This is a genomic window from Hydrogenophaga sp. L99 (assembly GCF_058731905.1).
Genome location: NZ_CM178972.1, coordinates 831,784 through 887,190 on the forward strand (window position 1 = coordinate 831,784; position 55,407 = coordinate 887,190).

Annotated in this window: 52 protein-coding genes (2 of these 52 cut by a window edge); 12 read left to right on the forward strand and 40 right to left on the reverse strand. The window is 64.7% G+C overall.

The features are described from left to right. From AC4QBL_RS04030 to AC4QBL_RS04040, 3 genes are all read right to left on the reverse strand, one after another. Positions 1 to 618: the 5' portion of a nucleotidyl transferase AbiEii/AbiGii toxin family protein gene (locus AC4QBL_RS04030; protein WP_472906571.1), read on the reverse strand. Its footprint begins 57 nt before the window's first position; only the first 618 of its 675 coding nucleotides appear in the window; it begins with the start codon at positions 616 to 618; its stop codon lies off the left edge, out of view. Positions 619 to 646: 28 nt separating this feature from the next. Then, positions 647 to 1,162, reverse strand: a complete 516-nt coding sequence (locus tag AC4QBL_RS04035; protein ID WP_472906572.1) for a helix-turn-helix domain-containing protein — start codon at positions 1,160 to 1,162, stop codon at positions 647 to 649. 97 nt (positions 1,163 to 1,259) lie between these two features. Then, a complete protein-coding gene (locus tag AC4QBL_RS04040; RefSeq protein WP_472906691.1) occupies positions 1,260 to 1,667 on the reverse strand; it encodes a phage holin family protein in 408 nt (135 codons plus the stop codon). Positions 1,668 to 1,841: 174 nt separating this feature from the next. On the opposite strand from AC4QBL_RS04040, the gene AC4QBL_RS04045 reads away from it, so the two are divergent. Then, positions 1,842 to 2,336: a hypothetical protein gene (locus AC4QBL_RS04045; protein WP_472906573.1), complete on the forward strand. Its 495-nt coding sequence runs from the start codon at positions 1,842 to 1,844 to the stop codon at positions 2,334 to 2,336. Positions 2,337 to 2,570: 234 nt separating this feature from the next. On the opposite strand, the gene AC4QBL_RS04050 is transcribed toward AC4QBL_RS04045, so the two are convergent. Then, positions 2,571 to 2,822 (reverse strand): nucleotidyltransferase family protein, encoded by a 252-nt coding sequence (locus AC4QBL_RS04050; protein ID WP_492131630.1) that lies wholly within the window; start codon positions 2,820 to 2,822, stop codon positions 2,571 to 2,573. Positions 2,823 to 2,994: 172 nt separating this feature from the next. Between AC4QBL_RS04050 and AC4QBL_RS04055 the strand changes: the two genes are divergently transcribed. After that, entirely contained in the window at positions 2,995 to 4,833 is a 1,839-nt protein-coding gene (locus tag AC4QBL_RS04055; protein WP_472906574.1) for a 3'-5' exonuclease, read from the forward strand. A gap of 51 nt (positions 4,834 to 4,884) precedes the next feature. Here AC4QBL_RS04055 and AC4QBL_RS04060 read toward each other — a convergent pair whose 3' ends face one another. From AC4QBL_RS04060 to AC4QBL_RS04085, 6 genes are all read right to left on the reverse strand, one after another. Further along, positions 4,885 to 5,106 (reverse strand): HepT-like ribonuclease domain-containing protein, encoded by a 222-nt coding sequence (locus AC4QBL_RS04060; protein ID WP_472906575.1) that lies wholly within the window; start codon positions 5,104 to 5,106, stop codon positions 4,885 to 4,887. 126 nt (positions 5,107 to 5,232) lie between these two features. Next, positions 5,233 to 5,523, reverse strand: a complete 291-nt coding sequence (locus AC4QBL_RS04065; RefSeq protein WP_472906576.1) for a nucleotidyltransferase family protein — start codon at positions 5,521 to 5,523, stop codon at positions 5,233 to 5,235. Between the two features lie 131 nt (positions 5,524 to 5,654). Continuing rightward, positions 5,655 to 5,870, reverse strand: coding sequence for a nucleotidyltransferase family protein (locus AC4QBL_RS04070; protein WP_472906577.1), 216 nt, complete (start codon positions 5,868 to 5,870; stop codon positions 5,655 to 5,657). 144 nt (positions 5,871 to 6,014) lie between these two features. Beyond that, positions 6,015 to 6,653 carry a hypothetical protein gene (locus AC4QBL_RS04075; protein ID WP_492131631.1) on the reverse strand — a complete coding sequence of 213 codons (639 nt, stop codon included), beginning with the start codon at positions 6,651 to 6,653 and terminating at the stop codon, positions 6,015 to 6,017. Positions 6,654 to 6,716: 63 nt separating this feature from the next. Next, a complete protein-coding gene (locus tag AC4QBL_RS04080; protein ID WP_472906579.1) occupies positions 6,717 to 7,583 on the reverse strand; it encodes a hypothetical protein in 867 nt (288 codons plus the stop codon). Between the two features lie 44 nt (positions 7,584 to 7,627). Then, complete coding sequence (locus tag AC4QBL_RS04085; RefSeq protein WP_472906580.1) at positions 7,628 to 9,511, reverse strand: glutamine--tRNA ligase/YqeY domain fusion protein; 1,884 nt, start codon at positions 9,509 to 9,511, stop codon at positions 7,628 to 7,630. A gap of 308 nt (positions 9,512 to 9,819) precedes the next feature. Here AC4QBL_RS04085 and AC4QBL_RS04090 point away from each other — a divergent pair, with 308 nt between their 5' ends. Beyond that, positions 9,820 to 11,091 carry a DUF2157 domain-containing protein gene (locus AC4QBL_RS04090; protein WP_472906581.1) on the forward strand — a complete coding sequence of 424 codons (1,272 nt, stop codon included), beginning with the start codon at positions 9,820 to 9,822 and terminating at the stop codon, positions 11,089 to 11,091. Positions 11,092 to 11,486: 395 nt separating this feature from the next. Here the strand turns inward: AC4QBL_RS04090 and AC4QBL_RS04095 are convergent, their stop codons facing one another. Together AC4QBL_RS04095 and AC4QBL_RS04100 are read right to left on the reverse strand one after the other, a co-directional pair. Further along, positions 11,487 to 13,427: a choice-of-anchor I family protein gene (locus AC4QBL_RS04095; RefSeq protein ID WP_472906582.1), complete on the reverse strand. Its 1,941-nt coding sequence runs from the start codon at positions 13,425 to 13,427 to the stop codon at positions 11,487 to 11,489. Positions 13,428 to 13,541: 114 nt separating this feature from the next. Next, complete coding sequence (locus tag AC4QBL_RS04100; protein ID WP_472906583.1) at positions 13,542 to 14,174, reverse strand: DUF924 family protein; 633 nt, start codon at positions 14,172 to 14,174, stop codon at positions 13,542 to 13,544. 166 nt (positions 14,175 to 14,340) lie between these two features. Between AC4QBL_RS04100 and AC4QBL_RS04105 the strand changes: the two genes are divergently transcribed. Then, positions 14,341 to 14,808, forward strand: coding sequence for a hypothetical protein (locus tag AC4QBL_RS04105; protein ID WP_472906584.1), 468 nt, complete (start codon positions 14,341 to 14,343; stop codon positions 14,806 to 14,808). A 198-nt stretch (positions 14,809 to 15,006) separates the two neighbouring features. Here AC4QBL_RS04105 and yjjJ read toward each other — a convergent pair whose 3' ends face one another. The 7 genes from yjjJ to AC4QBL_RS04140 form a co-directional block, all read right to left on the reverse strand. Then, the gene (gene yjjJ, locus AC4QBL_RS04110) at positions 15,007 to 16,329 is read right to left on the reverse strand and encodes a type II toxin-antitoxin system HipA family toxin YjjJ (protein WP_472906585.1); all 1,323 of its coding nucleotides are present in this window, start codon (positions 16,327 to 16,329) and stop codon (positions 15,007 to 15,009) included. 91 nt (positions 16,330 to 16,420) lie between these two features. Further along, positions 16,421 to 17,236 (reverse strand): LytR/AlgR family response regulator transcription factor, encoded by an 816-nt coding sequence (locus AC4QBL_RS04115; protein ID WP_472906586.1) that lies wholly within the window; start codon positions 17,234 to 17,236, stop codon positions 16,421 to 16,423. 14 nt (positions 17,237 to 17,250) lie between these two features. Further along, entirely contained in the window at positions 17,251 to 17,910 is a 660-nt protein-coding gene (locus AC4QBL_RS04120) for a DUF2238 domain-containing protein (protein ID WP_472906587.1), read from the reverse strand. Next, complete coding sequence (locus tag AC4QBL_RS04125; protein ID WP_472906588.1) at positions 17,907 to 19,007, reverse strand: sensor histidine kinase; 1,101 nt, start codon at positions 19,005 to 19,007, stop codon at positions 17,907 to 17,909. Before AC4QBL_RS04125 ends, AC4QBL_RS04120 begins: the two co-directional genes overlap by 4 nt. A gap of 91 nt (positions 19,008 to 19,098) precedes the next feature. Beyond that, entirely contained in the window at positions 19,099 to 19,413 is a 315-nt protein-coding gene (locus AC4QBL_RS04130; protein ID WP_472906589.1) for a 2TM domain-containing protein, read from the reverse strand. 42 nt (positions 19,414 to 19,455) lie between these two features. Then, positions 19,456 to 19,869: a DUF2306 domain-containing protein gene (locus AC4QBL_RS04135; protein WP_472906590.1), complete on the reverse strand. Its 414-nt coding sequence runs from the start codon at positions 19,867 to 19,869 to the stop codon at positions 19,456 to 19,458. Positions 19,870 to 19,922: 53 nt separating this feature from the next. Next, positions 19,923 to 20,099, reverse strand: coding sequence for a hypothetical protein (locus AC4QBL_RS04140; protein ID WP_472906591.1), 177 nt, complete (start codon positions 20,097 to 20,099; stop codon positions 19,923 to 19,925). Here AC4QBL_RS04140 and AC4QBL_RS04145 point away from each other — a divergent pair. From AC4QBL_RS04145 to AC4QBL_RS04155, 3 genes are all read left to right on the forward strand, one after another. Next, the gene (locus tag AC4QBL_RS04145) at positions 20,098 to 20,676 is read left to right on the forward strand and encodes a YceB family lipoprotein (RefSeq protein ID WP_472906592.1); all 579 of its coding nucleotides are present in this window, start codon (positions 20,098 to 20,100) and stop codon (positions 20,674 to 20,676) included. The genes AC4QBL_RS04140 and AC4QBL_RS04145 overlap by 2 nt on opposite strands. A gap of 98 nt (positions 20,677 to 20,774) precedes the next feature. Beyond that, complete coding sequence (locus AC4QBL_RS04150) at positions 20,775 to 21,605, forward strand: undecaprenyl-diphosphate phosphatase (protein ID WP_472906593.1); 831 nt, start codon at positions 20,775 to 20,777, stop codon at positions 21,603 to 21,605. Positions 21,606 to 21,624: 19 nt separating this feature from the next. Next, positions 21,625 to 22,914, forward strand: a complete 1,290-nt coding sequence (locus tag AC4QBL_RS04155; RefSeq protein ID WP_472906594.1) for an MFS transporter — start codon at positions 21,625 to 21,627, stop codon at positions 22,912 to 22,914. Positions 22,915 to 22,931: 17 nt separating this feature from the next. Here AC4QBL_RS04155 and AC4QBL_RS04160 read toward each other — a convergent pair whose 3' ends face one another. From AC4QBL_RS04160 to mutS, 4 genes are all read right to left on the reverse strand, one after another. Then, entirely contained in the window at positions 22,932 to 24,872 is a 1,941-nt protein-coding gene (locus AC4QBL_RS04160) for a PAS domain S-box protein (protein ID WP_472906595.1), read from the reverse strand. 84 nt (positions 24,873 to 24,956) lie between these two features. Continuing rightward, a complete protein-coding gene (locus AC4QBL_RS04165; protein ID WP_472906596.1) occupies positions 24,957 to 25,811 on the reverse strand; it encodes an alpha/beta hydrolase in 855 nt (284 codons plus the stop codon). Positions 25,812 to 25,938: 127 nt separating this feature from the next. Beyond that, complete coding sequence (locus tag AC4QBL_RS04170; RefSeq protein ID WP_439114493.1) at positions 25,939 to 26,766, reverse strand: proteasome-type protease; 828 nt, start codon at positions 26,764 to 26,766, stop codon at positions 25,939 to 25,941. Next, positions 26,763 to 29,348 (reverse strand): DNA mismatch repair protein MutS, encoded by a 2,586-nt coding sequence (gene mutS, locus AC4QBL_RS04175; protein ID WP_472906693.1) that lies wholly within the window; start codon positions 29,346 to 29,348, stop codon positions 26,763 to 26,765. Before mutS ends, AC4QBL_RS04170 begins: the two co-directional genes overlap by 4 nt. A gap of 178 nt (positions 29,349 to 29,526) precedes the next feature. Between mutS and AC4QBL_RS04180 the strand changes: the two genes are divergently transcribed. Then, positions 29,527 to 32,790, forward strand: a complete 3,264-nt coding sequence (locus tag AC4QBL_RS04180) for a PAS domain-containing protein (protein WP_472906597.1) — start codon at positions 29,527 to 29,529, stop codon at positions 32,788 to 32,790. Positions 32,791 to 32,830: 40 nt separating this feature from the next. Here AC4QBL_RS04180 and AC4QBL_RS04185 read toward each other — a convergent pair whose 3' ends face one another. Then, positions 32,831 to 33,781, reverse strand: coding sequence for an inositol monophosphatase family protein (locus tag AC4QBL_RS04185; RefSeq protein WP_472906598.1), 951 nt, complete (start codon positions 33,779 to 33,781; stop codon positions 32,831 to 32,833). Positions 33,782 to 34,012: 231 nt separating this feature from the next. Here AC4QBL_RS04185 and AC4QBL_RS04190 point away from each other — a divergent pair, with 231 nt between their 5' ends. Next, positions 34,013 to 34,774, forward strand: a complete 762-nt coding sequence (locus AC4QBL_RS04190; RefSeq protein WP_472906599.1) for an RNA methyltransferase — start codon at positions 34,013 to 34,015, stop codon at positions 34,772 to 34,774. A 9-nt stretch (positions 34,775 to 34,783) separates the two neighbouring features. Then, complete coding sequence (gene cysE, locus AC4QBL_RS04195; protein ID WP_472906600.1) at positions 34,784 to 35,554, forward strand: serine O-acetyltransferase; 771 nt, start codon at positions 34,784 to 34,786, stop codon at positions 35,552 to 35,554. Positions 35,555 to 35,845: 291 nt separating this feature from the next. Here cysE and AC4QBL_RS04200 read toward each other — a convergent pair whose 3' ends face one another. The 4 genes from AC4QBL_RS04200 to yjgA are packed head-to-tail and all read right to left on the reverse strand — an operon-like array spanning position 35,846 to position 38,652. Next, entirely contained in the window at positions 35,846 to 36,322 is a 477-nt protein-coding gene (locus tag AC4QBL_RS04200) for an FKBP-type peptidyl-prolyl cis-trans isomerase (protein ID WP_472899401.1), read from the reverse strand. A 21-nt stretch (positions 36,323 to 36,343) separates the two neighbouring features. Next, positions 36,344 to 37,336: a hypothetical protein gene (locus AC4QBL_RS04205; RefSeq protein WP_472899400.1), complete on the reverse strand. Its 993-nt coding sequence runs from the start codon at positions 37,334 to 37,336 to the stop codon at positions 36,344 to 36,346. A gap of 60 nt (positions 37,337 to 37,396) precedes the next feature. Continuing rightward, positions 37,397 to 37,996, reverse strand: a complete 600-nt coding sequence (gene mog, locus AC4QBL_RS04210) for a molybdopterin adenylyltransferase (protein WP_472906601.1) — start codon at positions 37,994 to 37,996, stop codon at positions 37,397 to 37,399. Beyond that, complete coding sequence (yjgA, locus tag AC4QBL_RS04215) at positions 37,993 to 38,652, reverse strand: ribosome biogenesis factor YjgA (RefSeq protein ID WP_472906602.1); 660 nt, start codon at positions 38,650 to 38,652, stop codon at positions 37,993 to 37,995. Before yjgA ends, mog begins: the two co-directional genes overlap by 4 nt. Positions 38,653 to 38,762: 110 nt before the next feature. Between yjgA and pmbA the strand changes: the two genes are divergently transcribed. Next, positions 38,763 to 40,229 (forward strand): metalloprotease PmbA, encoded by a 1,467-nt coding sequence (gene pmbA / locus AC4QBL_RS04220; protein WP_472906603.1) that lies wholly within the window; start codon positions 38,763 to 38,765, stop codon positions 40,227 to 40,229. Positions 40,230 to 40,251: 22 nt separating this feature from the next. Continuing rightward, positions 40,252 to 41,136 carry an EamA family transporter gene (locus tag AC4QBL_RS04225; RefSeq protein WP_472906604.1) on the forward strand — a complete coding sequence of 295 codons (885 nt, stop codon included), beginning with the start codon at positions 40,252 to 40,254 and terminating at the stop codon, positions 41,134 to 41,136. 17 nt (positions 41,137 to 41,153) lie between these two features. On the opposite strand, the gene AC4QBL_RS04230 is transcribed toward AC4QBL_RS04225, so the two are convergent. From AC4QBL_RS04230 to AC4QBL_RS04285, 12 genes are all read right to left on the reverse strand, one after another. After that, entirely contained in the window at positions 41,154 to 41,615 is a 462-nt protein-coding gene (locus AC4QBL_RS04230; RefSeq protein ID WP_472899395.1) for a GatB/YqeY domain-containing protein, read from the reverse strand. Between the two features lie 119 nt (positions 41,616 to 41,734). Further along, positions 41,735 to 41,947, reverse strand: coding sequence for a 30S ribosomal protein S21 (rpsU, locus tag AC4QBL_RS04235; protein WP_011484193.1), 213 nt, complete (start codon positions 41,945 to 41,947; stop codon positions 41,735 to 41,737). A 150-nt stretch (positions 41,948 to 42,097) separates the two neighbouring features. Beyond that, on the reverse strand, positions 42,098 to 43,315 hold the full coding sequence (locus tag AC4QBL_RS04240) for a BaiN/RdsA family NAD(P)/FAD-dependent oxidoreductase (protein WP_472906605.1): 1,218 nt from the start codon (positions 43,313 to 43,315) through the stop codon (positions 42,098 to 42,100). Between the two features lie 40 nt (positions 43,316 to 43,355). Continuing rightward, positions 43,356 to 44,177 carry a uroporphyrinogen-III C-methyltransferase gene (gene cobA, locus AC4QBL_RS04245; RefSeq protein ID WP_472899393.1) on the reverse strand — a complete coding sequence of 274 codons (822 nt, stop codon included), beginning with the start codon at positions 44,175 to 44,177 and terminating at the stop codon, positions 43,356 to 43,358. A 2-nt stretch (positions 44,178 to 44,179) separates the two neighbouring features. Further along, complete coding sequence (gene ybiB, locus AC4QBL_RS04250) at positions 44,180 to 45,136, reverse strand: DNA-binding protein YbiB (protein WP_472899392.1); 957 nt, start codon at positions 45,134 to 45,136, stop codon at positions 44,180 to 44,182. Positions 45,137 to 45,193: 57 nt separating this feature from the next. Continuing rightward, complete coding sequence (locus AC4QBL_RS04255) at positions 45,194 to 48,154, reverse strand: nitrate reductase (RefSeq protein ID WP_492131632.1); 2,961 nt, start codon at positions 48,152 to 48,154, stop codon at positions 45,194 to 45,196. Positions 48,155 to 48,170: 16 nt separating this feature from the next. Next, positions 48,171 to 48,578 carry a nitrite reductase small subunit NirD gene (nirD, locus tag AC4QBL_RS04260; protein ID WP_472899391.1) on the reverse strand — a complete coding sequence of 136 codons (408 nt, stop codon included), beginning with the start codon at positions 48,576 to 48,578 and terminating at the stop codon, positions 48,171 to 48,173. After that, on the reverse strand, positions 48,575 to 51,085 hold the full coding sequence (nirB, locus tag AC4QBL_RS04265) for a nitrite reductase large subunit NirB (RefSeq protein WP_472906606.1): 2,511 nt from the start codon (positions 51,083 to 51,085) through the stop codon (positions 48,575 to 48,577). Before nirB ends, nirD begins: the two co-directional genes overlap by 4 nt. A gap of 10 nt (positions 51,086 to 51,095) precedes the next feature. Then, a complete protein-coding gene (locus AC4QBL_RS04270) occupies positions 51,096 to 51,899 on the reverse strand; it encodes an ABC transporter ATP-binding protein (protein WP_472906607.1) in 804 nt (267 codons plus the stop codon). Positions 51,900 to 52,048: 149 nt separating this feature from the next. Beyond that, positions 52,049 to 52,957 carry a nitrate ABC transporter permease gene (gene ntrB / locus AC4QBL_RS04275; protein WP_472906608.1) on the reverse strand — a complete coding sequence of 303 codons (909 nt, stop codon included), beginning with the start codon at positions 52,955 to 52,957 and terminating at the stop codon, positions 52,049 to 52,051. Positions 52,958 to 53,078: 121 nt separating this feature from the next. Continuing rightward, positions 53,079 to 54,281 carry a CmpA/NrtA family ABC transporter substrate-binding protein gene (locus AC4QBL_RS04280; RefSeq protein WP_472906695.1) on the reverse strand — a complete coding sequence of 401 codons (1,203 nt, stop codon included), beginning with the start codon at positions 54,279 to 54,281 and terminating at the stop codon, positions 53,079 to 53,081. Between the two features lie 447 nt (positions 54,282 to 54,728). Next, positions 54,729 to 55,407, reverse strand: partial view of a nitrate- and nitrite sensing domain-containing protein gene (locus tag AC4QBL_RS04285; protein ID WP_472906609.1) — the 3' portion only. Its footprint extends 617 nt past the window's final position; 679 of the gene's 1,296 nt are visible here — the last part of the coding sequence; the start codon falls outside the window, past its right edge — the gene reads right to left on this strand; the stop codon is at positions 54,729 to 54,731.

Below are 55,407 nucleotides of genomic sequence, written 5' to 3' on the forward strand. Positions count from 1 at the left end.
GGGCATGTTCATCGCCATGGCTTGCATGCACCGCTCCTGCCATCCTGGCCGTTCTTGCATACGGTTGATGGCTTTGGCCAGATCGCGCGCCACGGCGGTTCCGTAAGCTTGCTCGGCTTTGGCTAGAGCCTTGCGAAGCAGGGGCAAGCTCAGGTTCATCATCGCCAAGTCGATCACGTCTCGGCTGAACACGCCGTCGTCCGCCTGCTGGTCTGAGTTGGCCAATAGTTTCGACGCTGCCAAGTCGAGCGGCGTGAGCGTACTGATGCCGCACACAACATCGTCTTTGCCCGGCGCCTCCAACACCATGCGCGCCTCACGAACAATTTCGAACTTGATCGCCTGCCCGTCCATTTGCACCGCTGTCCGCAGGCCGTATTGATCGGCGCGCAGCTCCCGCACCATGGTCAGCGGCGGCGTTCCCTCTCGAACCAACGCGTTGAGCCCTTCGGCGCCTGTTAGCCACTGGCGCAGCTCCCGGTAGCCGGTGGCGTCTGACACCAAAAAGTCGATGTCTATCGATTCCCGGTACTCGCCACAGCGCAGGGCAATGCAGGTGCCACCGCCAAACAGGCAGCCGTGCTGCCGCAGCGTATCGCCGTTCAGCGCGCCCAGCACATGAGCAATGCGTTGGTGGTGCGGGCGCTCAAACATGGCGCTCCTCCATCGCCAAAGTGCCGTCACCCAGACCGGCGTCCAAAGCCCGCAGCAGCGCCTGTTCGGCGGGCGACATAGCGGCGGTGTCCAGATGCCGCGCATTGCGCTCGTAAATGCTCAAAGCCTCCAGGGGCGAAATTGTGTCGGTGCCATGCACCTGCCACGCCAGGGCCTTCAACTGCGGGTAGTCAGCCAAGCGCACGCGCACCGGTATCCATTCAGCCGGATCGGGTGGGCTAACGCGTGCGGCAGCGGGTTCGGTTCCTTCAGCGTTGCGCGCCAGCAGTGTCATGCCCAACGCCGCCATGGCATGGGCCCAAGCGCCGCCAGCCACCGAAGGCTCACCCTTTTCTATGCGGTGCAGCGTGACCCGCGACATGCCCGCCGCTTCGGCCGCCGCCGTGCTGCTGACCCGCAGCGCCTTGCGGCGCGCGCGCAGTTGCCGGCCCAAGGCTTGTAGCTGGGTTGTGCCTGGGTCCAGTTCGGGTGGTGTTTCGGCTTTCATATGTTTCTCATAGTGATCAAAGTATTTAATTTGTCAAGTATGAGAAGCACTTATAACCCATAGGCCCCTGCACCGCCGTAGCTGTTTGCGCCGCCCGTTAAAGCCACATGCGCCCTGGCGCAGGGCTGGTCTCTATCTTGTATTCGGGCGACCCGCCCAGCACAAAAGCGCCCAGCACCAAGCTCAGCAGCGCAATGAACATGCTGGCCCACAGCGCCGTCCAGAAACCATCCACCTTGAAGCCGCTAACCAGCTTTGCCACCAGCATCAGCATCAGCGCGTTGATCACCAGCAAAAACAGGCCAAAGGTGACCAGCGTCAGCGGCAGCGTCAGCACCACCAGCAGCGGGCGCACCACCGCATTGGCCAGGCCCAGCAGCAGGGCAGACACGACCAGCGCGCCCGTGCTGCCAAAGCGAATGCCCTTGAACAAGTGGCTGGCCAGCCACAGAGAAAAAGACGTGATCGCCCAGTGCAGAAGAAAGGGCGTGAGGTTGGAGAGCATGGGTGCAGAGCGTTGGTTCAAAGGGGGTTGTGCAGAGGGGCTTTGGCCGCCGGCCCCGGGCAGCGCTTTCAGAGGCGCTGGGGCCAAAAGGCCCAGCGCGGTGTCCTGGGGCGGCATTTGGTTTTCAAGCCCTGCAAAGCGCCCGGTGTTGGCGGTTGCGGCACACTTAGAACCATGAAAAAAGTTATTGCCGTCTTGGTGCTGGTCAGTATGGCATGGGGTGCGTCGGCGCAAAACCTGTGGCGCGACGCGCCCATGCAGGCCAGCCCGGCACAAATTCGCGCCCTTATGCCCGAAGCCCGCGAAACGTCAGCCGCCCAGCGCGCGGCAGACCCCAGCGCCTTGCTCGAAATTCCCAGCACACCCATTGCCGACGAAACCTTCAGCGCCACCTACCATTTCGAGTTCGAGCGCCTGCAGCGCATCCATCTGCGCGCCCAGCCCGCCACCCCCGCGCGCGCCCAAGCCCTGCTGAAAACCTTGCAAGCCTCGCTGCGCACCAGCTACGGCCTGCCCGTCAGCACCCCCTCGCGCCCGGTTGCAAAACTGGGTTCGGTTGACCTGCTGTGGTCCTTCCGGCGCATGACCGTGCAATTGGCCATGCTCGACGGCAAAACGGTGGAGCTCATCTACAGCGCCAACCTGCCGCCCCAGCGGTTGAGCCTTTGAGCGAAGGGCGCTGCAGTGCGCCGGTGAATGGGTGCTTGCCTTCGGAGAGGCTTTGCTTATAGATCAGGCCGAGTGAAGTCTAAAGTCCGTTCGGGTTGAGCTTGTCGGAACCTTCCTCAGACATGGCACGAGCCCTTCGACAGGCTCAGGGCGAACGGTTGATACTTCATAGGGCCGAATCAATATAGCCTCGACGTGCTTTGATCCAGGCCCTGAAAAGCCGGGGAGCGGGAGTCAATTGGACTCTGACCCCGAACACCCATACACAGGCTCCCGGTGGCGGTGGATGCTGGCCAGGACGTAGGGGTTGCGCACCGCACCGGGCTCCACCAGATCCACGCCCCGGCCCAGCAACTGTTCCAGCTCTGCCTTGGCGCCGTAGAAGCTGTGCAGGTCGGGCTGCGCACCCGCTGCAAACTCCACCAGAAAGTCGGCGTCGCTGCTCTCGGGCACAAAGTCGTCACCCCGCGCAGCCGAGCCAAACACCTCCAGCCTGCGGATGCTGTAGCGCTAGCAGATGGCGGCGATGGACGCGCGGTGTTGAGCGATGGCGGGGTGCATGCCTGCGAGTGCACCGATGGAGCCGCTTGGCAGGTATGCCCGAGCGTGGGACGTATTTGCGTGCACCATGTCGCCAAGGGAAGCAAACAGAAACAACATGGCCACACTGATACCAGCGATAGGGAGCTGCGTCTCGCGCATGACTTCGGGTGAGCGCCGCACCGCCGAGCGGCTTGAGCAAAAGCTCGACGACGACTACCTGCTCTGGTACGACGTGGCGGTGGGCCCCCGCCATCAGCACCCAGACTTTGTTGTCATGCACCCGCGCCGGGGCATCCTGATTTTGGAGGTCAAAGACTTCCGGCTCTCCACCCTCATCCAGGCCAACAAGCAAACCTGGGACATTCACGCCGAAGCTGGCCCCAAAACCATTCCCAACCCGCTGGAGCAGGCCAGGCAGTACGCCCACCAGGTGGTGAACGCGCTGGAGCGCGACCCGCAACTGGTGCAGCCCGAAGGCCGCCACCAAGGCAAGCTGGCCTTTCCGTGGAGCTACGGCGTGGTGCTGCCCAACATCACCCGCGCGCAGTTTGACAAAGCCGAACTCCACAACGCCATAGAGCCGCACCGCGTGGTGTGCCAAGACGAAATGCTGGAGGCTGTGGAGCCCGAGGCATTGCAAAGCCGCCTGTGGGACATGTTCCCCTTCATGATGGGTGGCGTCATGTCGCTGCCGCAAATGGACCGCGTGCGCTGGATCATGTTTCCTGAAGTGCGGGTGGCCGTGCCCGGCACCGGTGACCTGTTCGACGCCACCGACGCCGACGCCGACCTGCCCAGCATCATGCGGGTGATGGACATACAGCAAGAGCAGCTGGCGCGCAGCCTGGGCGACGGGCACCGCGTCATCCACGGTGTGGCCGGCTCGGGCAAAACCATGCTGCTGGCCTACCGCGCCGAGCACCTGGCCAAGGCCCACACCGCGGCCAGCAAACCCATCCTCATGCTTTGCTACAACGAGCCGCTGGCTAAGCAGCTCGCCCATGTGATGGCCGCCAAAGGCATTGCCGACCGCGTGCACGCCGTGCACTTTCACAAATGGTGCCGCGACCAGCTCAAGGCCTTTGGCCAGACCCTGCCCGCCAACAACCAGTCGGTCACCGACAAGATGGCCGACATGGTGCAGCGCGTCATCATCGGCGTAGACCGCAAGCAGATCCCCAGCGGGCAATACCAGGCCGTGCTCATCGACGAAGGCCACGACTTCGCGCCCGAGTGGCTCAAGCTGGCCGTGCAAATGGTCGACCCCGCCACCAACAGCCTGCTGGTGTTGTATGACGACGCGCAAAGCATTTACGAGCGCAGCAAAACCCACGAAGGCGGCAAACCTTTCAGCTTCAAGAGCGTGGGCATACAGGCGCAGGGGCGCACCACCATCCTCAAGATCAACTACCGCAACACGCGGCAAATTTTGCAGACCGCCAGCCTGGTGGCCGCTGATCTGCTGACCGCCGATGACAAAGACGAAGACGGCGTGCCCATGCTCAAGCCCGTGAGCTGCGGGCGCGACGGCGAAGCGCCGCTCATCATCCGCCTGCCCACCCTGCGGGCCGAAGCCACACACATCGTTGAACTGCTCTGCGCGGCCCACAAAGAAGGCCACGCCTGGGGCGACATGGCCTTGCTCTGCCGCCACCACCAAGACATGTACCTCTGCGCCAACGTGTTGAACCGGCGCGGGTTGCCCTACCAGGTGCGCGACAAGGCAGGCCAGTTCGACCCGGCCGCCGACACCATCAAGGTGCTGACCCTGCACGCCAGCAAAGGGCTGGAATTCCCGGTGGTGGCGCTGGTGGGCGCGGGCCACATGCCCGCCCCGGGTGAAGACGAGCGCGAGGAAGCCAAGCTGTTTTACGTGGGCGCCACGCGGGCCACGCAGCGGCTGATCATTGGGATGGGTGGGGACGGGCGGTTCGGGCAGCGGTTGGCTGCCTGAACAGGCGTTCTTGCAGAACCGCTCGCACCGCGCAGGAACGGGCGAGGCGGCTCACGGTGTCAGCGTCGCGAGCTGGGCTTTCAGTCCCGGCAGGTCAGAGGTGACAGTTGCCCAGACGATATCCAGGTCCACCTTGAAGTAGCCATGTGCCAGCGCATTGCGCATTTCATACGCAAAGCCCCATGGCATCCCGGAATGGGCCTGAGCAAATGCTGGGTCGTTCTTGACCACGTTGTTGCAGGCCTCGCCAATGATCTCCAGGTTGCGGATCACGGCGTCCTGTGTTTCGGTCTGCCTTGAAGCCTGCAGCGTCCATGCCCACTGTGTAGCTCTGGATGTTGTCAATCGCCTGCGCCAGGTGTTGGAGGTAGTCCGCCGTGCGCAGTGGGTGCTGGCGCCTCACAGCCTCACCGCCTCGCGCAACACCTGATCACGAAAGCTGTCCGGCAGACCATTGGGGGTCAACACGTCGACCTCCATACCCAGCAGTGCCTTCAACTCGTAGCGGATCGCGCCAATGTCCAGCAGCGTGGTCGAAGGCGCAGGGTCCACCAGCACATCCAGATCGCTGCCCTCAACATCGTCGCCATGAACCGCCGAGCCGAAGACGCTCACACCAGCAACGCGGTGTCGCAACGCAATCTCTCGGATCTGCGAGCGATGAAGATGGAGGGCTTGTGATGGGCGCATGTGGCCGAGTGTAGCGATTGGGCGCCGACTTCGGTGCCGGGCGAAGCCCGCCGATCGTGTGGCGCTAGTTGGCTGTGTCTCCGTCCGACTCAGCGTCTCTGGGGTGAAAATTGGAATCTGACCCCAATAATCTACAGCAGTTGTTCCAGCTCGGCCTTGGCGCCGTGGAAGCTGTGCAGGTCGGGCTGCGCGTCTTTTGCGAACTCCACCAGAAAGTCCGCGTCGCTCTTCGCGGGGTCAAAGTCATCGGCCCGCGCGGCCGAGCCAAACACCTCGAGCCGGCTGATGCGGTAGCGCTGGCAGATGGTGGCGATGGAGGCGCGGTGTTGGGCGATAGCGGGGTGCATGCGCAGAAGTGTACCGATGGGGCAACTTTGCGGGGTGCTTTGCGGAGGTGGCTGTGGCTTGGCTTTATTGGAATCTGACCCCGAATATCTGACCCCGAATATCTCCATCTAACCGAACAGTATTGAGACCAGACCCTGCTGCCGTTATTCAGAAACGCGTAGACCGTTCAACATAAGCTCGCAGTCTGGCATGTTATCAAGTAGAAGCCTCGCCATTAATGGCGCAGTGGGTGCTGAGTCGTGCTTCGAAATTTGTATGGAGGCTATGCACTCCGCAGCAATCGTACGGCCGTTAAGTATGAAGGTGCGCATCAGGTTTCTACTTAACCATTTCTGACCCGCGACGTTAATTACATGGTCGTATTCGATGTCAATAAACCTAGGTAACTTGTTGCGGCTCCGCGTTGCTGAAACAATATTTCCGCTACCTTCTGGAACGATTATTTTTGCCCACTCGAGTGGATCAAGGTTTTTGAAAACGGAGCCAAATTTTGTAGGAAAATCGTAGACGCCGAGTTGTAGCCAAAAAATTACATTTTCCCCCGATTTTTTGCCCCACTGAAATACATGGTTGGGCCCAATTTTTGAGAGTGAGGTATACCCATCGGGTCGAGGCGCCTCAATCGTGAGACCTTTCGCGTTTGGGTGTCTTTCAAACACTTCAGCTAGTGCTGAGTTGCAGATCGTGAAGAATGATAAAAATAGAGTTACCAGAGCACGGCGATTCAAGCTAAAAAATGAAGCGAGCGACATGCTGAAATTATTTAAATGAATTTGATGCATGGCAGTCGTTGGATAGGAAGTTTTGTGAGCAATTTATAAGATTTTATTGGGCTTCAAAAGAAGCTATGGTAAGGGCTTTGAATCTTGATTTTCTGATGCTTCGACCAATGTCGCTTCTAGTGAGTTGGCGATTCCCCATACGAAAACTGTAGGCGTCATCCAGGTCAGCAATAAGATAACAACGGCAATGCTTCGGTGAAACCAAGTCGAATCGCTCATGAGCGAGCAGATTGTGAGAACAAGTGCTGCTAGTGATATTTCTAGTAACACGATGAATATCGAATTGGAGTGCTCTCTGAGGTGTGAGTAGCTTGAGCGGAGATCGTCATTTTCCGTTCGGACACTAGCGAGAGTTCTATAGTATCTCTTGAACTGGGATTTTTTGATTGCGCCGTGGCGGTAAGATTTGTTTAGCAACTCGTGCATGAGCATTGCAACAGGAATTTTTTCAAGTTTTCCGAGATCATCCAAAGTTGCGGCAAGGGGTGCCCATTGAGCAAACAAAATATAGATAGCAGGGATTGCTGCAACTGCTCCCACTGCCGTCCAAAACTGATTTGTGGCGGCCGGCGAGAAAAACACTGCAAGCAATAGTGCTCCGACTAAAATCAACCACCATCCTGTCCACATTGTGCTTGGGTTGATCCCACTTCGTGCTGGAAGTGGGCCGAGCATTCGTGCTGCGTGTATTATTGTTATTGGTGTGCTTGAAATGTAGCAATAGAGGAAACCAGTCAAAGAGAGTGTCAGAAATAGAGTTGAATCTAGCTGCTTGTCGATGACTTGCTTTGTTCCTTCAATTAATGTTATATGGGTGTTGAGTGGGTTATATACTGCTGAAATCAGCAGGATGCAGCAAAGGCTGCCGACGATTGTTCCGATTAGATATCGAACGATATAGCTTTCGAACCATCTCGGGGTTACGTTCATTTTGGTTGCTCTTCCCTTTTTGTTTTGGATGAATGTGGGGTTGATTATTTCCCCCAACTATCCTTCAACCCCGTAACCCGATTGAACACCGGCTTGCTTCCCGCCACGTGATCCACCCGATCCGCCACAAAGTAGCCAAACCGCTCGAACTGAAATTTCTGGTCAGGCTGTGCAGCGGCCAGTGAGGGCTCCACGTAGGCGGTGACGACTTTCAAGCTGTTGGGGTTCAGCGCTTCGATGAAGTCTTTGCCGCCGGCGTCGGGGTTGGGGTCGCTGAACAGGCGGTCGTACAGGCGCACTTCGGCGCTCACGCCGCTGGCCACGCTGACCCAGGTGATGGCGGCCTTGGCTTTCACGCTGTCGGCGCCGGGGGTGCCGCTCTTGGTGCCGGGGATCACTTTGGCGTGCACTTCGGTCACGGCGCCGCTCGCATCTTTGGCGCAGCCGGTGCATTCGATGACGTAGCCGCCTTTGAGGCGCACCACCGCTCCAGCGGACGCGGTACCGTCAGCGTTCCTTTGCGGCGGGGTCAGCCGCTTGTAGCCCTTGGGCGGCACTTCTTCAAAGTCTTCGCGCTCGATCCATACCTGGTTGCCGATCTTGAACACGCGGTCGGGCGGGGGCGTTTGCCCTTCGGCGATCGCGCTGTGGGGTAGGGCGGGCTGGGTGCAGTCTTCGGTGTAGTCGTCAGCGCCGAAAGTCTCGGCCCAGTTGGTGAGCACCAACTTGACGGGGTCGAGCACGGCCATGCCGCGGTGGGCTTTGTTTTCCAGGTCTTCGCGCAGGCAGCCCTCTAACGTGCTGTAGTCGATCCAGCTGTCGCTCTTGGTGACGCCGATGCGTTCGGCAAACAGCTGGATGCTTTCGGGCGTGTAGCCGCGGCGGCGCAGGCCGACTATTGTGGGCATGCGCGGGTCGTCCCAGCCGCTGACTTTGTGGTCGTACACGAGCTGGGCGAGCTTGCGTTTGCTGGTGATGACGTAGGTGAGGTTGAGGCGGGCAAATTCGTATTGGCGGGGCGCGGGCGCGGCCAGCAGCTTGCCTTCAACCAGGCGTTCCATCAGCCAGTCGTAAAACGGGCGCTGGTCTTCAAACTCCAGCGTGCAGATGCTGTGGGTGATTTGCTCCAGCGCGTCCTCAATGGGGTGCGCAAAGGTGTACATGGGGTAAATGCACCATTTGTCGCCCGTGTTGTGGTGCGTGGCGCGGCGTATGCGGTAAATGGCCGGGTCGCGCAGGTTGATGTTGGGCGAGGCCATGTCGATCTTGGAGCGCAGCACCATGCTGCCGTCTTCGTGCTTGCCGTCGCGCATTTCGCGAAAGCGGGCCAGGTTTTGCGCGGGCGTGCGGCTGCGGAACGGGCTGTCTACGCCGGGTTTGCCAAAGTCGCCGCGGCTGGCGCGCATTTGCTCGGCGGTTTGCTCGTCCACATAGGCGTGGCCGGCTTGCACCAAGTATTCGGCCGCGCGGTACATGAAGTCAAAGTAGTCGCTGGCCTGAAACAGGTGGTTTTGGCCGTTGGCTTCCCAGCCAAAGCCGAGCCACTGCACCGCGTCCAAGATGGAGTTGACGTACTCGGTGTCTTCCTTCTCGGGGTTGGTGTCGTCAAAGCGCATGTGGCACACGCCGCCGTAGTCGCGCGCCAGGCCAAAGTTGAGGCAGATGCTTTTGGCGTGGCCCACGTGCAGGTAGCCGTTGGGCTCGGGCGGGAAGCGGGTGCGAATTTTGGCCGGGTCCAGTGGGCCGGCGGCGTGGTGGGCGGCGTCGCCCGGGGTGCCGGCCCAGTGGCGGTTGGCGTATGTGCCTTGTTCCAGGTCTTTTTCAATGATCTGGCGCAGAAAGTTGCTCACTTTGTGCTCGCCGGCCGCTTCGCTGGCGGGGGCTGCGGGGTGGTTTTTGGGGGCGTTTGGGGTGGTGTTCGAACTCATTCAAGCATTCTAGGGCCGCAGGCTGGGGCGCCCTTGCCGCGCACCCCTGGCGGCGCTGGGGTGGTGCGGGCCGCTGCGCCGTGACTTGCTTGGCCCGCTGGCGCACCACCCGACGAGGGGCGGGGCGCGGGGTTTGAGCGGCGGGGTGTTTCAAGTATCTTTAAACCCGCTTCCAGCGGCGGCGGCAGGGCATGGGAGGTGCCTTGCAGACGCGTGCCTGGGCACGGGCCGCAGCGCGGCCCCAGGCACCAACAAAAGCCCGCCAAGCCACACAAAAAACAAGCCACAGCACAAGAAAGCGCCGCACGATGAACAAGGACAACCCGGACACGATTTCCATGGAGCCGTCGACCCGCTGGGAAGAAACCCACGCGGAAGACGTGTTTTTGCCTTCGGTGCGGGTGCAGCTGGGCTGGCACGACATAGAGGCCGCGGTGGAGGCGGGGGCCATCGTGCCTTCAGAGGCGCATGCGCTGTGGGCCGAATGGGCCATGCCCGGCAGCCGCACGCGCGTAGCGGCGGGCGCCCCGCTGGTGCCCGACGTGGACTTTGAGCCCACGGTGGCCGAGTCGCTGTGGGCGGCACAGGCCGCGCAGGCTGCACGCGGGGCCCGGGCGCCGGTGGCCAGCGGGCCGCGCTTTTCGTTCACCAACACGCTGTATTACTTTGGCGGCATGCTGGCCATTGGCGCCATGACGCTGTTCATGACGCTGGGCTGGGAGCTGTTTGGCGCCTGGGGTGTGCTGGCGCTGGCGCTGGGCTACCTGGTGGGCGCGCTGCTGGTGGCGGGCAACCTGATGAAGAAAGGCCTGCACACGCCGGCCGGCATTTTGGCCACGCTGGCGGTGTGCCTGGTGCCGCTGGCGGTGTGGGCGCTGCAAAAAGGCCTGGGCGCCTGGCCCGACACCGTTGCCGACAGCTACCGCGACTACCACCGTGTCATTCACTGGCAATGGATCACGCTTGAACTGGCCACGCTGGCCGCTGCCGTGGTGATGCTGTGGCGCTACAAGCTGCCTTTCATGGTGATGCCGGTGGCTGTGACGCTTTGGTACATGAGCATGGACGTGGCCCGCTTTCTGATGCAGGCCAACGGCTTTGACTGGCAGTTTCGGCTGGACGTTTCGCTGGTGTTTGGCCTGGCCACCTGCGCCGTGGCGGTTTGGGTAGACCTGCGCACGCGCCGCGCCACGCTGCCCGAAGACCGGCAAGACTTTGCGTTTTGGCTCTACCTGTTTGGCGCCATCATGTTTTGGGCAGGCCTGAGCATGCAAAACAGCGACTCCGAGGTGAACAAGTTCATTTACGCGCTGATCAACGTGGGCCTGGTGTTTTTGGGCGCGGCCATTGGGCGGCGCGTGTTCACGGTGCTGGGCGCGCTGGGTGTGGCGGGCTACCTGGGGTATTTGTCTTACCGGGTGTTTGAAGACAGCCTGCTGTTTCCGTTTGCCCTCACGCTGCTGGGGCTGGCGGTGGTGGGGCTGGGCATTTGGTGGCAAAAGCACGAAGTCGCCCTGCACGCCCGGCTGGCCAGTTGGCTGCCAGCGGCTTTGCGGCCACTGGCTAACAGCTACCGGTAACTTACGCTCGTCTTGAGCGCCCCGTTCGTTCTGAGCCTTCCGTTCGTCCTGAGCGCTCCGTTCGTCCTGAGCCCTCCGTTCGTCCTGAGCTTGTCGAAGGAATCACCACCGTGGCGGCGGGGCTTCGACAGGCTCAGCCCGAACTGAAATGTGCCCAATTTGGGTGGGTGCCCGTGGCGGCGGGGCTTCGACAGGCTCAGCCCGAACGGAAATGTGCCCAATCTGCGTGGACGCCCGTGGCGGCGGAGCTTCGACAGGCTCAGCCCGAACGGAAATTTGCCCAATCTGCGTGGATGCCCGTGGCGGCAGGGCTTCGACAGGCTCAGCCCGAACGGGAATGTGCCCAATCTGCGTGGATGCAGGGGGCGCGGGTGAAGGCCCGCGCTACCCGCCCATCAATACGTCAGGTTGAGCTGCATCACCGCAGTGGTGCCGCTCACTTCGTTGCCCACAATCAGCAATGGCTTGCCGTTGGGTGACTGGGCGGCGGGCACAAACACCAGGCCTTCGGGGCCCAGGTCGCCAATGGCGGCGAGCCGGCCGGCGGTGGCTTCGTCTTCAGGGTCGTTCAGCCATTCGTCGCGGGTGTTCAGGTAGTCCACGCGGGTGGGTGCAGCGGGGTTGGTGATGTCGTACACCAGCACGCCGCCCATGCGCTCCAGGCCAATGAAGGCAAAGGTTTTGCTGCCAATGGTGCCCACGGCCACGCCTTCGGGCTCGGGGCCTTTGGCATCGCTGCGGCTGTCTTTGGCGTTGCCTTCGTTGTGGCCGCTGTTGAAGAAGTCGGCACACGGAATGTTGCGGGTGGTGCCGAGCCTGCAGTCGGCGCTGGCCAGAAACTTTTCAATTTCAGCGCCCGAGTCCCACACCAGCGAGCCGTCTTCACCCCAAATGCTGAACGAGCGGGCGCCGTAGCTGTAGAGCCGGTCGTACATCAGGCGGTCGCCGGTGGTGTCTTGCACGCCAAAGCTGTTGTAGCGCAGGGGCGCACCCGTGGTGTCGGTCTTGTAACCCTGCACCCAACTTATGTTGAGGCGACCGAGTTCACCGTTGGCGTTGCAGGTACCCGGGCTGGCCGCGGTGCCCGAAACGCCGGCTGTGGCGCCGCAGTAGCCAAACACGGCTGGGTCGAGCAGGGCGCCCGCCAGCGGAGTGGAGCCGGCCACGGTGCGCAACTGTGGTGGCACCACTTGCCAGCCAGCGGCTCTTGTCAGTGCTGACACGCGCAGTTCTTCAATAAAGCCCAGCGCGGGGTTCTGCGTGGTGAGGTAGGCGGGGTTGTCCTCACCCCAGGCGCGCGCGTCGCCTTCGTTGGCGGTCACCAGGTAGGTCTTGCCGCCCACGGTGTACGACGCCATGGCATCGGGCTGGTACATGCCGTACACGCCCGGCCAGGTTTTGATGTTGATGGTCTTGCCATCGCCGTCTGACGCATCCAACTCGTTGCCCGCCACGCCGTGGTTTTTGAAGCCCAGCGGCAAGATGTCGGTCACGGTGGCGGTGGCAATGTCCACCTTGGCCAGCGCGTTGTTTTCTTGCAGGGTCACCCAGGCGGTGAGGCCGTCGGCTGACAGGGCCATGTATTCGGGCTCAAGGTCTTGCGAAGCCGAAGCGCCCGGGCCATACAGGCGGATGCCTTTGGCGCGCAGGGCAGCTTCTTGGCCGGTGAAGGCGCCAAAGCCGGCGGTGCGCACCACCAGGCGGGCGGGGTTGCTGATGTCGACGATGCTGATGCTGCCCTCGGGGTCGATCTGGTAGTCGTCGCTGGGCTCGCCTTCGTTGGCGGTGAGCACGGTGTTGCCGTCGGGGGTGAAGACGATCATGTCGGGCAGCGCGCCCACGGTGGCCGAGCCCAGCAGGGTCAGGTCGCTGGCGCGGTAGAGCGCCATGCGGCCGGGGTCGGTTTTCACGGGGGCCTGAATGGCCACAGCCACCATGCCGTTGAACACGGCCACGCTGTTGATGGACGAACCCGCCAGCACGGCACTGGCGTTGAGCTGGCTGATGAAGGTGGGCTTTGTGGGGTCGCTCAGGTCGATCACGTCAATGGCGCCGGCCTGGGCGTTGACCACAAACAGGCGCTTGCTGGCTGCGTCGAAAGCCGGAATTTCAGCGGCGCTCACTTCGTACAGGCCCGACTGGTAGCTGCCAATTTTTTCCAGCGTCAGGCCAGCGGGCGTGGCTTCCACCACCGGGGCGGGCGGCGTGGGCGCGGCGGGCTCGTCGCTGCCGCCGCAGGCGGCGAGCACGGCCACCATGACGAGCGTGGCGGCAAAGCGGTGCGCTGGCAGTCGGGCTTGGGATGGGGCTTTCGCGCGGGCGGGCAGGGTCTTCATGGCGTGCTTTTGTGGTTAAAAGCACGGTTGTAAAGACGGCGCGTGACCGCCGGGTGACGGCTTGGTGACGCCTGCATGACGTGGCCCTTGCGGGGCCAGGCATGGCACGCGGCGTTACTGCCCGAAGCGCGGGCCGGTTTTCAGAAACTCGGTTTCAGCGGGCGTGTTTTCGCGGCCGAGCGCGGCGTTGCGGTAAGGGAAGCGACCGTATTGCGCCACGATGTCGCGGTGCTGCTGCGCAAAGCGCAGGTTGCTGGCCAGGGCTTCGCGGCGTTCGGGGGTGGCGGTGTTGAGCAGGTGGGTGAAGCGCGCCACGCATTCGTCTTGCAGGGCCAGGTCTTCGGCGTGCATGAGCGGCATGTAAAGAAACACGCGGCCCACGCGGGGGAGCAGGGTGTTTTGCCCGAGGGTGAGGGTTTGCAGCACCAGTTGCTGGGCGCGCGGGTCGCCGGCAAAGGCGCGGGCCTGGCCTCGGTACACATTGCGGGTGAACTGGTCGAGCACGATGATGAGCGCGAGCCGGCTGTTGATGTTGGCTTCCCAGTCGGCGAGGCCACCGCTCAGCGCTTCGTCTACCAAGGCGCCAAAGCGGTGGCGTATTTGCTCGTCTTGTGTGGCGCCGCCGCCAAACCACAGGGTGCTGTGGTCGGTGCTGGGCCAGTCGTACAGCAGGCCGTCACCCAGCCAGAAGCTGAGCACGTCTTGTGCGGTGGGGTTGGTGGGGCTGTGGGGGGCGTTGTTGCTCATGGCGTGACCTTGGTGTGCACCGGTTGGGTGCTGGGCAGCAGATGCCAGGGGCACGGAGCCTGTTACGTCTGGCAACGACTTTGACTGTGCGTGCGGTACAGGTTACAGCGATTTTTTCTCTAATCCAACCACAAGGCGTCAACAGCTTTGCAACCAGGAGCAACCCATGAAAACCTTGTCTTTGAATACGTATTGGAAACGCACCTCGGCCGTGGCCCGTGGGCTGACCTTGGCCACCCTGGCAGCGGGCGCATGGGCGCTGTCGGCGGGCCTCACGCAGGCGCATGCCAGCGATGTGTATTGGTCGGTGGGCATTCAGCAGCCGGGTGTGTCGGTGGGCGTGTCCAACGCGCCGCCAGTGGTGGTGCACCAGTACCCGGGTGTGCGGCACCGCCCGGTGGTGGTTTACCAGCAGCCGGTGGTGGTGCACCAGCCTTACCCGTATGTGCGCCCGGTGGTGGTGGCACCGCAGCCGGTGTATTACCAGAGCTATGGCCACGCCCAGCGCTGGGATGACCGCCGCGACCGCCAGCACAAAAAATGGCATAAGCGCCATGACCGGCACGATCGCTACGACCGGGATGACCGCTACGACCGGGGTGACGATGACCGGCGCGGCCACGGCCGGCGCTGATGCTGGTGTGGGGTTTTGCGGGCGCTTCCCGGAGCAGTCGGAATGCCCCTCACCCCAGCCCTCTCCCGCAAGCGGGAGAGGGGGCAAGTCACGCACGGCACACAGTTGTTGATCCCAGTCGGTTTTCTTGCTTCCACTCCCTCTCCCGCTTGCGGGAGAGGGCCGGGGTGAGGGTTCTTCGGCCCGCTTCCGCCCGCGTCAGCCCAGCCTTTGAACCGTGTCGTGGTTGGCCTGCGCCAAGGCGCGAAACCCGCTTGAAATGCGTTCATCGGCCGCAGCGGCTTGCCAGAAGCGCAGCGCCAGGGCCCGGGCTTGTGGCCATTCGGCCAGGGTGTTGGCGGTGGGCTGCAGGGCGCGTTCACCAAACTCACGCGGCACCAGTTCGCCGTTGATGGGCGCGTAGAGCATGGGCAGCATGTCGTAGGTGGGTGACAGGCGCCAGTCGTCGTTGTCCAGCAGCAGCGAAATGTTGCCGTAGTGGCGGTCGGTGTTGGCAATGAGCACGCCGTAGGCTTCCAGCAGGCGCAGGTGGCTGGCGTCTTGCTCGGTGAGCAGGCGGCGCTGGGCCATGCGCCTTGCGGTGGCGGCCCAGTCGTCCATCTGGCCCACGTATTCCGAGTCGTACACCAAGAGCGACACCATGCCAATGCGGCCCGCTGCGGTGCGGTCAAAGCGCTGGGCTTCCAGAAACACACGGCCACCGGCTAGGACGATGCGGGTGTGCGCCGCCGGCAAGCCGGCTTGCGCGAGCGTGTGCAGGGCCAGGTGTTCGCACACCAGCAGGTCGCGCAGGCGCTGGTCGGCCGGGGCGCTGCCAGCGGGCGAAAACTTCACAATGACCGGCTGCTCACCAAGCACGGTACAAAACTTGGGCTGCTCGCCGCCGGCCGACGAGCCGGGCAGCGTGCCTTGCATGGCCTGGTCGGCCAGGGCGGGGTATTCCAGCTCGGGGTGGCTCACGCGCACCGTGCGCTGCGCCAGCGTGTGCAGGCGCTCCAGCGCGGGCTGGCCCACCACCAGGTTGCCGGGTAGGTCGTCACCGGCTTGCACCAGGGCTTTCAACACATCGTCGTCGCTCCAGTAGCGCAGGTCGGGCGGCAGGCGCAGCTGGGGGTGGGCGTGGGCAAAGGTGCGGCCCATGAAGCCCTGGGGGCGCATGTCGTTCAGAAACCAGGGCAGGCCGTCGTGCAGTTGGCTCAGGCCGTCGGCCTCGTCCACCCAGAAGCGCCCGCCGGGCAGCGGCACCATGCGCCCAAACGGGCTCACGCGGCCTTGCTCGTCCACCCGCATCATGGGCACTTCGGTGCCCACGCCGTCAATATGGCGCGGCAACAAGTAGCGCTGCGAGCGCGCCGCACCCACCTTGAGCACCTGCCCGCTGCGCACCAGCGGCGCCAGCGCCCGCGACACCGTGGGCTGGCTCACGCCCAGCCGGGCCTGCAGCTCGGCGCTGGTGGCCACACCGCCAAGCTGGCGCAGGGCGTCCAGGGCAGTTGTTTCAGGTGGGGCGGGGTGGCTCATTGAATGGAAATATGAATAGATATTTATTTATCATATTTCATTCTTTAAGCGCGTGTATTTCAGCCAGCTTTTGAATGGAAAAAATGCACAGTCACATGGCTTTGAAGCGCTGCGCATAGAGTCGGCTCACGGCCTGTGTTTCGGGCCGCCCGCGCAGGCTCAGCTGCAGTTGGCCGGCTGCGTTGCGCGTGACGGTGTGGATGGCGCTGGCCCGCACCACGGTGCCCCGGTGGATTTGCCAGAACACGCGGTCGTCCAGCTGGGGCAGCAGGTCTTTGAGCGGGGTGCGTATCAGCAGCTCTTCGGCCGCGGTGAGCACGCGCACGTATTTGTCGGCGGCTTCAAACACCAGCACCTCGTCCACCGGCACCAGGTGCAGGGCGTTGCCCACGCTGGCCTGTATCACCGTGAGCGTTTCGCTGGGCTGCGCATGGGCAACTGGCGCGAGCAGGGCGCGCAGCTGGCTCAACGTGTGTTCCAGCGGGTCGCCTGCGGTGGCCGGGCTGCGCTGGGCCAGCAGCTGCTGCACGCGCTGCACGGTGCGCGCCAGGCGCTCGGGCATCACGGGTTTTAAAAGGTAGTCCACCGCTTGCGCTTCAAAGGCCTGCACGGCGTATTGGTCGTAGGCGGTCACAAACACGGTGGCGGGAAACGGCGCGGCGCCGGTGCCTTGCGGCCAGGCGTCGGCCAGTTCGGCAGCGGCTTCCAGGCCGCTCAGGCCGGGCATGCGGATGTCAAGAAACAGCACGTCGGGCCGGCGCTGAAAGGCTTCACGCACGGCGCTGGCGCCGTCGCCCACCACGGCGCACACCTGCAGCGCAGGCCAGGCGCGGGCCAGCTCGGCCTGCAGCGCGGCCGCCAGCAGGGGTTCGTCTTCGGCAATCAGGGCGGTGGCTGGGTGGGGCATGGTTGCGGGGGTTTTCAGGGCCGGGCGGCGGGTTGCCAGTCGGGCCCGGCCAGCGGCAGGCGCTGGCGCAGGGTTTGGTAGGCGAGGGTGATGGCGTTGCCCAGCACGGCCAGCGCCATGTCTTTGTGGGCGTCCCACACGTCGCCCTGGGTGCCCAGGTAGGCGGCGCCCAGCTCGGGCGCCACCACCAGGGCGGTGGCCCATTCCACCAGCTCGTAAACCATGGCGTGCAAGCCCATGAAACTGGCCGACAGCACGCACATCCACACCGCGCTGCGCACCCGCACCACGCGCCCCAGCAGTTCGTTGAACACGGGCGTGAGCAGCAAGCCATAAGCCAGGTGGACGAAGCGGTCAAAGTGGTTGCGCTCCCAGCCAAAGAGCGCGTTGAACGTGTGGCCGGTGACGGCCTGCCACCAGCGGTCGTAAGGCACTTCGGCGTAGGTGTAGTGGGTGCCCAGCGAATGCAGGCAAAAGAACAGAAAAATGCCCACACAGGCGCCGTCGCTGAAGCGCTGGTGGCGCCAGGCCCACAGCAGGGTGGGCAGCGCCAGAAAAACCAGGATGTTTTCGATCAGCCAGTCGGACGGGTACAGCGGGTTGATGGCGCAGGCGACCCACACCGGCACATACAGCGCCAGCAGGGCTTTGGGCAGCCAGGGGCGTTGGGTCATGCGGGTGGCGTGTGGGGTTGGGGCGGTGTTTGCAGGGGCATACGCACGGTGGCGGTGGTGCCGTTGCCCGGGCTGGATTGCAGCGCACACGAGGCCCGCCCCGGGTAGGCCGTGGCCAGGCGCTGGCGCACTTGCGAGAGGCCAAACCCCGCGGTGGGCTCACCGTCAAAGCCCATGCCGGTGTCGCTCACGTCCAGCACCAGTTGGCCACCGGCTGCATGGGCCACCACGCTCAGGGTGCCGCCTTCCAGGCTGGGTTCGAGCCCGTGGCGTATGGCGTTTTCCACCAGCGGTTGCAGCAGCAGCGGCGCTACCGGGTGGTGTTGCAGGTGCTCGGGCAGGTGCAGGTGCGTGCGCAGTCGCGGCCCCATGCGCACGGCCATGAGTTCCAGGTAGTCGTGCAGGCGGGCAAATTCGTGGGCCAGGGTGTGTTCGGTGCTGTGGACGTGGGTGCGCGAAGCGCGCAAGGTGGCGCGCAGGTAGTCGTTGAGGCGGTCGAGCATGGTCAGTGCGCGTGGCGGGTCGGTGGCGATGAGCGCCCGCAAATTGGCCAGCGTGTTGAACAGCATGTGCGGTTCCAGCTGGCTTTCCAGCAGGCGCAACTGCGCTTCGGTGGCCTCGTGTTGCAGCGCCAGGGCTTTTTCGCGCTGGTAGAAATAAAACAAAAAGCCCAGGCTGATGCCCAGGGCGCCAAGCCACACGCCCCAGAACCGCTGCGGTGCCTGCACCAGCAGCGCCCAGGTGGACTGGCCCACATACAGGTCGCCCGCGGTGATGCCCAGGACGTAGCCCAGCACGATGCCGACCACCAGCCAGGCCAGGCTGCGCGGGTTGAGTGCCCAGTAGTGCGGCGGTTCGGTGCGCAGCCAGCGGTGCAGGGCAATGCGCAGGGGGTCGGTGAAAAACCAGATGCAGAGGCTGATGGCGTAGCTGTAGACCAGCGAGGCCAGCAGCGGATGCGCCCGCGAGGCCGTGAGCCACTGCACCAGAGCGATGACCAGCGCGACACCACAAACGATGAGCCCGCGCTGGCGCAGACCGGGCAGACTCGGTGGCGGCAGCCAGCGCAGCAGGGCCGAAGCTCGGAGATCGGTCATGGAGGACGGTGGGGTGGGTCAAGGCCCTTGGGCCCATGGGACATTTTGGCACGCGCTGTTTCGGCCCAGGGCGGGGCCCGGCCGGGATCGTTCAGGCGTTGCCTGTGTTGTGGGGGGTGGCTTGCTGGCTGCGCAGGTGCTCGCGTTCGCGCTCCACCATGCGCTCGCGCAGCGCAGGGCCGGGGCCGAAGCCCAGCGCGCCCATGCCGTGCATCAGCAGGCCAAAGCCCCAGCCGGCGGTGGGCCAGAGCGACCAGATCTTGCCCTGCGAAAAGGCCAGCAAATTCAGCCCGGTGATGACCACGGTGTAGACCAGCGCGTGGGTGTAGAAGCCCAGCTTGGCCTTGGCGCGTCGGCGGGCCAGGTGTTCGAGTTCGGGCGAAAGGGGTGGGGTGTTCAGGTTCATGGCGGGTGCTTTCTGGGTAGGTCAACGGTGGTCAAAACAGATTCAGAGCAGGCCCAGCCAGTGGCCCCAGACCAGCTGGCCCAGGCTGCGGCTGGGCAGCAGGGTGAAGGCCCCCGCAACGAGGCAACCGCCCACATACAGGCCCAGCATGTTTTTGCGGTGGCCGGCGATGTTGCCGCGCAGCAGGTACCGAAAAGCCAGAAACAAGCTGCCCAGCGTGAAAGGCACCAGAAGGTGGATGGGGGTGTAGCCGGCGATGTTGGGCAACCGGAAGTCGCGGATGAACAGGGCCGACAAGGCGGTGACCAACATGAGCGTGACCCACGCAAAACCCGCGGCGCGGTGCAGGCGGGGGCGCTGGGCGTGGCTGCGGCGCGCCCACAGGGCCACGGGCCCAACGACCAGCGCGGCCAGCGCGGCGCTGAGGTGGATGGCGATGACGGGCGTGAAGGACATGGGGCGGCTTTGCTGTGGGGTGTGCCCGCACTGTGCCGCGCCCGTGGTGGCGTTCACAGCGGTTTGCGACGGATCGACGCCAGCGGGCGCGAAACGCCGGCCGGGTGGCGCGAGAGGCGCTGCGTTGTTGCAAGTTTGTTGCTGGCCTGGCCGGGCTTTACCGGCCGCTTACCTGCTGCAAGCGCGCTGCCACCCCGCGCAGCGGTTTGCATTTCTACAATGGCTTGCATGAACACACCGAAACCACGCGGCCTGCGCTGGCTGGCCTTGATGCTGCTGGCCTGGGGGCTGGCCGGCTGTGCTTTGCTGCAGCCGGGGCCACGCAGCCTGCACCTGTCTGAGGCCAAGCTCGCAGCCATGATCGGGGACCAGTTTCCCTTCAACAGCCGCTACCTGGAGCTGTTTGACGTGGTGCTGGAGCGGCCCCAGGTGCGCCTGATGCCGGCCGAAAACCGCATCGGCACGGCCATGGGGTACCGCATTGGCGCTTCGCTGCTGGGTCTGCGGCCTACCCAGGGCACGCTGGACCTGAGCTACAGCCTGCGCTACGAGCCCGCCGACCAGACGGTGCGCCTGACCCAGGTGCGGGTGGAGCGCTTTGACGTGCCGGGCGTGGCGCCGGCCTACGCCACCCGCGTGAACCGGCTGGGCGCGGTGCTGGCCGAAGAACTGCTGCGCGACTTTGTGATCCACCGCCTGAAGCCCGAAGACCTGCGGGCCGCCCAGGGCTGGGGCTACGAGCCGGGTGCGCTGCAGGTGGTGCCCGGTGGTTTGCGCTTGCAGCTGGACCCCGTGGCGCGGCGCTGACGCGCAGCCCCCGGCCCGGGGTACGATCATGGCCTTTGTGCCTGGCCAGTGGTTGGCTGGCCCTCACTTTGCGAACCGCCCGCTGCGGCGAATGATTCATGGATTTTGCGTTGTTGATCAAGGCCGCCATCATGGGCGTGGTGGAAGGCCTGACCGAGTTTTTACCCATTTCTTCCACCGGCCACCTCATTTTGGCGGCGGCGCTGCTGGACATGCCGGGTGAAAAAATCAAGCTGTTTGAGGTGGTGATCCAGACTGGCGCGATCATGGCCATCGTTTCGCTGTACGCGGCCAAGCTGTGGGAAACGCTGGTGGGCTTGCCCACCCAGCGGCAGGCGCAGCGCTTTACCCTGAACGTCTTGGTGGGGTTTTTCCCCGCCGCGCTGGCGGGTGTGCTGTTCATCGACTTCATCAAGGGCGTGCTGTTCAACCCGGTGGTGGTGGCCCTGGGTTTCATCGTGGGCGGCTTCGTCATTCTTTGGGCCGAATACCTGCAAAAGCGCGGCGCCCAGGTGCACATTGACGACGTGGACAGCGTGCGCTGGCAAGACGCCCTGAAGGTGGGGCTGGTGCAGTGCACCGCGCTGGTGCCGGGCGTGAGCCGCTCGGGCGCCACCATCATTGGCGCCATGCTGCTGGGCTTCAACCGCAAGGCCGCCACCGAGTTCAGCTTTTTCCTGGCCATTCCCATGCTGTTTGGCGCAGCGGCCTACGACATTTACAAAAACCGCGACCTGCTGAGCGCGGCAGACATTCCGCTGTTTGCCGTGGGGCTGGTGGTGTCGTGGTTGTCGGCCTGGGTGTGTGTGAAGTGGCTGCTGCGCTTCGTGGGCAACCACACCTTTGTGCCGTTTGCCTGGTACCGCATCGCCTTTGGGGGCCTGATTTTGTTGACCGCCTCCCTGGGTTGGGTGGACTGGGTCGCCTGAGCATGCACAAGGCCCAGCCATGAGCGCCGCAACCGGTATGGGCCCGCTGGTGTGGCGGCTGTCCACCTTGCTCAGCGGCGTGGGGTTGTTGGTGGTCGGGGTGGGGCTGCTGTTTTCGGTGCTCGGTTTGCGCGCCGGGGTGGCCGAGTTTTCCAGCATCACGCTGGGGCTGGTCACGTCGGCCTATTTCGTTGGCTTTGTGGTGGGCACTTATGTGTGCCCGGCGGTGATTCGCCGGGTCGGCCACATCCGCGCTTTTGCGGCCATGGCTTCGCTGGCCTCCACCATGCCCATTCTTCACGCCCTGTGGGTGGACCCCTGGTTTTGGGGCGTGCTGCGGCTGGTGACCGGCATGTGCCTGGTGGGCCTGTACATCGTGGTGGAAAGCTGGCTCAACGCGCTCGCGCCCAGCGAGCACCGGGGCAAGCTGTTTGCGGTGTACATGTCGGTCAACTTTGTGGCGCTGGCGGTGGGCCAGTGGCTGATTCTGGTGGGCGACCGCCTGGGGTTTGTGCCGTTTGCGCTGGTGTCGGTGATGTTTTCGTTTGCCCTCTTGCCCATCACCATGACGCCGGTGGACGAGCCCGAGCCGGTGCAGGCCCCGCGCCTGAGCCTGCGCAGCCTGTACGAAGCCTCGCCCATGGGCATGGCGGCGGCGCTGGCTTCTGGCCTGATCACCGGGGCCTTCTACGGCATGGGCGCGCTGTTTGCCAAGGGTGTGGGGTTTTCCGATGCCGGCGTGGCCTCGTTTCTGGCGGCGGCCATTTTGGGCGGCGCCCTCTTTCAGTGGCCCGTGGGGCACTACTCAGACAGCCACGACCGCCGCCTGGTGCTGGCCTGGGTGTGCGTGCTGGGCGCGGGCGTGTCGGGGGCGGCTTATGTGCTGTCGCAGTTTTCGGGCGACGCGTTGATTCCGTTGGCGCTGCTGTTTGGTGGCCTCATGTTTGCCATTTATGGTCTGGCGGTGGCCCACGTCAACGACGTGATCGACTCCACGCGGCTGGTGGAGTTTGCCGGCGGCCTGTTGCTGATTCACGGCGTGGGCGCAGCCATTGGGCCCACGCTGGCGGGCGTGGTCATGGATGGTTTTGGCCCCGCCAGCCTGATGCTGTACTTTGCGGCCGTGCTGGGTGTGCTGGCGGTGTACACGCTGTACCGCCTGCGAGCCGCGGCCGCCGTGCCCGCCGAAGACAAAGCCCAATTTGTGGTCATGGGCGGCGGCTCGCAGGCGGTGCTGCAGATGGACCCGCGCAGCCTGAGCGAGCCCGGCACGGGGGCCGACGCGCCCAGCGGCCATCCGCCGCGCTGAAGCACCGGCCAGCGCGCTCAGCCGCGCAGTGGCACCGCCGGTTCGGGTGGCAACGTAAAGCAAAACGTGGCGCCCTCGCCCGGTGCCGAATGGGCCAGCAGCTCGCCACCATGGCGCTGCACAATGCGCCGCGCGGTGGCCAGACCAATGCCCAGGCCGCTGAATTCGTGCGGCATGTGCAGGCGCTGAAAGGGCTGAAACAGCTTGCCCGCGCGGGCCATGTCAAAGCCTGCGCCGTTGTCGCTGACGCAAAAGTGGCGCTGCCCGCCGTGCTCCCGGACGAACACGCGGATCTGCGCCTGTGGCTCGTTGGCGGTGTACTTCCAGGCGTTGTGCAGCAGGTTTTGCAGCAGCGCTTCCATCAGCGCCGGGTCGGCCTGAGCCCGCAGCTCGGGCTCTACCGACCATTCCACCTGGCGTTCAGGTTGGTCGTGCGCCAGCTCTTCCAGCAGCCGCGTGGCCATGGCGCTCAGGTTGACCGGCTGGCGCTGCATGTCGCCACGGGCAAATTTGGACAGGTGCAGCAGGCCGTCGATCAGCTCGCCCATTTTTTTGCTGGCCGCCATGATGCGCTGCAGGTGCTGGCGGCTGTTGGCATCCAGGCCGGGCGCGTCTTCTTGCAGGGCCTGGGCAAAACCGTTGATGATGCGCAGCGGCGAACGCAGGTCGTGCGCCACCGCATACGAATAGCTTTCCAGTTCGTCGTAAGCACCTTTGAGCGCCTCGGTGCGGGCCTGGATGCGCTGTTCCAGCGAGGCGTTGAGCTGCTGAATTTCCAGCTCTGCGCGCTTGCGTCCTGTCACGTCGTGGGTGACGCCCAGCGCCCGCACCGCGCGGCCTTGCGCGTCGCGTTCAAATTCGGCCTGCACCGAAAACCAGCGCACATTCCCGTTGAGCACCACGCGGTATTCGTGGTCGTAAACGCTCAGGCCCTTGACCGCCTGGGTCCAATGCTCAAGCATGCGGGCCTGGTCATCGGGGTGGGTCACAGCCATCAGGTCGGCACCGGAAAAATCTGCAAATGGCAGGCCCAGCAAGGCATGCGAGCCCGAGAGCGTGGTGAAGTGTTTTTGTGCCACGTCGGCCTGCCAGGTGGCCATGCCGGCCATTTTTTGCGCTTTGAGCAGCAGCGTTTCACTGGTTCGCAAGGCCGTTTCGGTCCTTTTGCGCAGGCTGATGTCTTGCACCACGGCGATCAGGTAGTCGGGCGCGCCGTCGGCGGTGCGGATCAGCGACAGCGTGAGGTGCACCCACACGGTGTGGCCCTGTTTGTGGATGTAGCGCTTCTCAAAGCTGTAGTGCGTGATCTCGCCCGCCAGGGTGCGCTCCAGCAGTTCCATGTCGATCCCCAGATCGTCAGGATGGGTGAAGTCACGAAAGTGCATGCGCAGCACCTCGTCGTGCGTGTAGCCCACCAGGTCGCAATAGGTCTGGTTGATGCGGATCCAGCGGCCATCCAGGTGGCTGTGCGCCATACCGGTGGCGCTGTGTTCAAAGGTGTCCTTGAGCTGCTGGTTGCTCAGTTGGCTGCGTTGGGTGGCTGCGCGCAGCGCGAGGTTTTGTCGCTGCATCAGGGCGATAGATCCCACCACGACCAGCTGGGTGAGCAGGTGCCACAGATTGAGCCAGAAGGCCTCTGAGGGGTCGGTAATCGCCAGGGAAAAATACGGTTCAACCAGCAAAAAGTTGACCAGCAACATGCCCAGCAAGGTGCTGACCATGCCCGCCCCGAAACCTCCATACAAGGCGGCCAGGGCCGCCGCAAGCGACAGGGTGACGAAGCGCCCGCCCGATTCGGCCGGCGCCAGCTCCACCCGCAGCCAAGTAGCCAGCAGCGTGATGACCACCGCCACCGTGTAGCGTTTCCAGATGCTTTGGGTCTCTGGCTGCCACGTCAGCAAGCGCTGCCACCCGCTGGGTGCCGAGCGGGAGCCCGGGGGCGTGGTGTGGGGTGTCATGGCCTGGGGGCTGCTGAGGGTGAAGCTAATTTTTAAGTTTATACCCCTCGGACTTCACCCGATAGGCCACAAAAAAGCCCCGTTTCAAAGGCCAGGTTGGGGCTTTGCCATGGCGTGCAGCAGCTTTTCAATGCCCGCAGCGGTTTCCTGTAGCTTTTCCATGGGAAACAGGTGGCTGCCTTCGATCATGAGCTGGCGCTCGGGGTGGTCTTTGCCCACCAGCCGGTGCGTCATGGTCATGCCGACCTGCTTCATTTCTTGCGACTGGGTGCCGCCCATGAAGGCAATCGGGCATTGCAGGGGGTGGCGCCGCAGCAGGCGGTCCAGGTTGTGGGGCAGGGTGTTGTAGATCGCGGTTTCGATGTCGCGGTCGAAGCTCAGCACACGCTGGCAGGTCGTGCCGTGGGGGGCATCGTGCGTGCCGTGGGCAATGTAGTCGCGCAGCACCTGCGGGTCCCAGCGGGCAAAGGCCTTTTTGCTGGCAAAGTGTTCAAAGGCGGCGGTGGCGTCGGGCCAGCTGTTGCGCCGGCGCCGGCTCACCTTGCCGGGCGACACCGAGCCCACGAGCTGGGTGCGCTTGACGAGTTCCAGCGTGCGCGCACGCCAGCCGCCCAGCACGGGCGAATCGATCAGCAGCACGCCTTTGACCGGGTAGCCACCGAGCTGCGGGTGGCGCGCGGCGCACATCACGCTCAAAAACCCGCCCAGCGAGTGGCCCACCAGCCAGGCGCCCTGACCGTGGCGCTCCACTTCAGGGGCTGCAAAGTCGGCCAGTTGCTGCACCAGGTGGGGCCAGTTGCTGGTGACCGGGTAGCGCGGGTCGTGGCCAAACTTGTCCACCGCACGCACCGCAAACCCGCGCGCGCGCAGCGACTTGAACAGCACCCCGTAGGTGCTGGCCGGGAAGCTGTTGGCGTGGGAGAAAACAATTAAAGACATGCGGGGAGGGTCCTCAAAATGGATCGCTCCGCTGCAACGGAACGAACCCAGGACACCGCCGGGCCGGCTCTGCCGGACGGCCAGTGTCGCCCCCTGGCAGGGGGTGACGCCGAAGGCGGCGCGGGGGTCAGATCAGCTTCTCTTTGGCGTTGGTGATCTTTTTCAGCGGCTGGCTGCGCGGGCTGCCGCACAGCAAGGGCACTTCGGTGTGGGCGCCGTCCCAGGTGGGGTGCTCGATGCTGTCAAACACCTCGCGCAGTTTCTGGCCCCAGGTGTTGTGCACCATGCGGAAGTAGGGGTTGTTGTCGTCGATGCAGGTGATCTTGTCCGAGGCCAGGCGGTCCACTTCGTACACCGCCAGGTCCAGCGGCAGCCCCACCGACAGGTTGGACTTCAGCGTGGAGTCCATCGACACCAGCACGCACTTGGCCGCTTCGTTCAGCGGCGTGTCGGGCGTGATCACGCGGTCGAGCACCGGCTTGCCGTATTTGGACTCGCCGATCTGGAAAAACGGGGTTTCCGAGGTGGCTTCAATGAAGTTGCCGGCCGAATAGACCTGAAACAGCCGCATGCCTTCGCCAGCAATTTGCCCGCCAAAGATGATGGACACGTTGAAGTCGACCCCGGCGCGCTGCAGCGACTCGCCGTCGCGCTCGTACACATGGCGCACCGCGGCGCCCAGCACGCGGGCGGCGTCAAACATGCTCTTGGCGTTCCAGATCGTGATCGGGTCGCCGCCCTCGTGGTCCACCAGCTGCTCCACCTGCAGAATTTCGCGGATCGACTGCGAAATGCTCAGGTTGCCCGCCGACAGCAGGCACATGAAGCGCTCGCCCGGCTTCTCGTACACGATCATTTTGCGAAACGTGCTGATTTGGTCCAGGCCCGCGTTTGTACGGGAGTCGGACAGGAACACCAGTCCGGCGTTGAGTTTGACGGCGACGCAGTAGGTCATGATTTGTCGGCGAGTTGCTTGAGTTGGTAGAGCTGTTCCAGCGCTTCGCGCGGGCTCAGTGTGTCGGGGTTGATGCCCTGCAAGGCGGCTTGCAAGGGGTGTGTTTCGGGCTCAGCGCTTGGGGGCGGCGGTGCAAACAGGTCCACCTGGCTGCGGCTTTGTTCGCTCTGGCTTTCCAGCGCGGCCAGCGCGTGGCGCGCGTGTTGCACCACCGCTGCGGGCACGCCGGCCAGGCGGGCCACCTGGATGCCGTAGCTGCGGCTGGCCGGGCCGGGCTCGATCTGGTGCAAAAACACAATGCCGCCCTTGCCGCTGCTTTCCACGGCGCTCACGTGCACGTTCACCGCTGCATGGTGGCTGGCCGGGAATTCGGTGAGCTCGAAATAGTGGGTGGCAAACAAGGTGAAGGCACGCGCTTTGTCGTGCAGGTGGGTGGCAATGCCGCCGGCCAGGGCCAGGCCGTCAAAGGTGGAGGTGCCGCGACCAATTTCGTCCATCAGTACGAGGCTGCTGGGGGTCGCTGCGTGCAATATCTGTGCCGCTTCGGTCATTTCGACCATGAAGGTGGACTGCGCGTTGGCCAGGTCGTCGGCTGCGCCAATGCGGGTGTGGATGGCGTCAATGGGCCCCAGGCGGCAGCTGGTGGCCGGCACGTAGCTGCCCACGCTGGCCAGCAGCACGATCACCGCCACCTGGCGCATGTAGGTGCTTTTGCCGCCCATGTTGGGTCCGGTGATCACTTGCATGCGCTGTTTGGGGCCCATCACCGTGTCGTTGGCAATGAAGCTGCCGCCACTGGTTTCGTTCAGCCGCGCTTCCACCACCGGGTGGCGCCCGCCGCGTATGTCAATGCAGGGCTCGGGCACATACTGCGGCTCGGTCCAGCCCAGCGTGAGCGAGCGCTCGGTCAGCGCGCACAGCGCGTCGAGCGCGGCCATGGCGCGGGCCAGCTGGCTCAGCGGCTGCACGAAGCTTTGCAGCTGGTCCAGCAGCTGTTCGTACAGCCACTTTTCACGCGCCAGCGCGCGGTCTTGCGCGCTCAGCGCCTTGTCTTCGAAGGCTTTGAGTTCGGGGGTGATGAAACGCTCGGCGTTTTTGAGCGTCTGGCGGCGGCGGTAGTCGTCGGGCACCTTGTCTACCTGGCCCTGCGTGACTTCAATATAGAAGCCATGCACCCGGTTGAACTGCACCCGCAGGTTGGCGATGCCGGTGCGGGCGCGCTCGCGGGCTTCCAGCTCAATCAAGAAGCCGTCGCAGTTGTTTTGTATGCCTCGCAGCTCGTCCAGGTCGGCGTCAAAGCCGTCGTTGATCACGCCACCGTCGCGCACCAGCGCTGCCGGCTCGGACAGCAGGGCGGCGCGCAGCAGGCCGGCGCAGCCTTCGGGCGGCTGCAACTGGGCCGCGATCTGGCCCAGCAAGCCGCTGGGCGTGCCCAGCTGTTGCGCGAGTTGCTGGGCGCGCTCCAACGTCTGGCCCAGGCCCACCAGCTCGCGCGGGCGCACCTGGCGCAGCGCGGTGCGGGCGGTGATGCGCTCCACGTCGGTCGCGCCTTTGAGCGCCTGGCGCAGGCTTTGCCACAGCCCGCCGCGCAGCGCGCCGATCGCGCTCAGGCGGGCGCGGGCGGGTGCGCGGTCGCGCGGGGGTTCCAGCAACCAGCTGCGCAGCTGGCGGCTGCCCATGCCGGTGCAGCACACGTCGAGCAGCGAAAACAGCGTGGGGCTGGTTTCGCCGCGCAGGGTCTGGGTCAGTTCCAGGTTGCGCCGGGTGTTTTGCGGCAGGTCGATCAGCTCGTCGGTGCGCGCCACCTTGAGGCTCTTCACGTGGGTGAGCGCTCGGCTCTGCGTGTGTTCGGCGTAATTCAGCAACGCGGCGGCGGCGGCTTGGGCGTCGGGCAGGTCTTGCGCATCCCAGGCGGCCAGGCTGGCGGCCTGCAATTGTTCCAGCAGCTTGCGCTCGCCCAGGGCTGCGTCAAATGCCCAGGCCGGGCGCAGCACCGCCACCAGCCGGGCGCCGGCCGCGGTGGGCTGGCTGGCCAGGGTTTGCAGGGTTTTCTCAAAAGCAGGCGACACCTCGGCGCTGTACAGCAGCTCGCCGGGGCCTACGCGCGCGATCCAGTCGGCCAGTTCGTCGCTGGCGCACTGCGCCAGAAACACAATGCCCTGGGTGACCGACATCCAGGCCAGGCCACAACCGGTGCGCGCACCCGGGTGCACCGCCATCAGCAGGGCTTCGCTCTTGTCGGACAGCAATTCCGAGTCGGTCAGGGTGCCGGGCGTCACCACCCGCACCACCTTGCGTTCCACCGGGCCTTTGGCCGTGGCCACGTCGCCCACCTGCTCGCACAGCGCCACCGACTCCCCCAGCTTGATCAGCCGGGCCAGGTAGTTGTCCACCGCATGAAACGGCACGCCCGCCATGACCACCGGCTCGCCGGCCGACTGGCCGCGCTGCGTCAATGTGATGTCGAGCAGCCGCGAGGCCTTTTCGGCGTCACCGAAAAACAGCTCGTAAAAATCGCCCATGCGGTAAAACACCAGCGTGTTCGGGTACCCGGCCTTGATGGCCAGATACTGCTGCATCATGGGGGTGTGTTTGTCCAGCGGGGCGTTCAAGGCGGGGCTCGTCGTGCGGTTTCAGATCAGCCGGAGACTGTAGCAGTTCGGGTTCTCCCCTATGCCAGGCCCTTGCAGCACAATCGTGCATCGTTTTGCATACGTCAACGGCCTATCACGCATGCCTCTCAACCCGATTCCTGACCCTTTGACCGACGATCGCGGTGGCGACAGCAGCTTGCCTTTTGAGGTCCTGTTCATGGCCTCACCGCTGGCAGCGAGTGTCAGCCGTTTGCGCGACGGTCGCCTGGTTGCCGTCAACGATGCGTGGCTGGCGCTGACGGGGCTGACGCGCGAAGCCGCCCTTGGGCGCACCACGGTGGAGCTCGGGCATTGGCCGGACGAAGCAGCCCGGCAAGCCTATGTGAACGGCATGAAGGGCGACCAGCACGAAACCCTGTGGCTATGTGAAGGGGTGGCGCACCATGTGCGCCTGCACAGCCAGGTGCTGCGTGTGTTGCCCGAACCTTTGCTGCTGGTGTACCTGACCGAGGCCACCACCGAAGTGGCCGCCGAGCGAGCGCGCCAGCAGACCGAGCAGGCGCTGCGCGACGCCAACCTGGCGTTGCAGCAGCGCGTGGAACTGCATGAGGCGGTGGAGCGGGTCGCCACGGTGGGGCACTGGACCAACGCCGCGAGCGAGCTCGATGTGATGTGGTCTGCTGGCCTGTACGACATTACCGGTCTGAATCCGCGGGATCTGATCAAACGCGTCGAGGGACGCAGCGGTATCCACCCCGACGACAAACCCGCCTGGTTGGCCGCGCGCGCGTCCTGCGACGGGCGTGAGGTGGTGTTTCGCTGGCAACGCCCAGATGGCCAGCAGCGCTGGTTTCGCACCCGCATCAGCCGCACGGCCGTGGCGGGCAACCCGCAGACCGATTTTGGCGTGGTGCAGGACATCACCGCCGAGCGCGAAGCCGCGCAGGCGCTGGACGCACAGCTGCAGTTCATTCGGAACATTGCAGCGCGGGTGCCTGGCTTGATGTACCAGGCGCGGTTACAGCCCGACGGCCGCAGCACCATTGCTTACGTGAACGAGGCGGCGCGCGACATGCTGGAGGTGGAGCCCGAGGCCCTGCGCAGCGACGCCCGGTTGCTGTTTGCCCGCGTACACCCCGACGATTTGCCGGGTGTGCTGGCGGCTTTGCAGCAATCGGCCCAGCGGCTGCTGCCTTGGCGGCAGGTTTACCGTGTGCAGCTGCCGGTGAAGGGGCTGCGTTATTACAGCGTGGAGGCCGTGCCCACCCGGGAGGCCGATGGCGCGATTTTGTGGCACGGTTTCACCACCGACGTGACCGAAGCGCGCGAGGCTGCGCAGGCTTACGACCGTCAGCACCGCATGCTCGAAGTGGTGCGCACCGCGCAAGCCGCTTTCATTGAAGCCGACGACAAGCGGCAAGCTTTTGAGGGCTTGCTGGACGCCCTGCTGTCGGTGACGGGCAGCGAGTACGGGTTTGTGGGCGAGGTGCTGCACGATCTGCACGGGCAGCCTTACCTGAAAACCCACGCCATCACCAACATCGCCTGGGACGAGGCGACACGTCGCCAGTACGCCCGCCAGCAAGACGGCGGCATGGAATTCCACAGCCTGAAGACGCTGTTTGGCCGCGTGCTGGTGACGGCAGAGCCCTTGATATCGAACGCGCCCAACGACGATGCGCGGGCTGGGGGCTTGCCCAAGGGCCACCCGGGCATGTCGGCTTTTCTGGGTGTGCCCATTGTCAGTGGCGGGCGGCTGGTGGCCATGGTGGGGCTGGCCAACCAGCCCGGCGGCTACACCGAAGCCGACATTGAGTTTCTGCAGCCCCTGCTGGGCACGGTGCGCCAGCTGGTGATGGCCTGGCGCGGGCACGCCGAGCGCAAGCGCACCCGCAGCCAGCTGGAGGCCACCAGCGCGCTGCTGGCCGAAAAAAGCGCGGCGCTGCAAGTCACCTTTGACAGCATCAGCCAGGGCCTGGCCATGGTGGACGCCGAGGGGCGCTACGCTTTTTACAACCAGCGCATGCTGGAACTGCTGAATTTGCCCCCTGCGCTGATGGCGGGGCGGCCCACCCACGAAGAGGTGGTGCGTTTCCAGATGGAGCGGGGCGATTTTGGGGACAAGCTGTCGTTGCTGGACCCTTCGCTGCACCGGTACGTGGGCATGGAGCCCGAAGTGACGCCACCCGACGCCTACGTGCGGCGCACGTCGGACGGGCGGATGCTGGAGATCATGACCCGCCTGTTGCCCGGTGGGGGCATGGTGCGCACCTATGCCGACGTCACCTCGTACCTGGAGACCCAGGAGGCCCTGCGCGACGAGCGCCAGCGCCTGGCCTGGGTGCTGGAGGCCACGCGGCCGGGCATCTGGGAAACCAATGTGGCCACCGGCGAGATGGTGGTCAACGACCGCTGGGCCGAAATGCTGGGCTACACCGTGGACGAGCTGATGCCCACCACGTTTCAAACCTGGCGCCGGCTGGTGCACCCGCAAGACCTGGAGCGTGCCGAGCGGATACTGCAGCGCCACTGGGACGGCGAGCTGGATTACCACGAGTGCGATGTGCGCATGCGCCACCGGGCAGGCCACTGGGTCTGGATCAACGACCGGGGCCGCGTGCACCAACGCGACGCCCAGGGGCGGGTGTTGTTCATGTCGGGCACCCACCTGGACATCAGCGAGCGGGTGGCCGCGCAAGAGCAGGTGCGTGCCCTGAATGCCACGCTGGAACGGCGGGTGGCTGAGCGCACCGCCGAGCTGGAGCGGTCCATGAAAGACATGGAGGCCATTTCGTATTCGATTGCCCACGACCTGCGGGCGCCGCTGCGTTCGGTCAACGGCTTTGCCGCCCTGATCGCCGAAGACGAAGGTGTGGGCCTGAGCCCCAGTGGGCGGGAGATGTTTGAGCGGATCGCCCGCTCGTCACGCAACATGGGCCAGATGATCACCGACATGCTGGAGTTGCTGCGCGTGGTGCGGGTGGAACTGGAGGCTGTGCCGGTGAACATGCACGCACTGGCGCAGGCGGCGGTGGATGCGCTGGGCACCAGCGCCGAGCAGGCGAGGATTGATGTGCAGCCGTTGCCGCAGGCCCTTGGTGACGCCACGCTGCTGCGCCAGGTGCTGATCAACCTGATGGACAACGCGCTGAAATACTCGCGCGGGGAAGCGCAACCGATGCTGGTGCTCGGTTTCGACACCGAGAAACGGGCTTACTTTTTGCGCGACAACGGCATGGGCTTTGACATGGCCCGGGCAGGCAAGCTGTTTGGCCTGTTTCAGCGGCTGCACGTGGGCAGCGATGTGCCGGGCACCGGCGTTGGGCTGGCGATTGTGGCGCGCATTGTGGAGCGCCACAGCGGCCGTATCTGGGCCGAGTCAGCGCCCGGTGCCGGCGCCACGTTTTGGTGGACCTTGCCTCAGTCATGAGGCTGGGCGCGCAGCGGAGCGGCCCCTTGATCACAGCGCGTTAAAAAGGCGCTGCGTCGTCCTTGGCTGGCGCATCAGCCGCTGGCGATGCGTCGGCGGCGGCATCCGCTGCGGGGGCTGCGTCAGCTTCCACGGCTGGCTTGCCCAACGTCTGGCGCAGCGCGGCTTTGTCGCCAGCGCTGGCGAACTTGCTGTACTTGGACGTGATGCCCACCAGCTGGCCGTAAATCTTGGGGTTGGCGGCCATGCATTCCTTTTGCTCCAGGAAGTTGGACTCGCCAGTGAAGTTGCCCACCAGGCCACCCGCCTCGGTCACGAGCAGCGCGCCGGCAGCCACATCCCACGGCGACAGACCCATTTCAAAAAAACCGTCGGTGAAACCGGCCGCCACGTAGGCCAGGTCGAGCGCGGCCGAGCCGGGGCGGCGCACGCCAGCGCACTTGGGCATCACGTCGCCCAGCATTTGCAGGTAGGTCTGAAAAGCGTCGCCCGGACGGAACGGGAAGCCGGTGGACAGCAGACAGTCGCGCATGGCGATGCGCTTGGCCACGCGGATGCGGCGGTCGTTCATGTAAGCGCCGCGCCCTTTGGTGGCGCAAAACAGGTCGTTGCGGCTCGGGTCGTAAATCACGGCCTGTTCCAGCTTGTTGCCCACCATGAGCGCAATGCTCACGCAGTACACCGGGAAGCCGTGGATGAAGTTGGTGGTGCCGTCCAGCGGGTCGATGATCCAGACGTGGTCTGCACCGCCGTGCTTGCCCGGGCGCTGGCCCGACTCTTCGGCCCAGATGGCGTGGTCGGGGTAAGCGGTCAGCAGGGTGTCGATGATCGCGGCTTCGGCCGCGTGATCCACTTCGGTCACAAAGTCGTTGGTCTGTTTGGCAGAGACCCGGACCGACTCCACGTCCAGCGCAGCGCGGTTGATGATGGTACCGGCGGTACGAGCGGCCTTGATGGCCACGTTGAGCATGGGGTGGAGTGTGGACGACATAACTTGTAAACCTTTGCGCGGCCGCAGAGCGGCTCGCGTGACAGTGGAAGAGCGGGAAAGCAAAGCCCCAGGCGATACGGGGCAGCGACAATACGCGATTTTACCGTTTCAACACAACACCCCCATCGCCGCTGACCGCTCACCCAGCCAGCACACCGCAGAACCGGCTTTGCCGGGCTGCTGGTGTGGCCCCCTCGGGGGGTGACGCGAAGCGGCGCGGGGGGATTCCTGATGCACTCTCGATTTGTTCTGATTCAAACCAGCCACGCCGGCAACGTGGGCGGTGTTGCCCGCGCCATGAAGGTGATGGGTTTCGATGACCTGGTGCTGGTGGCACCGCGCTGGGCCAATGTGCTGCGGCGCGAAGAAACCATTCAGCGCGCCAGTGGCGCCAACGATGTGCTGGCCAAGGCGCGCATTGTGGACACACTGGACGAAGCGCTGGACGGCATGGACCACCTGTGCGCCACCGCCATGACGCCACGCGACTTTGGCCCGCCCACCCGCAGCCCGCGCGAGCACTTTGCAGGCTTGCTGGGCCAGACGCCAGCGACGGCTTCTTCTGCGCCGGCGAGCCCCCCGGGCGGGGTGGCCTTTTTGTTTGGCTCCGAGCGCTTTGGCATGCGCAACGAAGACGTGTACCGCTGCCACGCGTGCCTGAGCATCCCCACCGACCCAAACTTTGGTTCGCTCAACCTGGCCGCCGCCGTGCAGTTGATTGCCTACGACTGGCGCCAGGCCCTGGGTGGCTTTGCCTTGCCGCCGGCTACGCCCGCACGGCCTGTGGCCGATGCCCATGCGCTCGCCGGCATGCTCACCCACCTGGAGCAGGCTTTGGTGGCGGTCGACTTTCTGGACCCCGCTGCACCCAAGAAGCTCATGCCGCGCCTGAACCAGTTGTTCAACCGCGCCGCACCCACCGACGAAGAAATCCACATTCTTCGCGGTGTGGCCAAGGCCATGCTGCAAGTGGCTGAAAAGGCAAAGCGCTAGACTGACTGCATGTTTTCCCGTATCCGCTCTGACATTCAATGCGTTCTTGAACGCGACCCCGCCGCCCGCAGCACCTGGGAGGTGATCACCTGCTACCCGGGCTTGCACGCGGTATGGCTGCACCGCCCGGCCCACTGGTGCTGGACGCACGGCCTGAAATGGCCAGGCCGCTTCATTTCTCATGTGGCGCGCTGGCTCACCGGCATTGAAATTCACCCCGGCGCCAAGGTGGGCGAGCGGGTGTTTTTTGACCACGCCATGGGCGTGGTGGTGGGCGAAACGGCCGAAATCGGCGACGGCTGCACCATTTACCAGGGCGTGACGCTGGGCGGTACCTCGCTCTACAAAGGCACCAAGCGCCACCCCACGCTGGGCAAAAACGTGGTGGTGAGTGCGGGCGCCAAGGTACTGGGCGGCTTTGAAGTGGGCGACGGCGCCAAGATCGGCAGCAACGCGGTGGTGATCAAGCCCGTGCCGCCGGGCGCCACGGCGGTGGGCATTCCGGCTCGCATCATTCCCAGCAAATCCGGTGAAAGCGCCGACGTGACCGAAGTCGCGCCGAAGTTTCAGGCCTACGGCATCACGCAGGAAGACGACCCACTGTCCCAGGCCATGCGTGGCCTGATCGACAGCGCCGCCGGGCAAGAGCATCAGATTGCGCTGCTGTGGCAGGCGATCGAGACGCTTTCAAAGCAGCAAAAAGGCGACTGCGTGCCGGCCGACGCCGCGCGCGATGAGTGCTTTGAGGCTGACAAGCTGAACCAGCTGGTGGGGAAGTAAGCTTCCCCTCGCTCTTGCCGTGTGGGTCTGTGAACCCAAGCGCCGGCTGGCCGACTCCGCTCATGTCCCCCGGTTTGGGCTGCGCCCAAACCTCCTCCTTCACTGCGCTGCGCCGTCTACCCGGCGCTTCGGTTCACTTGCCGCACTTGTGCTGGTCAACGCCGGGCGATCCAGATGCGCGAGCTCTCACCGGAGCGAAGTGCCTGAACCCAGAACACCGCGGAACTGGCTTCGCCAGGCCGCTGGTGTTGCCCCCTGGGGGTGACGCGCGAAGCGCGGCGCGGGGGTGGGTCAATGGTGATGCCCGTGGGCACCGTGCGCGTGGCCATGCGCCACTTCTTCGGCGCTGGCGGGCTGCACATCCACCACTTTCACCGCAAAGCGCAGCACCTTGCCTGCCAGCGGGTGGTTGCCGTCCAGCAGCACGGTGTCGCCTTTGATCTTCATCACGGTGAACACCTGCTCGCGGCCTTGGTCGTCCACGCCTTGCAGCTGGCCGCCCACTTTCACGCCGGGGGGGAACTCGCTTTTTGGAATGCTCGTGGCCAGGCTTTCGTCGCGCACGCCAAAGGCGTCTTCAGGCTGCAGTTCCAGCGTGGCGGCAAAGCCTTTTTCCTGACCTTCCAGCGCTTTTTCAATGCCGGGCAGCGTGTTGTTGTAGCCGCCGTGCAGGTAGGCGCGGGGTTCCTTGCCGTCTTCCAGCAGCTTGCCCTGGGCGTCGGTGGCCCGGAAGGTGATGGTGACAACGGTGTCTTTGGTGATTTTCATGGGGTTCACTCCGGTTGGTGGTCAGACGATGCTGGCGAGATGGCGAGGCAGAGACTGAAGGCTCACGAAGGTGAGGTCGTACATGGCTGTGAGACTGCTGGCCTGCTCATCGGTGATGTCGGTGGAGCAAATCACGAAGCGGCTGCGCTCAATGCCCAGGCGTTTGCGCAGGCGCTGGTATTTGTCAATGTCGCGTCGGAACTCACCTGATTTGCATTCGATGCAGATCGGTGACTGGCCGGCAGGAAGCGCCACCACATCCAGTTCGTGCATATCCTCGTTGGGAAACAGCACTTTCACGCTTCGCCCACACGAAAAAGCCAATTTGCGCTGCTGCAAAACTTCCAGCAGCTCCAGCAGGGCATACCACTCCAGCCAGGCGCCTTCAAAGAATTGGCGCACCTTGGGTGCGGACTGCAGCGTGAGTCGCACCACCTTTTCAACCTTCTGGTAGTGGTAGCGGGAGAACAGTGTGTGGCTGTACAGCTGGCGACACAGCGTAGTGAGCTCCTGCACCTCCTTCTGGGCCATGCCGGTGAGGTCGATGTTCAGCCCGGTGTGGCTCTTGCGGTAGGCATAGGCCACGCGCTGGATCAGCTCGCCGAACAGGTCGTAACGGTGCCCGAGTTGCTGTGCGGCCTCATCGAAGTAGCCGCTGGTGTCCACGTTGCTGTGGTCGAACTGAGCCTCGATCTGGCGCGTCTTGAGCCACTGCTCAATCGGCGCGTGCTGAGCCGCCGTGGCCAAGTCTTTGTTGCTGGCGTTGTCGGCACCTTGGTTGAGAGAGGCCTCTTCTGTCGCTGTCGCCGGTTCGCCGTCGTTGTTCGGTTGCTCTTCGGTCTTGAGTACTTTGATTTCACGCACGGCTGCCGCGTAGCGTTCAATCAACTTACGAACATAGAACGCGGTGTCGAACACGGAGCAGGGGGTCTGGCAGGCTGCGCAGGGCACTTGGGTGCCGGCCACGGGCGATTCACTGACGTGGCCGCACTGGTTGCAGCGGTAAACGGGCATACAAACTTCCCTGAATTTTTGAAGATGTGGCAGACCGTCTCGGCGGTCCTGGCGCGTTATTCAGCGGGCTGGGCGCACAGCCGACTTCGGGCGAAAGCCTTTGCAGACTTCGTCGTTCGTTTCCAGGTACGGGCCGCCAATCAGGTCGATGCAATACGGCACGGCGGCAAAGATGCCGTTCACCTTCTGCGTGCCATCGGCGTTTTTCAGGCCTTCCAGCGTTTCGGCAATCGCCTTGGGCTGGCCGGGCAGGTTGATGATCAGGCTGCGGTCACGGACCACCGCGACCTGGCGCGACAGGATGGCGGTGGGAACAAACGTGAGGCTGATCTGGCGCATCTGCTCGCCAAAGCCGGGCATTTCCTTGTGGGCCACGGCCAGCGTGGCTTCGGGCGTCACGTCGCGCAGCGCGGGGCCGGTGCCGCCGGTGGTGAGCACCAGCGAGCAGCCCGCGTCCACCAGCTCGATCAGCGTGGCGCTGATGCGGTCCACTTCGTCGGGGATCAGGCGCGGCTCGAAGCTGATGGGGTTTTTCAGCGCGCGCGTGAGCCAGCCTTGCAGCGCGGGCAGGCCCTTGTCTTCGTACACGCCGGTGCTGGCGCGGTCACTGATGGACACGATGCCGATGCGCACCGGATCGGGTTGCTGTGCGTCGCTCATGGTTGTTCGTCTTCCTCGGGGACGCCGTCGTCGGCGGCGGCGTTCTGGCGCGTCAGCACCGCTTTGACCAGCTGGAAAATCTCGCGGTAGGCCTTGCCGTGGCGCACCGCTTCGCCCGGCTGTTCCTGCGCCTGCGGGGCTTGGGCGTCCTTGCGTGCCTGGCGAATCAGGGCGCGCAGTTGCTGCACGTCGGCTTCGGTGTCCAGTTGCAGCCAGCGGGTCAGCGCGTCGTCGTCGGCAATCAGCTGGTCGCGCCACTGCTCGGCCTGGTGCAGCGACAGCGTGCCTTTGGCCGAACCTTTGTTTTGCTCGTCCAGCGCGGCTTCCACGGCGGCGAGGGTGTCTTGCGGCAGGCCGCGCATGAGCTTGCCGATGAACTGCATCTGGCGGCGGCGGCCTTCAAAGTTGGTGATGCGCTTGGCCTCGGCCACCGCGTCCACCAGCTTTTCCGACAGGTCGAGCCGCTTCATCAGGTCGGCGCGCAGCGTCAGCAGGCTTTCGCCCAGTTCCTGCAGCCGGTCGCTGTATTTTTTCAGGTCGGTCTTGCTCATGTCGACCGAGCCCTTGAGCTCGCGCTTGAGCTCAAGGTCCAATTCGCTGCCGATGGCGACGAACTGGCCACGGACGAAATAGCCTTTGGTGGGTTTGCGGGACATGAATTCCTGGGTGCTTGGTGGGTCAGGCTGGGAGCGCTGACCCCAACTGAATGAGGCTTCTGCGCGGTGCGCAGCAGCCGGTAGGGGCGGCAAGTATCATAGCCGTCGACATGAAAAAAGCATCGAACACCCCGCCACGCGCTCGCGCGACCCATTCTGCAACCGCATCCAGCCCAGCCGCAGCGCCCGCCAGTGCGCGCGCGCCGTTGGCGGGCTTTCAGTACGCCCGCAGCCAGTTTGAAGAGCTGGTGGACCTGGCGCTGTCCCACGCCAAACACTTGGGCGCCGCCGATGCGGCCGCCGAGGTGTCCGAGGGCGCCGGGCTGAGCGTGTCGGTGCGCAAGGGCGAGCTGGAAAACGTGGAGCGCAACCGCGACAAGTCGCTGGGCGTGACGGTGTACCTGGGCCAGAAGCGGGGCAACGCCTCCACCTCCGACTTCTCCCCCGACGCCGTTCGCCAGACGGTGCAGGCGGCTTTTGACATTGCCCGCTTCACCGCCGAAGACCCGGTGGCCGGCCTGCCCGACGCGGCCGATGTGGCCGACACCTACCCCGACCTGGACCTGTTTCACCCCTGGGCCATCAACTCTGAAGAGGCGGCCCATATCGCCCTGGCGTGTGAAGCGGCGGCTTTTGCCACCAGCAAAAAGATCAACAACAGCGAAGGCGCGGGCGTGTCGGCCCAACAGTCGCACTTTTTCAGCGCCCACATGCGGGGTGGCGAACGCGGGGTGCCCGGTATTTTCAGCGGCGGCTACGCCAGCTCGCGCCACAGCCTGTCGGTGGCGCCCATCGCCGGCAAGGGCGCCAACATGCAGCGCGATTTTTGGTACAGCTCGATGCGCTCGCCCGAAGAGCTGGCCAGCCCGCAAGCCATTGGCCGCTACGCTGCCGAACGCACCCTGGCCCGCCTGAACGGCCGCAAGATCGCCACCACCGAATGCCCGGTGCTGTTTGAATCGCCCCTGGCTGCCGGCCTGCTGGGCGCTTACGTGCAAGCCACCAGCGGCGGTGCGCTGTACCGAAAAACCACGTTTCTGGGAGAAAGCCTGGGCAAGCGCGTGCTGTCCAAGCACCTCGACATCCTGGAAGACCCGCACATCATCAACGGCAAAGGCAGCTCGCCGTTTGACGACGAAGGCGTGCGCACGCAGGCGCGCAAAGTGCTGGTGGGCGGGCGGGTGCAGGGCTACTTTTTGTCCACCTACTCGGCGCGCAAACTGGGCATGCGCACCACCGGCAACGCGGGCGGCTCGCACAACCTCACGCTCACCAGCCGCCTTACCCAACCCGGCGACGACCTGAAAGCCATGATCCAGAAGCTGGGACGTGGTCTGTTGGTGACCGAGCTGATGGGGCAGGGCGTGAATTACGTGACCGGAGACTATTCCCGTGGCGCGTCGGGCTACTGGGTGGAAAACGGCGAAATCGCCTATCCGGTGCATGAAATCACCATCGCCGGCAACCTCAAGGACATGTTCAAAGGCATTGAAGCGGTGGGTGCTGACGCCTACAACTACGGCGCCAAAACCGTGGGCTCGATCCTGGTCAACCGCATGAAAATTGCCGGCAGCTGACCCCGGCCACCCGCTGTAAACCATGCGACCGGAGGCCCTGGCCCTGTTGGCTGCGGGCTGTTGGGCGGTCTCCAGCCTCTTTTCTGCACCGCCAGCGCAACGCCTGGGCGCTTTCGCGTTCAGCCGCTGGCGCATGCTGTTTGCATCGCTGCTGTTGTGGGCGCTGGCGCTGTCCAGTGGCGGCTGGAGCACGCTGGACGCTTCGGCCGTGGGCCTGTTGGCACTCTCGGGTCTGATCGGCATCTTTGTTGGCGACACCGCGCTGTTTGCCTGCATGAACCGCCTGGGGCCGCGGCGCTCGGGCGTGTTGTTTGCCTGCCACGCGCTGTTTTCCGGGGTGCTGGCCTGGGCCTGGCTGGGCGAGGTGCTGTGGGGCTGGGCGCTGCTGGGTAGCCTGCTGCTGGTGGGCGGGGTGATGCTGGCCATTGTGTGGGGCAAGCGCAGCGATGAATCACACCACTGGGAGCAAACGAGTGGCCGCCTGGTGGTGGGCGTGGGCCTGGGGCTGCTGGCGGCGCTGTGTCAGTCGGTGGCCACGCTCATGCTCAAGCCGCTCATGAGCACGGGCATTGACGCGGTGGCCGCGTCTGCGGTGCGCATGACGCTGGCGCTGGCGGCCCACGGCGTGTTGTGGTTGTTGTGGCGCGGCGCCCGCGCACAGGCGCCTGTGCGCTGGCAGGATGCCTGGCTGACCTTTTTGAGTGCGGCCGTGGCCATGGCGCTGGGCATGACGCTGATTTTGAAAGCCATGCACCTGGGCCAGGCGGGCTTGGTGGCGGTGCTGTCATCGGTCACACCCATTTTGATTTTGCCGCTGCTGTGGCTGGTGTACCGCCGCCGCCCGGCCATGGGCGCCTGGTGGGGGGCGGCGCTGGCGGTGCTGGGCACCGCGCTGATACTTCGCTGACCCCGTCAGCGGGTGGTTCAGCCTGCCAGCGCCGTTTTCACGGCAGCCGATACGGCGCCCATGTCGGCTTTGCCCGCCAGCTGCGCCTTCACAGTGCCCATCACCTTGCCCATGTCGCCAGGGCCTGCCGGGCGGCCCAGCTCGGTGCTCAGCGCCGACACGATGGCTTTCACCTCGGCCAGCACTTCGTCGGCCGACAGGCGCGCGGGCAGGTAGGCCTGCAACACCTTCATTTCAGCGGTTTCCTTGTCGGCCAGGTCCATGCGCTCGGCTTTGGTGAAGGCCTCAATGCTGTCCTTGCGCTGCTTGATGAGCTTATCCACGATGGCGACCACCAGGGCGTCGTCCAGCTCCACCCGTTCGTCCACTTCTTTTTGCTTCATGGCCGCCGTCAGCAGGCGGATGGTGCCCAAGCGCTCGCTGTCTTTGGCGCGCATGGCTGCTTTCATGTCTTCGGTGATGCGTTCTTTGAGGCTCATGTTGGGGCTCCGGTGTGCAGTGAAAGAAGAAAAACGATGGAGAACAAAAAAGCCCGCACGAGCGTCCTCTGGCGGGCTTTTTTGGTGGCTGCCGGGTTGCCCCGGGCAGCACAGCCATTTCAGTACAGCTTTTTGGGCAGCTGCATGGCGCGAATGCGCTTGTAGTTGCGCTTGACGGCCGCGGCCTTCTTGCGCTTGCGCTCGGCGGTGGGCTTCTCGTAAAACTCGCGGGCGCGCAGGTCTGTCAGCAGGCCGAGTTTTTCGATGGTGCGTTTGAAGCGGCGCAGAGCGACGTCAAAGGGTTCGTTGTCTTTTACGCGGATAGTCGTCATTGAAGAAAAAATTCCAGAATGCGCAAAAAGAGGATGACCGGGAGATCGGGCCCAGCCGTCATTTCTGCAAAGTTCCCCGACTGTTAACTAGTATGGGCCGACGGGGGTTTGCCAGCAAAGCCTTGGATTATAACGCTATCCCGCAAGCGCTCAAGTCGGGCTTTTGGGGAGTGCCTGTCCGCAGGCGTGGGCGCTGGCCCAGGCCCACTGGAAGTTGTAACCGCCGAGCCACCCGGTCACGTCCATCACCTCGCCAATGAAATACAGCCCGGGTTGTTTGGATTCCATGGTTTGGGACGACAGGTCGCGCGTGTCCACGCCGCCGAGCGTGACCTCGGCTTTTTTGTAACCTTCGGTGCCGGTGGGCGTCAGCTCCCAGCGCGCCAGGCGTTCGGTCAGGCGGGTCAGGGCTTTGTCGGTGGCGTCGCACACGGGGCGCTGCCAGTCGGCGTCTTGCGCCACCCAGGCGTCGGCCAGGCGGCTGGGCACCAGGGTGGCCAGTTCATTGGCGATCAGCTTGCGCGATGTGGCTTTGGCGCGCGCCAGCGCGGCGGGCAGGTCCATCTCGGGCGCCAGGTTCAGGCGAATGGGTGTGCCTTCGCGCCAGTAGCTTGAAATTTGCAGCACGGCGGGGCCTGAGAGCCCGCGGTGGGTGAACAGCAGGTCTTCGGTGAAGCTGGCCCGGTCTTTCTTGGTACCGGTTTCCATGGTCACAGGCAGAGAAAGCCCCGCCAGCGGGACATAGGCTGCCCAGGCTTCGCCGTCAAAGGTGAGGGGCACGAGCCCGGGGCGTGTTTCAACCAGGCGCAGGCCAAACTGTTTGGCCACCCGGTAGCCGAAGTCGGTGGCGCCGATCTTCGGAATGGAAAGACCGCCGGTGGCGATCACCACAGACCGGCTGGTCACGGTGGCGCGCTCGGTGTCGATCTGGTAGCTGCCATCGCCCGCCACGCGCAGGGCTTTGACGCCGCAGGGCTGCCAGCGCTGCACGCCGCCGGCTTCGCACTCGCGCAGCAGCATCTGGATCAGGTCGTCGGCCGAGCGGTCACAAAACAGCTGGCCTTTGTGCTTTTCATGAAAGGGCACCTGGTGGCGCTGCATGAGCGCAACGAAGTCGGCCGGGGTGTAGCGCGACAGCGCCGAGCGGCAGAAGTTGGGGTTCTGGCTGATGAAGTGTTTGTGGGGCGCGTGCGGGTCGAGGTCGCGGTTGGTGAAGTTGGCCCGGCCACCGCCCGAAATGCGGATTTTTTCGGCCACCTTGTCGCTGTGGTCCAGCACCAGCACCTTCAAGCCGCGCTGGCCCGCCACACCCGCACAAAACAGCCCGGCGGCACCGGCGCCCACAATCACCACGTCAAAATTTTCCATGGGCCGCAGTGTATGCGGGCCGCCGGTGGATGGCGGCGGCTCAGGCGGCGCGGTAGCGTGCTTCCAGCGCGTGGGCGTTGTTTAGTGGTTGGCCCATGGCGGCCACGCCGCTCACCACGTCGCCCAACACGATCACGGCCGGGCTGCCCAGCTGCTCGCGGGCGATGGTTGCGTGCAGCGCGCCCAGGGTGGTGATGGCGTGGCGCTGCTGGGGCAAGCTGGCGTGCTGGATGATGGCCAGCGGTGTGCTGGCGCTCAATCCGGTGAGCAGGTCGGCCTGGATCTGCGCGGCGCTGGACACGCCCATGTAAATCACCAGGGTGAGCTTGGCGTCCCGGGCGGTGGCGGCCAGGGCTTGCCAGTCGGTGCCGGTGTCGCCAGGCTTGGCGTGGCCGGTGATGAACACCACGCCGTGGGCGTGATCGCGGTGGGTGAGCGGGGCGCCCAGCGACGTGAGGCCAGCGAGGCCGGCGGTGATGCCGTTGAGCACCTGCACCTCAATGCCGGCCGCGCGCAGGTGCTCCACCTCTTCGCCACCGCGGCCAAAAATGAACGGGTCGCCGCCCTTGAGGCGCACCACCACCTCGCCTTCGCGGGCGGCCATGATCATGAGTTTTTCAATGAAGGCCTGCGGCGTGCTTTTGCAGCCGCCGCGCTTGCCCACGTGCACCACGCGTGCTTTGGGCGAGGCATGGGCCAGCACGCCGTCGCTCACGAGGTCGTCCACCAGCAGCACCGTGGCGGCGCTGATGGCGCGGGCGGCCTTGATGGTGAGCAGTTCCGGGTCGCCCGGCCCGGCGCCCACCAAGGTGACGGTGCCGGGGTTGAACGGGGTGACAGCGGTGTGGACGGTGGCGGGCATGTTCATGGTGGGCTGACCGCTGGAACGGCGGTTGTCTCATTGGTTTGTGTGGTGGGCTGGCGCTGCACTTCACGCAAGATGTGTTCCACCTGCAATGCAATCGGCGTGGGCACCGGTCGCGAGCCTTCCAGCACCGAGCGGATGTACGCCGCCGTGCTGGCCGCATCCACGTCGCGCGGCAGCTCGGGCAGGCTGGCCAGCGGGCCGTCTTGCGCGGCTTGCAGCAGGTGGCGCTGGCCGTCGCGGAAGGCTTCCATTTGCGGTGTGCGCCGGGCATCGGCCACCGGCTCGCCTTCGGTGCCGCGCAGCAGCAGCGCGTGCGCACCGGTGAGTGCAAAGGTCTCGGCCATGGAAACCGCGTATTCGGGGTGGGTGTAGCTGCCCACCACCAGCGCGCGGCCTTCGCAAGGGTTCATGAGCTTGACCAGGCTGTGCGCCGGGTTGCGCAGGCCGACTGCGCGGCGCACGTCCAGCAGGCGCTTGAGGCCGGGCAGCAGCACCTCGGTGGGCACCACAGCCAGCGCGCCCGCGCCGAGCGGGCCAACGCTGTGCGCCGCCGCAATGCCCAGCGCCGCCAACACGGCTTCGCTGGTGGCGCGCCGGTCTTCGGTGGCCGTGCCGTGCACCAGCACCGGCACGCCGTGGCGCGCCAGCAGCAGGGCCAGCAGCGGCGTGAGCACCGGCAGCTTGCGTGCACCGTTGTAGCTCGGCAGCACCACGGTGGTGAGCCCGTTGTCGGGCAGGCGCTGCAGGCGCTGGTGCGTGGCGTCCAGGAAGCCGGCCATCTCTTCGGCGGTTTCGCCTTTGATGCGCATGGCCAGGCAAAAGCCGCCCACTTCGAGGTCGGTCACCGTGCCGTCGAGCACCTGGCCGAACAGGTCGGCGGCTTGCTCGCGCGTGAGCGAACGCGCGCCGTCTTTGCCGCGGCCGATGACTTTGATGTACTGGCTGATTCCCATGGTGGGCGATTGTCGGGTAAGCCTGATGACTTCGGGTTATATGCAGATTTCAGCGTTTCAGCTGGCCTCTGCCGCCTGTTCCACCCGCGGCTGCGCGCGCACCAGGCGGCGCAACTCCGGCAGGCACGAGCCGCAGTTGGTGCCGCATTGCAGCTGGCCTTGCAAGCTGCCCAGGCGCTCGTCTTCGGTGCCTTCGCAGCGCTGCAGCTGTTCCTGTATGGCGTCTTCGTTGACGTTGAAACAGGTGCACACCTGGCGGCTCTTGGCCGTGACGGCAATGGGCGCTTGGGCACCGGGCATCAGGATCAGGCGGCCATAGGCACCCGCGGGCCGCGCGTCTTCCAGCAACGGTTTGATCCAGACTTCGGCCCGGGTGTCGCCAGCCAGCACAAAGCCTTCCAGCGTGCTGGTGTCGCCCTGTTTCAACAGCCGCGCCGTGCGGCGCTGTCCCAGGCGGCGGTCTGCGTAGCGCAGCGCGTCGGGCGTATTCAGGCCCAGCAGGGCTTCGATACGTTCAATGAGTCCCGCTTCGGGAGCTTCGTGTGCGGCGGCGCGAAACAGCACGCCGGTGCGTTCGCGCCCAAACGGCACACACGATGCAAAAGGAAACTGCGCCATCAACGCGCGCAAGCCTTCGCGGGCGTTCAGGGCCTGTTCGCCGGGCAGCCAGGCCATGCCCAGCAGCGTCCAGGGCAGTTCGGCCTTGAGCACTTTCACGGCGGCGTGTTTGAGCTCGGGCTGCTTGGATGTGGGGCAATAAGCCGAGGTGGTGAGGGCGTTGACCCCCGCCAAGGGCTCGCCGGTGCTGCTGACGCCGCTGAGGTATTCCGCGCCCCAGTGCATGGCCATGAACGCTTGCGACAAACCGAGCTCGCTGCTGGCCTGCACCGGCACCAAAATGGAGCCGCGCTTGCTGGTGACATGCACCAGATCGCCCGCCTTGAGGCCGCGCCGCGCCATGTCTTGCGGGTGCAGTTGCACCACCGGCTCGGCCACATGGCCAAACAGGCGGCCCAGCGTGCCGGTGCGTGTCATGCCGTGCCACTGGTCGCGCAGGCGCCCGGTGGTGAGCGAAAACGGGTAGCGCGATTCGCGCGGCTCGGCCAGCGGCTGCCAGGGCAGGGCGGCGAAGCGGGCTTTGCCGTCTGGGGTGGGGAAGACGCCGTCTTCGTACAGCCGGGTCTTCCCCACCGTTTCGCCTTCGCGCAGCGGCCATTGCTGCGGGCCTTGCTGCTCCAGCACCTGCCAGGAGAGGCCGGTGATGTCGAGGTCGCGGCCGCGGGTGGACTCGCGGTGTTCGAGCCAGATGGCTTCGGGGGTGTTGTAGGGGAAGAGGGTCTTCTCCGGCTGCTCCACAAATGGGGTCAGAGCCGAATTTCGCTGGAGGTTGTTGGCGGCCTCGGGCGCTGTTGTCCTGAATTCGGATCTGACCCCATTCGCTCCACCGTTGGCTTTCTCCAGTCGCTGCGCAAAGTCCACCACGATTTGCCAGTCGTGCCGCGCTTCGCCCGGCGCGGGCACGGCCGCCCGCACGCGGCTGATGCGGCGTTCGCTGTTGGTCACGGTGCCTTCTTTTTCGCCCCAGGTGGTGGCGGGTAGCAGCAGGTCGGCCCAGTCGCAGGTGGACGCGGTGGCATAGGCCTCTTGCACCACCACAAACTCGGCGCGCTCCAGCGCGCGGCGCACGGTGGCCTGGTCGGGCATGGACTGCGCCGGGTTGGTGCAGGCAATCCACAGCGCCTTGATCTCGCCGTCGGCGGCGGCCTGGAACATTTCCACCGCGGTCTTCCCGGGCTTTTCTGGAACCGAAGGCACGCCCCACAGCGCGGCCACTTCGGCGCGGTGCGCGGGGTCGGCCAGGTCGCGGTGGGCGCTCAGAAGGTTGGCCAGGCCGCCCACTTCGCGCCCGCCCATGGCGTTGGGCTGGCCGGTCAGGCTGAAGGGCCCTGCGCCGGGCTTGCCGATCTGCCCGGTGGCCAGGTGCAGGTTGATCAGGGTCGCGTTTTTGGCGGTGCCGCTGCTGCTCTGGTTCAGCCCTTGGCAATACAGGCTGAGCGTGGCGTGCGAGGTGGCAAACCCCTGGCCGTCAAGGCCAGCAAACCATTTGGCGGCGGTGTACAGGTCTTCCTTTTTCAGGCCGCACACGTCGGCCACGCGCTCGGGTGTGCAGTCGCGCACCAGCGCTTTGAGCGCTTCAAAACCGGTGGTGTGGGCCGCAATGTAGTCGGGCTTCACCCAACCTTCCCACAGCATGATGTGCAGCAAACCGTGGAACAGCATCACATCGCTGCCGGGCTGCAAGGGCAGGTACAGGTCGGCCAGGCCAGCGGTGTCGGTGCGACGCGGGTCGGCCACGATCACCTTTATGGCCGGGTTCTTTTTCTTGGCTTCTTCGATGCGGCGAAACAGCACCGGGTGCGCAAAGGCTGCGTTGCTGCCGACGATGAACAGGCAGGTGGCGTGGTTCACATCGTCATAGCAAGCCGGCGGCGCGTCGGCGCCCAGGGTGAGTTTGTAGCCGGCCACCGCGCTGCTCATGCACAGGCGCGAATTGGTGTCGACGTTGTTGGTGCCAATCAAACCCTTGGCCAGCTTGTTGAAGACGTAGTAGTCCTCGGTCAGCAACTGGCCACTGATGTAAAAGCCCACGGCGTCGGGACCGTGGTTGGCGATGGTGGTCGCAAAGCGGTTGGCGGCCAGGTCCAGCGCGGCGTCCCAGCCCAGCGGTGTGGGAGGCGCTTTGCGCGTGAGCCGCTGCATCGGTTGCAACAGCCTGGTCTGCCGGGTCACGGCGGGCGTGGCCGTGAGGTGCAGCGTGGTGCCCTTGGTGCAGAGCTTGCCGAAATTGGCCGGGTGGTCCGGGTCGCCGCGCACACCGGTGATCTGGTGGCCTTCGGTTTCGATGAGCACGCCACAGCCAACGCCGCAATACGGGCAGGTGGAGCGTGTGATGGCTTTGACCCCCTCTCCCCCTGGGAGAGGGTGGGGGTGAGGGCCGCTTCCGGCGTGCGATACCATGGGGACAGCCTTCACCCTAGCCCTCTCCCAGGGGGAGAGGGGACAAGACACGGCGCAAGGGGCCGGCGACGGGGCGCACCAGATCGGTGGCCTGGGTGGCCAGCTCGCTGGCGTCCAGAAACACCTGGCCGTCCTCTACCTTCACGCTGAACTTGGGCGTGCAGCCTTCGTCCGGCGCGGCGGCCTGGCCGGTGCACAGGCCAATGGTCCAGTTGTGCAGCGGGCAAGCCACGCTGGTGCCAAACACGATGCCTTGCGACAGCGGGCCGCCCTTGTGCGGGCAGCGGTCGAGCAGTGCGAAGACTTCGTTCTGGTCGTTGCGGAACACGGCCACGTCCAGGCCCTGTTCGCGCGCGACGCGGCGCGAGCCGAGCACGGGGATGTCTTCCACGCGGCAGATGTATGTCCAGGGGTTGTGGCTCATGCGGCGCTCCCTTCGGTGGTGGCCTGAACGGCTTTGATGGGAATGAACTGGCGCGTGTCTACCGCCGCTTCCTGGAAGTCAAACCACGGATCGGGTTCGCCGTCCAGCGCAAACTGCAGGCGCTCCCAAAGCGCCTTGCGGCCTTCGGCGTCGTCCAAAATTTTCTTTTTCACGTAGTCCAGGCCCACGCGGTTGATGTAATGCACCGTGCGCTCCAGGTACCAGCCCTCGGTGCGGTACAGCTCCATGAAGGCGCCGGTGTACTCCATCACTTCTTCGGCGGTCTTGAGCTTGGCAAAGAAGTGGGCCACCTCCGTTTTGATGCCGCCATTGCCGCCCACGTACATTTCCCAGCCACTGTCCACGCCGATGATGCCCACGTCCTTGATACCGCTCTCGGCGCAGTTGCGCGGGCAACCGCTCACCGCAAACTTCACCTTGTGCGGCGCGTACATGCGCCACATCGCGCGCTCCAGGTCTTTGCCCATCTGGGTGCTGTCTTGCGTGCCCATGCGGCACCACTCGCTGCCCACGCAGGTCTTCACCGTGCGCAGTGCTTTGGCGTAGGCGTGGCCGCTGGGCATGCCAATGTCTTTCCACACCGCCTGCAAGTCTTCTTTTTTCACGCCCAGCAAGTCAATACGCTGGCCACCCGTCACCTTCACCGTCGGGATGTTGTACTTGTCCACCGCGTCGGCGATGCGGCGCAGCTCGTCGGCCGTGGTCTCGCCGCCCCACATGCGCGGGATCACGCTGTAGGTGCCGTCTTTCTGGATGTTGGCGTGCGAGCGCTCGTTGATGTAGCGGCTCTGCGGGTCGTCTTTGGCTTCCTTGGGCCAGGTGCTGATCAGGTAGTAGTTGACGGCCGGGCGGCAGCTGGCGCAGCCGTTGGGCGTCTTCCAGCCCAGGTGCGAAAACACCTGTGCCGTGGTCAGCAGCTTGCTGCCGTTGGCCAGTGGCGTGCGAATGGCTTCGCGCACCGCTTCGTGGCCGTGTTCGGTGCAACCGCACATGGCCTTGAGCTTGGGCGTGGCCGAATAGTCACCGCCGGCGGTGAACATCAAAATTTGTTCGACCAGGCCGGTGCACGAGCCGCACGACGCGCTGGCCTTGGTGTTTTTGCGCACATCTTCCAGCGTGAACAGCCCTTTGTCTTTGATGGCCTTGCAGATCGCGCCCTTGGTCACGCCGTTGCAGCCGCACACCTCGTCCGTGTCGGCCATGGCAGCGGCCTTGCTGTGGCCCTGGTGCCCGGTGTCGCCGATGTTCGACTCGCCAAACATCAGCTTGTCGCGGATGTCGCTGACCTTGCGGCCTTCGCGCAGCAGCTTGAAGTACCAGCTGCCGTCCACCGTGTCGCCGTACAGGCAGGCGCCCACCAGCTTGTCGTCCTGAATCACCAGCTTTTTGTAAACCCCGCTGGCCGGGTCGCTCATCACGATTTCTTCGGTGTTGTCGCCGCCCATGAAGTTGCCAGCGGAAAACAGGTCAATGCCTGTGACCTTGAGCTTGGTGGACGTGAGCGAACCGGTGTAGCGGCCAATGCCGAACTCGGCCAGGTGTGTGGCCAGCACCTTGCCCTGCTCAAACAGCGGTGCCACCAGGCCGTAGGCAATGCCGCGGTGCGCCGCGCATTCGCCCACCGCGTAAATGCGCGGATCGGTCACGGTTTGCAGCGTGTCGCTGACCACAATGCCCTTGTTCACATGCAGCCGCATGCTTTCGGCCAGCGCCGTGTTGGGGCGAATGCCCACCGCCATCACCACCAGGTCGGCGGCCACTTCGGTGCCGTCCTTGAACTTCACGGATTTGACGCGACCGTTCTCGCCGCCCACCAGTTCTTGCGTTTGCGCACCCATCAAAAACCGCATGCCGCGCTCTTCCAGCGAACCCTGCAATAGCTTGCCCGACACATCGTCCAGCTGGCGTTCCATGAGCCACGGGCCCACATGCACCACGCTCACGCTCATGCCGCGCTTCATCAGGCCGTTGGCCGCCTCCAGGCCCAGCAGGCCGCCGCCAATCACCACCGCGTGCTTGTAGGTGGTGGCCGCGTCGATCATGGCCTGGGTGTCGGCAATGTCGCGGTATGCCAGCACGCCGCCCAAGTCTTTGCCCGGTATGGGCAGCATGAACGGGTTGGAGCCGGTGGCCATGATCAGGCGGTCGTAGCCGGCACTCACCGCCTCACCGGCCGGGCCCACACCGTGCACCACGCGCTTGACGCGGTCCACCTCGGTCACCTTGCAACCCGCGTGCAGGGTCACGCTGTTGTCGGTGTACCAGGACCAGTCGTTGAGCACGATCTCGTCCAGGGTCTGCTCACCGGCCAGTACGGGACTGAGCAGGATGCGGTTGTAGTTGGGGTGCGGCTCGGCGCCAAACACCGTGATGTCGTAGAGGTCGGGCGCGATCTTCAGCAGCTCTTCCAGAGTGCGCACGCCGGCCATGCCGTTGCCCACCATCACCAGCTTCAGTTTCGCTTTGGGGTTCACTCGCATGTCCATGGGGTTCTCCTCAAGCCACTTTTTCCACATGCGCCTGGCGCGTGTAGAGGAAGTCAATGACCGCTTTTCTGTGCTGCAGATACTGCGGGTCGTCGGCCAGGGCCACACGGCTGCGCGGACGCGGCAGGTCCACGCTCAACACCTCGCCAATGGTGGCGGCGGGGCCGTTGGTCATCATCACGATCTTGTCGCTGAGCAGCACCGCTTCGTCCACGTCGTGGGTCACCATCACCACCGTGCTGTGCGTGCGTGCCACGATGTCCAGCAACTCGTCTTGCAGCTTGGCGCGGGTGAGGGCGTCGAGCGCGCCAAAGGGTTCGTCCATGAGCAGCACCTTGGGTTCCATGGAAAGGGCGCGGGCAATGCCCACGCGTTGCTTCATGCCGCCCGAGATTTCGCCAGGGCGTTTCTGGGCGGCGGGCATCAGGCCCACCAGGGCCAGCGCGGCCTCGGTGCGCGTCTTCAGCTGGGCTTTGTTTTCGGTGGCGGCAAACACGCGCTCCACGGCCAGGTACACGTTTTCGAAACACGTGAGCCAGGGCAGCAGCGAATGGTTCTGGAACACCACCGCGCGCTCGGGGCCGGGGCCGGCGATCTCGCGGTCGGCGCACAGCAGCACGCCCTGGGTGGGGGTGGTCAGCCCGGCAATCAGGTTGAGCAAGGTGGACTTGCCGCAGCCCGAGTGCCCAATGAGCGCCACGAACTCACCCTTGGCCACCGACAGGTTGATGTCGCGCAGGGCGGGGAAGCTGCCCTTCTTGGTCTTGAAGGTCTGTTCGACGTGCTGGATGTCGATGTAGCGGTTCTCTTGCATGTGAATCTCCAAACCGTTCGCCCTGAGCCTGTCGAAGGGCAGCGAACGCAAGCGATGTGTGAGGGCTTCGACAAGCTCAGCCCGAACGGGATTGCGTGGTCCGATCGTCCTGAGCCTGTCGAAGGGCAAGCCCAGCCCGAACGGACCCCTCAGCTCTTCACTTCTTCAAACGTGAACAGGGTGGCGATCTTGATGAGCGCGAATTCGAGCAGCAGGCCCACGATGCCGATGACGAAAATCGCGATGATGATGCTGGACACATTGAGGTTGTTCCACTCGTCCCAGACCCAGAAGCCAATGCCCACGCCGCCGGTCAGCATTTCGGCCGCCACGATCACCAGCCAGGCCGTGCCCACCGCCAGGCGCACGCCGGTCAGCAGGTAGGGCAGCACGGCGGGGAACAGGATCTTGGTGAAGATCTTCCACTCGCTCAGGTTGAGCACGCGCGCCACGTTCATGTAGTCCTGCGGGACGCGCTGCACGCCCACCGCGGTGTTGATGATCATGGGCCAGATGGAGCAGATGAAGATGGTCCAGATGGCGGCCGGGTCGGCACCCTTGAACACCAGCAGGCCAATGGGCAGCCAGGCCAGCGGCGACACCGGGCGCAGCAGACTGATGAGCGGGTTGAACATGCGGCTCAGGAACTCGAAGCGGCCGATGGCAAAGCCGGCGGGTATGCCGACCGCTGCCGCCAGACCGAAGCCGATGGCCACGCGCTGCAGCGAGGCCAACACGTTCCAGCCCACGCCCTGATCGTTCGGACCGTTGCTGTAGAACGGGTCGGAAAACACCTGCACCGCCTGGGTCCAGGTTTCCAAAGGCTTCGGAATACCGCTGTTGCCCGTGCTGGCGATCAGTTGCCACAGCAACACCAGGCAGGCCAGTCCCATCACCGGTGGCAGCACCGCCATCCAAAGGCCCCGAAAGTCGCGTGCGGTTTTGCGGGGGGTGGGTGCGGGGGTGCTGGTCATGGCTTTGACGGAGGCAGAAGCGTTGGAGTCGGCGGCCGGTGCAAGCGGCGCCTCCAGCGGAGAGTGAAAAACAGCGGCAACCATGGTGGATGTCCTTTCAGTGCAACGAGCGAAATGCTTTCAACCCAGATCGCCGCGGAACCGGCTTTGCCGGGCCGCCAGCGATGCCCCCCTGAGGGGGCGTGCGAAGTGCAGAGGGTGTGGGTCAGGCCTTGATGGCGAACCCATCGGCGTACTTCGCGGGGTCTTTGCCGTCCCACACCACACCGTCCATCAGCTTGCTGCTGCGCATCGGGTCCTTGGGCACGCTGATGCCCATGGCGCTGGCGACCGACTTGTACAGATCGATCTGGTTGATCTGCTTGGCGATGCCGAGGTAGTCGGGGTGGCTCTTGATTAGGCCCCAGCGCTTGTGCTGCGTGAGGAACCACATGCCGTCGGACAGGTAGGGGAAGTTGACCTTGCCGTCGTTGAAGAACTTCATGTGGTTCGGGTCGTCCCAGGTCTTGCCCATGCCGTTCTGGTAACGGCCCAGGATGCGCTGGTTGATCGCGTCCACACCGGTGTTGATGTACGACTTCTGAGCCACGGTCTCAGCCATCTTCATCTTGTTCTGCAGGCCGGCGTCGATCCAGCGGCTGGCTTCGAGCACGGCCATCATCACGGCGCGCGTGGTGTTGGGGTACTTCTTGGTGAACTCGGCCGTGGTGCCCAGCACCTTCTCGGGGTGGTCGCGCCAGATGTCCTGTGTGGTGTTGGCGGTCACGCCCACGCCGTCCATGATGGCGCGGTGGTTCCAGGGCTCACCGACGCAGAAGCCGTCCATGTTGCCGATGCGCATGTTGGCCACCATCTGCGGCGGCGGCACCGTGATCAGGCGCGCGCCCGAGAGTGGGTTGATGCCGGCGGCGGCCAGCCAGTAGTGCATCCACATGGCGTGCGTGCCGGTGGGGAAGGTGCCGGCGAAGGTGTAGTCGCGCTTGTTGGCGGCCATGTATTTGGCCAGCGACGCGCCGTCTACCGCGCCCTTGTCGGCCAGTGCTTTCGAGAGCGTGATGGCCTGGCCGTTGTTGTTCAGGCTCATGAGCACGGCCATGTCTTTCTTGGGGCCGGCGGTGCCCATGTGCACGCCGTAGACCAGGCCGTACAGCACGTGGGCAAAGTCAAGCTCGCCATTGACCAGTTTGTCGCGCACACCGGCCCAGCTGGCTTCCTTGCTCGGCACGATCTTCACGCCGTACTTCTTGTCAAAGCCCAGCACCGAAGCCATCACCACGCTGGCGCAATCGGTCAGCGGGATGAAGCCGATCTTGACTTCAGCCTTCTCGGGTGCATCGGATCCTGCAGCCCAGACGCCGCTGTGGCCCAGGGTGGAGAAGAAGGTGGCCGTGGCAGCCCCCTTTTTCATGAAGTCGCGGCGCGAGGCAGCGTCGGTCTTGCGGGTTGCGCTGTCTGCGGCTGGTGTGGTGGTGTGTGCGCTCATGTCCAACTCCTTGCTGATGAAAAAACGGTGACCCAAACAAAACGGCGCCCATCGCCTGACCCGCGGTGAGCGAGTCGGTGATGGACGCCGTTGTCCAGTGTCTGGGGAGACTTCGGGGTTCACGCCGCCGTTGGCGCAAACTCCTTCGCTTGGTTTAAAGCAGGGACCATGCCAGGCCAAGGGTTAACGCGGGGGTTCCGTTTCAAAGCCTTGATTTCATTGAAAAAAGACAACCAGCAGGTCGCGCGATGTTTCGCGCAGCAGCATGTTGACAGCGGCTTTTTGCACATTGAGGGAGCCTCTTTTTGGTGCATGGTGCGCGGCAGGCACGGTCTTTGTGCACTGCAGCAATACCTCTGCACGCAGGCGGTTTCAGCGGCGCCGCTCCGGCAACACCTCGGCCATGGCCAGCACCGCTTCGGCTACTTCAATCAGCCGCCGGTTCTGGTTCATGGCCATCTGGCGCATGGTTTTGTGCGCCTCCTCTTCGCTCAGCTGGCGGTGCGCCATCAGCAGACCCTTGGCGCGCTCCACCAGCTTGCGTTCGTTCAGGCTGGCGCGCACGGTGTCGAGCTCGTCGCCCATGCTTTGCAGGCGCCGGGCCTGCTCTTGCACCAGCTCCAGAATCGATCGTTCCAGGTGCAGCCCATAGCCTTGCGGCGGCGCGAGGCCGGCGGCCCCCGCGTTGTTGCTCAGGCCCACGGTGCTCCCCGCTGGTTGCGTGTCTTTGAAGAACGACAGCGCGTCCGATTCGCGGGGCGCTGAGGCGCTCAGGGCCGTGAAGTTTTCCAGGTCGCGGTGGGCTGCGCCAATCTTGTCTTTGCACACATGCAACAGCTCTTGGGCCAGCTGGTCTTCCACCAGCTTCATGCGGTCCATGCGCTGGCTGCAGCAGTCAAACCAGGCCTGGCTCTGTTTTGCGTCCAGCGCTGCGCCATGTGTTGCTGTGCACAACACGCGTCGCATGCGCTCCAGCTCCGCCAGCGTGGCGCTGGGCTGGTTTTGTGTCCACAACGCACCCAGCGCGGTGCTGGAAAAATCGGTGAACACC

Excerpts from the sequence above, each read along its gene's own strand:
- AC4QBL_RS04035 (WP_472906572.1), bottom strand. The coding sequence starts at position 1,162 with ATGAAAGCCGAAACACCACCCGAACTGGACCCAGGCACAACCCAGCTA.
- AC4QBL_RS04040 (WP_472906691.1), bottom strand. The coding sequence starts at position 1,667 with ATGCTCTCCAACCTCACGCCCTTTCTTCTGCACTGGGCGATCACGTCT.
- AC4QBL_RS04045 (WP_472906573.1), top strand. The coding sequence starts at position 1,842 with ATGAAAAAAGTTATTGCCGTCTTGGTGCTGGTCAGTATGGCATGGGGT.
- AC4QBL_RS04055 (WP_472906574.1), top strand. The coding sequence starts at position 2,995 with ATGGCCACACTGATACCAGCGATAGGGAGCTGCGTCTCGCGCATGACT.
- AC4QBL_RS04065 (WP_472906576.1), bottom strand. The coding sequence starts at position 5,523 with ATGCGCCCATCACAAGCCCTCCATCTTCATCGCTCGCAGATCCGAGAG.
- AC4QBL_RS04070 (WP_472906577.1), bottom strand. The coding sequence starts at position 5,870 with ATGCACCCCGCTATCGCCCAACACCGCGCCTCCATCGCCACCATCTGC.
- AC4QBL_RS04075 (WP_492131631.1), bottom strand. The coding sequence starts at position 6,653 with ATGCATCAAATTCATTTAAATAATTTCAGCATGTCGCTCGCTTCATTT.
- AC4QBL_RS04080 (WP_472906579.1), bottom strand. The coding sequence starts at position 7,583 with ATGAACGTAACCCCGAGATGGTTCGAAAGCTATATCGTTCGATATCTA.
- AC4QBL_RS04085 (WP_472906580.1), bottom strand. The coding sequence starts at position 9,511 with ATGAGTTCGAACACCACCCCAAACGCCCCCAAAAACCACCCCGCAGCC.
- AC4QBL_RS04090 (WP_472906581.1), top strand. The coding sequence starts at position 9,820 with ATGAACAAGGACAACCCGGACACGATTTCCATGGAGCCGTCGACCCGC.
- AC4QBL_RS04095 (WP_472906582.1), bottom strand. The coding sequence starts at position 13,427 with ATGAAGACCCTGCCCGCCCGCGCGAAAGCCCCATCCCAAGCCCGACTG.
- AC4QBL_RS04100 (WP_472906583.1), bottom strand. The coding sequence starts at position 14,174 with ATGAGCAACAACGCCCCCCACAGCCCCACCAACCCCACCGCACAAGAC.
- AC4QBL_RS04105 (WP_472906584.1), top strand. The coding sequence starts at position 14,341 with ATGAAAACCTTGTCTTTGAATACGTATTGGAAACGCACCTCGGCCGTG.
- yjjJ (WP_472906585.1), bottom strand. The coding sequence starts at position 16,329 with ATGAGCCACCCCGCCCCACCTGAAACAACTGCCCTGGACGCCCTGCGC.
- AC4QBL_RS04115 (WP_472906586.1), bottom strand. The coding sequence starts at position 17,236 with ATGCCCCACCCAGCCACCGCCCTGATTGCCGAAGACGAACCCCTGCTG.
- AC4QBL_RS04120 (WP_472906587.1), bottom strand. The coding sequence starts at position 17,910 with ATGACCCAACGCCCCTGGCTGCCCAAAGCCCTGCTGGCGCTGTATGTG.
- AC4QBL_RS04125 (WP_472906588.1), bottom strand. The coding sequence starts at position 19,007 with ATGACCGATCTCCGAGCTTCGGCCCTGCTGCGCTGGCTGCCGCCACCG.
- AC4QBL_RS04130 (WP_472906589.1), bottom strand. The coding sequence starts at position 19,413 with ATGAACCTGAACACCCCACCCCTTTCGCCCGAACTCGAACACCTGGCC.
- AC4QBL_RS04135 (WP_472906590.1), bottom strand. The coding sequence starts at position 19,869 with ATGTCCTTCACGCCCGTCATCGCCATCCACCTCAGCGCCGCGCTGGCC.
- AC4QBL_RS04145 (WP_472906592.1), top strand. The coding sequence starts at position 20,098 with ATGAACACACCGAAACCACGCGGCCTGCGCTGGCTGGCCTTGATGCTG.
- AC4QBL_RS04140 (WP_472906591.1), bottom strand. The coding sequence starts at position 20,099 with ATGCAAGCCATTGTAGAAATGCAAACCGCTGCGCGGGGTGGCAGCGCG.
- AC4QBL_RS04150 (WP_472906593.1), top strand. The coding sequence starts at position 20,775 with ATGGATTTTGCGTTGTTGATCAAGGCCGCCATCATGGGCGTGGTGGAA.
- AC4QBL_RS04155 (WP_472906594.1), top strand. The coding sequence starts at position 21,625 with ATGAGCGCCGCAACCGGTATGGGCCCGCTGGTGTGGCGGCTGTCCACC.
- AC4QBL_RS04160 (WP_472906595.1), bottom strand. The coding sequence starts at position 24,872 with ATGACACCCCACACCACGCCCCCGGGCTCCCGCTCGGCACCCAGCGGG.
- AC4QBL_RS04165 (WP_472906596.1), bottom strand. The coding sequence starts at position 25,811 with ATGTCTTTAATTGTTTTCTCCCACGCCAACAGCTTCCCGGCCAGCACC.
- AC4QBL_RS04170 (WP_439114493.1), bottom strand. The coding sequence starts at position 26,766 with ATGACCTACTGCGTCGCCGTCAAACTCAACGCCGGACTGGTGTTCCTG.
- mutS (WP_472906693.1), bottom strand. The coding sequence starts at position 29,348 with ATGATGCAGCAGTATCTGGCCATCAAGGCCGGGTACCCGAACACGCTG.
- AC4QBL_RS04185 (WP_472906598.1), bottom strand. The coding sequence starts at position 33,781 with ATGTCGTCCACACTCCACCCCATGCTCAACGTGGCCATCAAGGCCGCT.
- AC4QBL_RS04190 (WP_472906599.1), top strand. The coding sequence starts at position 34,013 with ATGCACTCTCGATTTGTTCTGATTCAAACCAGCCACGCCGGCAACGTG.
- cysE (WP_472906600.1), top strand. The coding sequence starts at position 34,784 with ATGTTTTCCCGTATCCGCTCTGACATTCAATGCGTTCTTGAACGCGAC.
- AC4QBL_RS04200 (WP_472899401.1), bottom strand. The coding sequence starts at position 36,322 with ATGAAAATCACCAAAGACACCGTTGTCACCATCACCTTCCGGGCCACC.
- AC4QBL_RS04205 (WP_472899400.1), bottom strand. The coding sequence starts at position 37,336 with ATGCCCGTTTACCGCTGCAACCAGTGCGGCCACGTCAGTGAATCGCCC.
- mog (WP_472906601.1), bottom strand. The coding sequence starts at position 37,996 with ATGAGCGACGCACAGCAACCCGATCCGGTGCGCATCGGCATCGTGTCC.
- yjgA (WP_472906602.1), bottom strand. The coding sequence starts at position 38,652 with ATGTCCCGCAAACCCACCAAAGGCTATTTCGTCCGTGGCCAGTTCGTC.
- pmbA (WP_472906603.1), top strand. The coding sequence starts at position 38,763 with ATGAAAAAAGCATCGAACACCCCGCCACGCGCTCGCGCGACCCATTCT.
- AC4QBL_RS04225 (WP_472906604.1), top strand. The coding sequence starts at position 40,252 with ATGCGACCGGAGGCCCTGGCCCTGTTGGCTGCGGGCTGTTGGGCGGTC.
- AC4QBL_RS04230 (WP_472899395.1), bottom strand. The coding sequence starts at position 41,615 with ATGAGCCTCAAAGAACGCATCACCGAAGACATGAAAGCAGCCATGCGC.
- rpsU (WP_011484193.1), bottom strand. The coding sequence starts at position 41,947 with ATGACGACTATCCGCGTAAAAGACAACGAACCCTTTGACGTCGCTCTG.
- AC4QBL_RS04240 (WP_472906605.1), bottom strand. The coding sequence starts at position 43,315 with ATGGAAAATTTTGACGTGGTGATTGTGGGCGCCGGTGCCGCCGGGCTG.
- cobA (WP_472899393.1), bottom strand. The coding sequence starts at position 44,177 with ATGCCCGCCACCGTCCACACCGCTGTCACCCCGTTCAACCCCGGCACC.
- ybiB (WP_472899392.1), bottom strand. The coding sequence starts at position 45,136 with ATGGGAATCAGCCAGTACATCAAAGTCATCGGCCGCGGCAAAGACGGC.
- AC4QBL_RS04255 (WP_492131632.1), bottom strand. The coding sequence starts at position 48,154 with ATGGTATCGCACGCCGGAAGCGGCCCTCACCCCCACCCTCTCCCAGGG.
- nirD (WP_472899391.1), bottom strand. The coding sequence starts at position 48,578 with ATGAGCCACAACCCCTGGACATACATCTGCCGCGTGGAAGACATCCCC.
- nirB (WP_472906606.1), bottom strand. The coding sequence starts at position 51,085 with ATGGACATGCGAGTGAACCCCAAAGCGAAACTGAAGCTGGTGATGGTG.
- AC4QBL_RS04270 (WP_472906607.1), bottom strand. The coding sequence starts at position 51,899 with ATGCAAGAGAACCGCTACATCGACATCCAGCACGTCGAACAGACCTTC.
- ntrB (WP_472906608.1), bottom strand. The coding sequence starts at position 52,957 with ATGGTTGCCGCTGTTTTTCACTCTCCGCTGGAGGCGCCGCTTGCACCG.
- AC4QBL_RS04280 (WP_472906695.1), bottom strand. The coding sequence starts at position 54,281 with ATGAAAAAGGGGGCTGCCACGGCCACCTTCTTCTCCACCCTGGGCCAC.